The organism is Cupriavidus metallidurans CH34, assembly GCF_000196015.1.
GTDB classification, from domain to species: Bacteria; Pseudomonadota; Gammaproteobacteria; order Burkholderiales; family Burkholderiaceae; genus Cupriavidus; species Cupriavidus metallidurans.
This window is the reverse complement of record NC_007974.2, coordinates 2,346,211-2,402,630: the sequence shown is the minus strand read 5'-3', so window position 1 is coordinate 2,402,630 and position 56,420 is coordinate 2,346,211. Positions and strand designations below refer to the sequence as shown.

At 64.1% G+C, this 56,420-nt stretch carries 53 protein-coding genes and 1 pseudogene (2 of these 54 only partly in view); 33 read left to right on the top strand and 21 right to left on the bottom strand.

The features are described 5' to 3' along the window. Positions 1-105, top strand: partial view of a flagellar filament capping protein FliD gene (gene fliD / locus RMET_RS28820; protein WP_011520046.1) — the final stretch only. The gene continues 1,359 nt to the left of window position 1, outside the view; the window shows 105 of its 1,464 coding nt (coding positions 1,360-1,464); its start codon lies beyond the left edge, outside the window; its stop codon occupies positions 103-105. Between the two features lie 188 nt (positions 106-293). On the opposite strand, the gene RMET_RS28815 is transcribed toward fliD, so the two are convergent. Further along, entirely contained in the window at positions 294-1,853 is a 1,560-nt protein-coding gene (locus RMET_RS28815) for a methyl-accepting chemotaxis protein (RefSeq protein ID WP_011520045.1), read from the bottom strand. 13 nt (positions 1,854-1,866) lie between these two features. Further along, positions 1,867-2,172 carry a hypothetical protein gene (locus RMET_RS33090; RefSeq protein WP_011520044.1) on the bottom strand — a complete coding sequence of 102 codons (306 nt, stop codon included), beginning with the start codon at positions 2,170-2,172 and terminating at the stop codon, positions 1,867-1,869. Positions 2,173-2,228: 56 nt separating this feature from the next. Between RMET_RS33090 and RMET_RS28810 the strand changes: the two genes are divergently transcribed. From RMET_RS28810 to RMET_RS28785, 6 genes are all read left to right on the top strand, one after another. Continuing rightward, positions 2,229-2,900, top strand: a complete 672-nt coding sequence (locus tag RMET_RS28810) for a PepSY-associated TM helix domain-containing protein (RefSeq protein ID WP_011520043.1) — start codon at positions 2,229-2,231, stop codon at positions 2,898-2,900. Between the two features lie 27 nt (positions 2,901-2,927). After that, positions 2,928-3,449: a DUF2271 domain-containing protein gene (locus RMET_RS28805; RefSeq protein ID WP_011520042.1), complete on the top strand. Its 522-nt coding sequence runs from the start codon at positions 2,928-2,930 to the stop codon at positions 3,447-3,449. A gap of 51 nt (positions 3,450-3,500) precedes the next feature. After that, on the top strand, positions 3,501-4,334 hold the full coding sequence (locus RMET_RS28800; protein WP_011520041.1) for a DUF4198 domain-containing protein: 834 nt from the start codon (positions 3,501-3,503) through the stop codon (positions 4,332-4,334). A gap of 22 nt (positions 4,335-4,356) precedes the next feature. Continuing rightward, positions 4,357-5,370: an FAD:protein FMN transferase gene (locus tag RMET_RS28795; protein WP_011520040.1), complete on the top strand. Its 1,014-nt coding sequence runs from the start codon at positions 4,357-4,359 to the stop codon at positions 5,368-5,370. After that, entirely contained in the window at positions 5,367-6,968 is a 1,602-nt protein-coding gene (locus RMET_RS28790; protein WP_011520039.1) for a flavodoxin domain-containing protein, read from the top strand. The genes RMET_RS28795 and RMET_RS28790 overlap by 4 nt, the downstream gene beginning before the upstream one ends. Before the next feature lie 127 nt (positions 6,969-7,095). Next, on the top strand, positions 7,096-9,534 hold the full coding sequence (locus RMET_RS28785; RefSeq protein ID WP_011520038.1) for a penicillin acylase family protein: 2,439 nt from the start codon (positions 7,096-7,098) through the stop codon (positions 9,532-9,534). Positions 9,535-9,653: 119 nt separating this feature from the next. On the opposite strand, the gene RMET_RS28780 is transcribed toward RMET_RS28785, so the two are convergent. The 4 genes from RMET_RS28780 to RMET_RS28765 all read right to left on the bottom strand — a co-directional run bounded on the left by RMET_RS28780 (position 9,654) and on the right by RMET_RS28765 (position 15,059). Continuing rightward, positions 9,654-9,989, bottom strand: a complete 336-nt coding sequence (locus RMET_RS28780; RefSeq protein ID WP_011520037.1) for a hypothetical protein — start codon at positions 9,987-9,989, stop codon at positions 9,654-9,656. A gap of 248 nt (positions 9,990-10,237) precedes the next feature. After that, the gene (gene yddG / locus RMET_RS28775) at positions 10,238-11,173 is read right to left on the bottom strand and encodes an aromatic amino acid DMT transporter YddG (protein WP_011520036.1); all 936 of its coding nucleotides are present in this window, start codon (positions 11,171-11,173) and stop codon (positions 10,238-10,240) included. 86 nt (positions 11,174-11,259) lie between these two features. Continuing rightward, the gene (locus tag RMET_RS28770; protein WP_011520035.1) at positions 11,260-14,283 is read right to left on the bottom strand and encodes an FAD-binding and (Fe-S)-binding domain-containing protein; all 3,024 of its coding nucleotides are present in this window, start codon (positions 14,281-14,283) and stop codon (positions 11,260-11,262) included. Positions 14,284-14,369: 86 nt separating this feature from the next. Continuing rightward, complete coding sequence (locus RMET_RS28765) at positions 14,370-15,059, bottom strand: GntR family transcriptional regulator (RefSeq protein ID WP_011520034.1); 690 nt, start codon at positions 15,057-15,059, stop codon at positions 14,370-14,372. Between the two features lie 250 nt (positions 15,060-15,309). Here RMET_RS28765 and RMET_RS28760 point away from each other — a divergent pair, with 250 nt between their 5' ends. The 6 genes from RMET_RS28760 (at position 15,310) to RMET_RS28735 (ending at position 21,796) form a co-directional block, all read left to right on the top strand. Beyond that, a complete protein-coding gene (locus RMET_RS28760; RefSeq protein WP_011520033.1) occupies positions 15,310-16,515 on the top strand; it encodes a pyridoxal-phosphate-dependent aminotransferase family protein in 1,206 nt (401 codons plus the stop codon). A gap of 102 nt (positions 16,516-16,617) precedes the next feature. Further along, positions 16,618-17,619: a Bug family tripartite tricarboxylate transporter substrate binding protein gene (locus RMET_RS28755; protein WP_008641542.1), complete on the top strand. Its 1,002-nt coding sequence runs from the start codon at positions 16,618-16,620 to the stop codon at positions 17,617-17,619. Positions 17,620-17,697: 78 nt separating this feature from the next. Next, the gene (locus RMET_RS28750; RefSeq protein ID WP_029308780.1) at positions 17,698-18,201 is read left to right on the top strand and encodes a tripartite tricarboxylate transporter TctB family protein; all 504 of its coding nucleotides are present in this window, start codon (positions 17,698-17,700) and stop codon (positions 18,199-18,201) included. An 11-nt stretch (positions 18,202-18,212) separates the two neighbouring features. Next, on the top strand, positions 18,213-19,739 hold the full coding sequence (locus RMET_RS28745; RefSeq protein ID WP_008643148.1) for a tripartite tricarboxylate transporter permease: 1,527 nt from the start codon (positions 18,213-18,215) through the stop codon (positions 19,737-19,739). Further along, complete coding sequence (locus RMET_RS28740) at positions 19,736-20,533, top strand: enoyl-CoA hydratase/isomerase family protein (RefSeq protein WP_011520031.1); 798 nt, start codon at positions 19,736-19,738, stop codon at positions 20,531-20,533. Before RMET_RS28745 ends, RMET_RS28740 begins: the two co-directional genes overlap by 4 nt. 15 nt (positions 20,534-20,548) lie before the next feature. Continuing rightward, positions 20,549-21,796 carry a CaiB/BaiF CoA transferase family protein gene (locus RMET_RS28735; protein WP_011520030.1) on the top strand — a complete coding sequence of 416 codons (1,248 nt, stop codon included), beginning with the start codon at positions 20,549-20,551 and terminating at the stop codon, positions 21,794-21,796. 15 nt (positions 21,797-21,811) lie between these two features. Here the strand turns inward: RMET_RS28735 and trhA are convergent, their stop codons facing one another. Continuing rightward, on the bottom strand, positions 21,812-22,429 hold the full coding sequence (trhA, locus tag RMET_RS28730) for a PAQR family membrane homeostasis protein TrhA (protein ID WP_011520029.1): 618 nt from the start codon (positions 22,427-22,429) through the stop codon (positions 21,812-21,814). Positions 22,430-22,600: 171 nt separating this feature from the next. On the opposite strand from trhA, the gene RMET_RS28725 reads away from it, so the two are divergent. The 6 genes from RMET_RS28725 to RMET_RS28700 all read left to right on the top strand — a co-directional run bounded on the left by RMET_RS28725 (position 22,601) and on the right by RMET_RS28700 (position 27,659). After that, positions 22,601-22,996: an FKBP-type peptidyl-prolyl cis-trans isomerase gene (locus RMET_RS28725; protein ID WP_008643156.1), complete on the top strand. Its 396-nt coding sequence runs from the start codon at positions 22,601-22,603 to the stop codon at positions 22,994-22,996. 98 nt (positions 22,997-23,094) lie between these two features. Further along, the gene (locus RMET_RS28720; RefSeq protein ID WP_011520028.1) at positions 23,095-23,841 is read left to right on the top strand and encodes a sulfite exporter TauE/SafE family protein; all 747 of its coding nucleotides are present in this window, start codon (positions 23,095-23,097) and stop codon (positions 23,839-23,841) included. A gap of 91 nt (positions 23,842-23,932) precedes the next feature. Further along, entirely contained in the window at positions 23,933-24,070 is a 138-nt protein-coding gene (locus RMET_RS34045; RefSeq protein ID WP_011520027.1) for a hypothetical protein, read from the top strand. Positions 24,071-24,198: 128 nt separating this feature from the next. Next, the gene (locus tag RMET_RS28710) at positions 24,199-24,522 is read left to right on the top strand and encodes a hypothetical protein (RefSeq protein ID WP_011520026.1); all 324 of its coding nucleotides are present in this window, start codon (positions 24,199-24,201) and stop codon (positions 24,520-24,522) included. 710 nt (positions 24,523-25,232) lie between these two features. Further along, positions 25,233-26,435 carry a hypothetical protein gene (locus tag RMET_RS28705; protein ID WP_011520024.1) on the top strand — a complete coding sequence of 401 codons (1,203 nt, stop codon included), beginning with the start codon at positions 25,233-25,235 and terminating at the stop codon, positions 26,433-26,435. A gap of 153 nt (positions 26,436-26,588) precedes the next feature. Then, positions 26,589-27,659, top strand: a complete 1,071-nt coding sequence (locus RMET_RS28700) for a tetratricopeptide repeat-containing glycosyltransferase (RefSeq protein WP_011520023.1) — start codon at positions 26,589-26,591, stop codon at positions 27,657-27,659. Positions 27,660-27,679: 20 nt separating this feature from the next. Here the strand turns inward: RMET_RS28700 and RMET_RS28695 are convergent, their stop codons facing one another. Beyond that, complete coding sequence (locus RMET_RS28695) at positions 27,680-28,741, bottom strand: phytoene/squalene synthase family protein (protein ID WP_011520022.1); 1,062 nt, start codon at positions 28,739-28,741, stop codon at positions 27,680-27,682. Between the two features lie 182 nt (positions 28,742-28,923). On the opposite strand from RMET_RS28695, the gene RMET_RS28690 reads away from it, so the two are divergent. The 5 genes from RMET_RS28690 (at position 28,924) to RMET_RS28670 (ending at position 34,480) form a co-directional block, all read left to right on the top strand. Beyond that, positions 28,924-29,913 (top strand): Bug family tripartite tricarboxylate transporter substrate binding protein, encoded by a 990-nt coding sequence (locus tag RMET_RS28690; protein ID WP_011520021.1) that lies wholly within the window; start codon positions 28,924-28,926, stop codon positions 29,911-29,913. A gap of 382 nt (positions 29,914-30,295) precedes the next feature. After that, positions 30,296-30,529, top strand: a complete 234-nt coding sequence (locus RMET_RS28685; protein ID WP_008643166.1) for a hypothetical protein — start codon at positions 30,296-30,298, stop codon at positions 30,527-30,529. A 21-nt stretch (positions 30,530-30,550) separates the two neighbouring features. Then, positions 30,551-31,321: a CDP-diacylglycerol diphosphatase gene (locus RMET_RS28680; protein ID WP_011520019.1), complete on the top strand. Its 771-nt coding sequence runs from the start codon at positions 30,551-30,553 to the stop codon at positions 31,319-31,321. A gap of 154 nt (positions 31,322-31,475) precedes the next feature. Beyond that, positions 31,476-32,726, top strand: a complete 1,251-nt coding sequence (locus tag RMET_RS28675) for an MFS transporter (RefSeq protein WP_017511611.1) — start codon at positions 31,476-31,478, stop codon at positions 32,724-32,726. A 212-nt stretch (positions 32,727-32,938) separates the two neighbouring features. After that, complete coding sequence (locus RMET_RS28670; RefSeq protein WP_011520017.1) at positions 32,939-34,480, top strand: methyl-accepting chemotaxis protein; 1,542 nt, start codon at positions 32,939-32,941, stop codon at positions 34,478-34,480. An 18-nt stretch (positions 34,481-34,498) separates the two neighbouring features. Here RMET_RS28670 and cyoD read toward each other — a convergent pair whose 3' ends face one another. The 4 genes from cyoD to cyoA form a co-directional block, all read right to left on the bottom strand. Further along, on the bottom strand, positions 34,499-34,927 hold the full coding sequence (gene cyoD, locus RMET_RS28665) for a cytochrome o ubiquinol oxidase subunit IV (protein ID WP_008643179.1): 429 nt from the start codon (positions 34,925-34,927) through the stop codon (positions 34,499-34,501). Next, a complete protein-coding gene (cyoC, locus tag RMET_RS28660; RefSeq protein WP_008643180.1) occupies positions 34,924-35,580 on the bottom strand; it encodes a cytochrome o ubiquinol oxidase subunit III in 657 nt (218 codons plus the stop codon). The genes cyoD and cyoC overlap by 4 nt, the downstream gene beginning before the upstream one ends. Beyond that, positions 35,573-37,576 (bottom strand): cytochrome o ubiquinol oxidase subunit I, encoded by a 2,004-nt coding sequence (gene cyoB, locus RMET_RS28655; RefSeq protein WP_011520016.1) that lies wholly within the window; start codon positions 37,574-37,576, stop codon positions 35,573-35,575. Before cyoB ends, cyoC begins: the two co-directional genes overlap by 8 nt. Positions 37,577-37,657: 81 nt before the next feature. Continuing rightward, entirely contained in the window at positions 37,658-38,707 is a 1,050-nt protein-coding gene (cyoA, locus tag RMET_RS28650) for a ubiquinol oxidase subunit II (protein WP_011520015.1), read from the bottom strand. 149 nt (positions 38,708-38,856) lie between these two features. On the opposite strand from cyoA, the gene RMET_RS28645 reads away from it, so the two are divergent. After that, complete coding sequence (locus tag RMET_RS28645) at positions 38,857-40,176, top strand: MFS transporter (protein ID WP_011520014.1); 1,320 nt, start codon at positions 38,857-38,859, stop codon at positions 40,174-40,176. On the opposite strand, the gene cynR is transcribed toward RMET_RS28645, so the two are convergent. Then, positions 40,145-41,047, bottom strand: a complete 903-nt coding sequence (cynR, locus tag RMET_RS28640; protein ID WP_017513934.1) for a transcriptional regulator CynR — start codon at positions 41,045-41,047, stop codon at positions 40,145-40,147. The genes RMET_RS28645 and cynR overlap by 32 nt on opposite strands. 107 nt (positions 41,048-41,154) lie before the next feature. Between cynR and RMET_RS28635 the strand changes: the two genes are divergently transcribed. Next, on the top strand, positions 41,155-41,805 hold the full coding sequence (locus RMET_RS28635; protein WP_011520012.1) for a carbonic anhydrase: 651 nt from the start codon (positions 41,155-41,157) through the stop codon (positions 41,803-41,805). 19 nt (positions 41,806-41,824) lie between these two features. Here RMET_RS28635 and RMET_RS28630 read toward each other — a convergent pair whose 3' ends face one another. Next, the gene (locus RMET_RS28630) at positions 41,825-43,267 is read right to left on the bottom strand and encodes an HDOD domain-containing protein (RefSeq protein WP_011520011.1); all 1,443 of its coding nucleotides are present in this window, start codon (positions 43,265-43,267) and stop codon (positions 41,825-41,827) included. Further along, entirely contained in the window at positions 43,267-45,036 is a 1,770-nt protein-coding gene (locus RMET_RS28625) for a putative bifunctional diguanylate cyclase/phosphodiesterase (protein WP_011520010.1), read from the bottom strand. Before RMET_RS28625 ends, RMET_RS28630 begins: the two co-directional genes overlap by 1 nt. Before the next feature lie 470 nt (positions 45,037-45,506). Here RMET_RS28625 and ilvA point away from each other — a divergent pair. Together ilvA and RMET_RS28615 are read left to right on the top strand one after the other, a co-directional pair. Then, positions 45,507-46,595 (top strand): annotated as a pseudogene (ilvA, locus tag RMET_RS28620) (threonine ammonia-lyase, biosynthetic); the annotation flags it as partial. Positions 46,596-46,707: 112 nt separating this feature from the next. Further along, a complete protein-coding gene (locus RMET_RS28615) occupies positions 46,708-47,466 on the top strand; it encodes an SDR family oxidoreductase (RefSeq protein ID WP_011520008.1) in 759 nt (252 codons plus the stop codon). 57 nt (positions 47,467-47,523) lie between these two features. Here the strand turns inward: RMET_RS28615 and RMET_RS28610 are convergent, their stop codons facing one another. Continuing rightward, complete coding sequence (locus tag RMET_RS28610; protein ID WP_085960520.1) at positions 47,524-48,012, bottom strand: ankyrin repeat domain-containing protein; 489 nt, start codon at positions 48,010-48,012, stop codon at positions 47,524-47,526. Between the two features lie 116 nt (positions 48,013-48,128). Further along, the gene (locus RMET_RS28605; protein ID WP_011520006.1) at positions 48,129-49,574 is read right to left on the bottom strand and encodes a catalase; all 1,446 of its coding nucleotides are present in this window, start codon (positions 49,572-49,574) and stop codon (positions 48,129-48,131) included. Positions 49,575-49,953: 379 nt separating this feature from the next. Between RMET_RS28605 and RMET_RS34040 the strand changes: the two genes are divergently transcribed. The 3 genes from RMET_RS34040 to RMET_RS28595 all read left to right on the top strand — a co-directional run bounded on the left by RMET_RS34040 (position 49,954) and on the right by RMET_RS28595 (position 51,347). Continuing rightward, positions 49,954-50,112 carry a hypothetical protein gene (locus RMET_RS34040; protein WP_008642634.1) on the top strand — a complete coding sequence of 53 codons (159 nt, stop codon included), beginning with the start codon at positions 49,954-49,956 and terminating at the stop codon, positions 50,110-50,112. A gap of 131 nt (positions 50,113-50,243) precedes the next feature. Then, positions 50,244-50,555 carry a hypothetical protein gene (locus RMET_RS28600; protein ID WP_008642633.1) on the top strand — a complete coding sequence of 104 codons (312 nt, stop codon included), beginning with the start codon at positions 50,244-50,246 and terminating at the stop codon, positions 50,553-50,555. Between the two features lie 126 nt (positions 50,556-50,681). After that, a complete protein-coding gene (locus RMET_RS28595) occupies positions 50,682-51,347 on the top strand; it encodes an alpha/beta hydrolase (protein WP_029308794.1) in 666 nt (221 codons plus the stop codon). Between the two features lie 23 nt (positions 51,348-51,370). On the opposite strand, the gene RMET_RS28590 is transcribed toward RMET_RS28595, so the two are convergent. The 4 genes from RMET_RS28590 to RMET_RS28575 form a co-directional block, all read right to left on the bottom strand. Further along, positions 51,371-52,270, bottom strand: coding sequence for a MipA/OmpV family protein (locus RMET_RS28590; RefSeq protein ID WP_008642631.1), 900 nt, complete (start codon positions 52,268-52,270; stop codon positions 51,371-51,373). Between the two features lie 181 nt (positions 52,271-52,451). Further along, the gene (locus RMET_RS28585) at positions 52,452-52,916 is read right to left on the bottom strand and encodes an ion channel (RefSeq protein WP_011520003.1); all 465 of its coding nucleotides are present in this window, start codon (positions 52,914-52,916) and stop codon (positions 52,452-52,454) included. A 385-nt stretch (positions 52,917-53,301) separates the two neighbouring features. Continuing rightward, entirely contained in the window at positions 53,302-53,799 is a 498-nt protein-coding gene (locus RMET_RS28580) for a hypothetical protein (RefSeq protein ID WP_011520002.1), read from the bottom strand. A gap of 423 nt (positions 53,800-54,222) precedes the next feature. Then, positions 54,223-54,924, bottom strand: a complete 702-nt coding sequence (locus RMET_RS28575; RefSeq protein ID WP_011520001.1) for a CerR family C-terminal domain-containing protein — start codon at positions 54,922-54,924, stop codon at positions 54,223-54,225. 107 nt (positions 54,925-55,031) lie between these two features. On the opposite strand from RMET_RS28575, the gene RMET_RS28570 reads away from it, so the two are divergent. Both RMET_RS28570 and RMET_RS28565 read left to right on the top strand, forming a co-directional pair. Next, positions 55,032-56,177 carry an HlyD family secretion protein gene (locus tag RMET_RS28570; protein ID WP_011520000.1) on the top strand — a complete coding sequence of 382 codons (1,146 nt, stop codon included), beginning with the start codon at positions 55,032-55,034 and terminating at the stop codon, positions 56,175-56,177. After that, positions 56,170-56,420, top strand: partial view of an MDR family MFS transporter gene (locus RMET_RS28565; protein WP_011519999.1) — the start only. The gene runs 1,324 nt beyond the window's last position; only the first 251 of its 1,575 coding nucleotides appear in the window; it begins with the start codon at positions 56,170-56,172; its stop codon lies beyond the right edge, outside the window. The genes RMET_RS28570 and RMET_RS28565 overlap by 8 nt, the downstream gene beginning before the upstream one ends.

Genomic DNA, 56,420 nt, shown 5'->3' with positions numbered 1-56,420 from the left:
CAGAAGCAGTTCCAGGCGCTGGATCTGGCAGTCTCGCAGATGAACCGCACCAAGGACTACCTGACCCAGCAGTTCTCGGCGATGAACAACACGAACAGCAAGTAACCTGTCAGCGAGTCGTCAATCGATGCAAGAACGCCGCCCTCGTGGGCGGCGTTTTTTTGTTACGAGGAAGCGGGCGGGGTTTAGTCGTCAGCATGTTCCATCGGTGTTCCGCTCTCTCGCGAGGCTGGAGAGAGGAGCGAACCGCCCGCATCTGAATCGCGTGCGGCGTGCTCCCCCCAAGGCCATTCCTAAATCGCGCCCGCTAGCCTGAACTGGCCGACTGCGCGGTGCAGTGCATCAGCCTGATCCTCGAGCGAGGCCGCGGCGGCGGTTGCCTCTTCCACCAGCGCCGCATTCTGCTGCGCCATCTGGTCCATCTGTGAGACGGCCTGGTTGACCTGCTCGATCCCGCCGGTCTGTTCTTCGGTGGCCGCACGCATTTCGCCCATCAGGTCGGTCACGCGCTTCACGGCCTCGACGATTTCTCCCATCGCCTTGCCTGCGTCTTCGACCAGCACTGAGCCGTCCTCGACACGCTGCGCCGAGTTGTCGATCAATCCCTTGATCTCCTTGGCCGCCGTGGCGCTACGCTGGGCCAGGCTGCGCACCTCGCCGGCCACCACCGCAAAGCCGCGTCCCTGCTCGCCGGCGCGCGCGGCCTCCACCGCCGCGTTCAGCGCCAGGATATTGGTCTGGAATGCAATGCCCTCGATGACGCCGATGATGTCCACCACCTTGCTGGACGCCGCCTTGATCTCGCCCATCGTGTCCACCACCTGGTGCACGATCGCTCCGCCGCGTACAGCGATCTCCGATGCGCCTTCGGCCAGCCGCGCCGCCTGGCGGGCGTTGTCAGCGCTCTGGCGAACCGTGCCGGTCAGCTCTTCCATGCTGGCCGCGGTCTGCTCAAGCGATGCGGCCTGTTCCTCGCTGCGGCGTGACAGGTCGACATTGCCGGCCGCAATCTGCTTGGCGGCGCCTGCGATCGCATCCGCCGAACCGCGAATCTGGCCGATGGCACCCGTCAGCCGCCCCTGCATCTGCTGCATGTTGAACAGCACGCTTTCCCGATCGTTCGGCGCCACGTTCACGTGCGAAGCAAGATCACCTTCGGCGATGCGCGCGGCGATCTCCGAGGTCAGCGATGGTTCGCCGCCAAGCTGCTTCTGCAGACTGGCGGAAACGCGCACCATCACCACGGTCATCAGCGCGCCCACGCCCAGCAGCCAGCCGAGCGCTTGCCAGAGCGACGCGCGGAACTCGGCCTGGATGTCATCCATGTAGAAACCGGCGATGAAGTTCCAGTCCCACGGCTTGAAGTTCAGCACATAGCTCAGTTTGGGCTGCGGCGCCTCGGCCCCTGGCTTGGGCCAGGCGTATTCAAGGAAGCCCTTGCCGGCGGTCTTGCCGATCTGCGCGATATCGCGGAACAGATAGACGCCGTTAGGGTCCTTCATCTCCGACATGTTCTTGCCATCGAGTTCGGGCTTGATCGCGTGCATCAGAACGACAGCGTCGGACCTCATCACGGTGAAGTAGCCATCGCCGCCAAAACGCATCACGCGCACGCGGTCGAGCGCCTGCTTCTGGGCTTCCTCGGCGCTCAGCTTGCCTGCGCGCGCCATGGCTTCGTACTCGGCCACGACCGAGTTGGCCGTGTCCGTGACCTGTTGCAGCGTCAGTTCTCGATCCCGCAGACGCAGGTCTCGCATTTGCCATGCATTCCACAGCGTGATGGCCAGCAGGCAGGTCCAGCTCAGCACCAGCGGCAGCATGAGCTTCTTTCTCAGGCTCAGGTTATGCAACATCCTTATCCTCCGTTCACATCGGTTGTTGATTGGGGCGCTTTCGGGTCTTTGTATGGTTTGTCTTCGCGCGTCCTCTCTGACCGGCCATAACGGCGGCGTCATCGTCAAACTTGATCGGGAAATACCACTGATAGGTAATAGTGATGCGCGCGCCGCTTTGATTTCTGCCGTGCAGCACATTGCAAGAGGTTTTGAGGGTGCCGCGTAACGAACCGTAATCAACGAGCCCGATCCGAAGCCTTTCAGATGGTTGTTCTTTTAAATGAGAACCATTACCATCTCCTTCGTTTTTCCCGCGGGAGTGTGGCGTCTTCGCCATGCCGCTGATGCGGCAGCCTCTCCGCCAGCCATGCACGCTTGCCCAGAACATCCCCGATGACCGAATCCACGCCAGCTTCCAGCCAGCAGCGCCGCGCCTTCTGGCTCAAGCATCTTCACCAGTGGCACTGGATCAGTTCCGCGATCTGCCTGATCGGGATGCTGATGTTCGCCGTCACGGGATTCACGCTCAATCACGCGGGGCAGATCGAGGCCTCGCCTTCGGTCGTCACGCGCCACGAGACCGCGCCGCGTGAACTGCTGGATGCGCTGAAGCGCGCCGCGCCCGCGAACGCATTGGCGGGAAACCAGAAGGACCAGAAAGACCAGAAGGGACCGGTGCCGCGCGTGCTGGCTGACTGGCTGTCGAAGACGATGGATATCGAGGCGGCAGGACGCGAGGCAGAATGGTCCGCCGACGAGATCTACGTTGGCCTGCCACGCCCCGGCGGCGATGCCTGGCTCAGCGTTGCGCTCGAAGACGGCGAGGTCCAGTACGAAGTGACATCGCGGGGCTGGATTTCCTACTTCAACGACCTGCACAAGGGCCGCAACACGGGCCATGCATGGAGCTGGTTCATCGACATATTCGCCCTGGCCTGCCTGATCTTCAGCGTCACCGGGCTGTTCCTGCTCAAGCTTCATGCCGGGGGCCGCATGGCCACCTGGCCGCTGGTGGGCGCGGGCCTCGTTGTGCCGCTGCTGCTGGCCATCCTGTTCATTCACTGATTCGCAACCGAGAAAGGTAGTTTCGACATGCGCCGACTCCTGACCGTCACCGTAACCGGCCTTGCCGCAGCGCCGCTGGCACCCGCCATGGCCGCCGACATGAACGTCAAGGTGGAGATTCCCCGCCTGAACGTGGCCGAGTACCACCGCCCCTACGTATCCATGTGGATCGAGCGTGCCGACCAGAGCCCGGTGACGACGCTGGCGGTCTGGTACGACGCGAAGAACAAGGAAAGCCAGGGCACGAAGTGGCTCAAGGACATGCGCCAGTGGTGGCGCAAGACCGGCCGCGACATGCAGCTTCCGGCCGATGGCGTATCGGGTGCCACGCGCGCTCCCGGCGAGCACGCGCTGACGTTCAGCGATGGCAAGGCGCCGCTGGGCAAGCTGCCTGCCGGCGATTACCAGCTCGTGGTGGAAGCCGCGCGCGAAGTGGGCGGACGCGAACTCGTGCGTGTGCCGTTCGCATGGCCGCCCAAGGCCGCGCAAAGCGCGGGCGCCAAGGGCGAGCATGAGCTCGGCGGCGTATCTGTCGACCTGAAGCCGTGAGCCGCGCCAATCACCGCAAACGCATTGAACTGATCTGACCGGAGCCTGACGATGAACAAGCCTGCCCGCTTCTCCACCCGACTTTCCACCCGCGTAGCAGCCCTCGCGCTTGCTGCGCTGGCGCCGTTGGCCGCTCATGCCCACCGCCAGTGGTTGCTGCCGTCCACCACCGTGCTGTCCGGCGGCAGCCAGTGGGTGACCGTGGACGCCGCGGTGTCCAACGACCTGTTCTACTTCGAACACATGCCGATGCGTCTGGACAACCTCGTGGTCACCGGCCCCGATGGCGCGGCGGTGAAGCCCGAGAATGCGTCGACCGGCAAGTACCGCAGCACGTTCGACGTGCCGCTGGCGCAGCCGGGCACGTACCGCATCGCCGTGGTCAACCAGGGCCTGGTCGCGAGCTGGAAGGAGAACGGGCAGACCAAGCGCTGGCGCGGCGCTGCCGATGCCCTGGCCGCGAACGTCCCCGCCAATGCGCAGGAACTGCAAGTGACCGAGATGGCCAGCCGCGTGGAATCGTATGTCACCAGCGGCAAGCCGTCGAAGCAGGCATTGACGACCACCGGACGTGGCCTGGAGCTGGCGCCGATCACCCATCCGAACGACCTCGCCGCAGGCGAGACGGCCAGCTTCCGTCTTCTGCTCGACGGCAAGCCGGCCGCCAACCAGACGGTTTCCGTGGTGCCGGGCGGCGTTCGTTATCGCGATCGTCTCAACGAGTTCGACACGACCACCGACGCCGACGGCAAGTTCTCGGTGAAGTGGCCAGCTGCCGGCATGTACTGGATGGAAGCCGAACTGCGCGACCAGAAGACATCGGTCAAGCCCGCCACGGCTCGCCGCGTTACCTACGCGGTGACGGTGGAAGTGCTGCCGCAGTAAGACGGCCGCTACGAAATCGCCGATGAATCGCGTTCTTATCCCCGCCACGCTGGACCTGCCCCCGCCCGTTCGCGAGCCGCAAGGCTCGATCGCGCAATGGACGGGCGAGACGATGGGGACGACCTGGGCTGTCCGCGCCGTGCTGGCGCGCGGGCAGGACGGCGGCGGCCTGGAGGCAGGCATCCGCGCGGTGCTCGACGAGGTTATCGCGCAGATGAGCAACTGGTCCGAGATATCGGACCTGAGCCGTTTCAATCGGGCCGACGCCAGTGCTTGGGTCACGCTGCCCGAGGATTGCTTCACGGTCCTGCAGGCGGCGCTGGACACCGCGCGCGACAGCGGTGGCGCCTACGATCCCAGTGCCGGCCCGCTCGTCGATCTCTGGGGCTTCGGCCCGGCTGGCAAACGGCACACCGCGCCTACCGCCGATGACGTGGCACGGGCGCGCCAGCATTGCGGCTGGCAACGGATCGAGATCGACCCATCGGCGCGTCGCGCGCGCCAGCCGGGCGGACTGTCACTCGATTTCTGCGCGATCGCGAAGGGGTTTGCCGTCGATGCGGTATCGCGCTATCTCCTGGCCCAGGGCGTGCCGCATCATCTGGTCGAGATCGGCGGCGAGTTGCGCGGCCAGGGGCTGAAGCCCGATGGGATGCCGTGGTGGATCGAACTGGAGTCCCCCTCGGCATCTGCCACTGCTGCGGGCGGGATCAGACGTACGCTGGTGGCGTTGCTCGGCCTGTCGATCGCCACGTCGGGCGACTACCGCCGCTACTTCGAACACGATGGGCGGCGGTACGCGCATACGATTGATCCACGCACCGGCTACCCGGCCGCGCATGCGTTGGCGTCCGTCACGGTGCTCCATCGCGAATGCATGATGGCCGACGCGTTGTCCACCGCACTGACCGTGCTCGGGCCAGAAGCCGGCATCACCTTCGCCACGCGCCAGGGCCTGGCTGCCCGCTTCCTGGTGCGCACGCCGCACGGCTTCGATGAGCGGGTCACCCCGGCGTTCGCCGCGATGCAAACATGATGCGTCTTCTACCGTGGGCAATGCTTGTCGCCGGTGTGGCGCTGTCCGTGCTCGCGCACGGTCGCGATGCCATGGCAGCCGGCGTGGTCATCGCGTACGTTGGCTTCTGCTGGGGCGTGCTCGACGGACATCGCCGCCACCGTGCCGCCCGTGCCGCGCTTGCCAATGTCGCAAGTGATGACGCGACCGAAGACGCGCATCCGACGCTCGTCGCCTACGCAAGCCAGACCGGCTTTGCCGAACAGCTCGCCGTGCAAACGGCCCGCGCGTTGCAAGGCGCGGGTCGCCCGGTGCAACTCGTGTCCTTTGCCGAACTCGATGGTGCGCGTCTGGCTGCGTGCGATCAGGCCCTGTTCCTGGTCAGCACCACGGGTGAGGGCGATGCGCCCGACATGGCGTCGGGGTTCGCGCGCCGCTTGCTGGCCGGCACCACGCCCGATGCGCTGCGCCAGTTGCGCTATGGCGTCCTTGCGCTGGGCGATAGCAGCTACGCGCACTTCTGCGCGTTCGGTCGCGCGCTGTCGGGGTGGCTGGAGAGCCATCATGCACAGCCATTGTTCGATAGGGTCGAGGTCGACAACGGCGACCCCGGCGCGTTGCGCCACTGGCAGAACCACTTGTCCGCGTTGAGCGGCGGTGCGGAAATCGCGGACTGGGAACGCCCGCGCTATGGCCGCTGGCGGCTGGTGGAGCGCAGGCTGCTCAATCCGGGCAGCCAGGGCGAGGCTGCCTTTCATCTGGCGCTCGAGCCCGAGGACGCGTCGCAACTGGCATGGCGCGCCGGCGATATTGCCGAGATTGGCCCATGCCAGCCGCCTGACGTCGTAGACCGGTTGCTGGCTCGCCTGTCGCTCGACGGAACCGCGCCGGTTCGCTGCGACAGTCGTCCGATGACCTTGTCCGAGGCGTTGGCCACGCGGCTGCTGCTGCCGGATAGCCAGCTGGATATATTGACCGGATTCACGCCCCAGCGACTGGTCGACGCGTTGCCCGCGCTGCCGCACCGCGAGTACTCGATCGCATCGTTGCCCGCCGATGGCCGGCTGGAATTGCTGGTACGTCAGACCCGTCATGCCGATGGGCGGCTTGGTCTCGCCTCTGGCTGGCTGACAGAATTCGCGCGCGAGGGCGCGTCGATCGCGCTGCGCGTCCGCACCAATCGCAGCTTCCATCCGCCCGAAGACGGGCGGCCGCTGATCCTGATCGGCAACGGTACTGGCCTTGCGGGCCTGCGTGCCGTGATCAAGGCGCGCGCGGAGGCGGGCCATCACCGCAACTGGCTGCTGTTCGGCGAGCGCTCCGCTGCGCACGATAACTTCCACGCAGAGGAATTCCAGGCGTGGTTATCGCAGGGCGTGCTGCAGCGGGTCGACCATGCATGGTCGCGTGATGGCGCGATGCCGCGCTACGTCCAAGACGCCGTGTCCGCGCAGGCTGCGACGATCGCTGCGTGGGTGGAGCAGGGTGCGTCGATCTACGTTTGCGGCAGCCTGCAGGGCATGGCCGCTGGCGTGCAGGACGCGCTCCTGCGCATCCTCGGTGAGTCCACACTACAGCGACTGACCGAAGCAGGCAGTTATCGCCGCGACGTGTACTGATGTCGTCGATGTTACGTCGTTGACGCCGTGGAAGCCATCGCGGACGACATGATTTGCGGCGGCGCAGCGTCGCCGGCAGCGACACATTCCGCTATCCTCGCAGGTCTGCATCCGACGAGGAGATCCGATGTTTCGCCCGACCCGTTCCCTGCGGCGCACCGCCGTCGCCGCGGCATGGCTTGCCGCCGCATCCACCGCCCCCGCGCTGGCGGCCGGCCCGGACAAGTTCGCCGTCCCCGGACTGGAAAAGCCTGCAACGGTATTGATCGACCGCTGGGGCGTGCCGCATATCTACGCCAACACGCTCTATGACGCGTTCTTCGTGCAAGGCTTCGTGGCCGCGCGGGACCGGCTGTTCCAGATCGATCTGTGGCGCAAGCGTGGGCTGGGCGAAATGGCGAAAGACTTCGGTCCGGCCTATGTGGAAGGCGATCGCATGGCGCGCGCCGTGTTGTTCCGTGGCGATATGTACCGCGAATGGCTGGCCTACGGATCGGATGCCAAGCGTGTGGCCGAGGCCTTCGTGGCGGGCGTCAATGCGTACATCGCGCAGACCGAGGCCCATCCGGAACTGCTGCCTCCCGAGTTCAAGCTGATCAACTACAAGCCGTCGCGCTGGCGTGCCGAGGATATCGTGCGTATCCGTCATCACGGGCTGACGTTGAACCTCACTGGCGAGATCGACCGGGCGCAGATCTTCTGCTACGCGAAGCCGAACGCGGTACGGGCGGACTGGGTTCGCCGCGAACTCGATCCGCAGATCGAGCCGAAGGTGCCAGACGGGCTCGACCCGTGCACGGTCCCCGCTGCCGAGTTGCGCAAGGCGTATGAGCTTGCCACGGCCGCGCCGCGCTTCCCGAAGGACGTGTGGCAATCGGGCACGCGTGCCGAGAACATCCCGGTGGACCAGCTTTATGCGACGGTCGATGCGTCGAGCGATACCGCACGCAGCCTGGGGTCGAACAACTGGGTGATCGCGGGCAGCCGCACCGCCACGGGGCGACCGATCCTGGCCAACGATCCGCATCGAGCGCACGGTGCGCCGAGCCTGCGCTATATCTCCCACCTGAACGCGCCGGGCCTGTCAGTAATCGGCGCGGGCGAGCCGTTCCTGCCCGGTATCTCCATCGGTCACAACGGCACGATTGCTTTCGGCCTGACGCGGTTCTACATGGACCAGGAAGACCTCTATGCCTATGAGACCGATCCCGCCCAGCCGCACGAATACAAGTACAAGGGCCGCTGGGAGCCGATGGAGACGGTGACCGAGCAGATCTCAGTGCGTGGCGAGGCGACGCCACGCAAGGTCACGATCGACTTCACGCGCCACGGCCCGGTGCTCTATGCCGACTCGAAGAACAACCGCGCCTGGGCCCTGCGCGCGGCATGGCTTGACCTTGGCATGGCACCGTATTTCGGGTCGATGGATTACATGCGTGCCCAGAACTGGGATCAGTTCCGCGCGGCGATGAACCGCTGGGGCGCTCCTGGCGAGAACCAGGTCTATGCGGACCGCTTCGGCAACATCGGCTGGCTCCCGGGCGGGTTGACCGTCAATCGGCCGAACTGGGATGGCCTGATGCCGGTGCCCGGGGACGGACGCTACGAATGGGCCGGCTATCGCAACATGGACGAACTGCCGTGGGCGTTTAATCCGGCGCCGGGATTCGTGGTCACTGCCAACGAGAACACGATCCCGCCCAATCACCCGGCAGCCAAGCTCGGCGTCGGCTACGAATGGGCCGAAAGCTCGCGCGCACGTCGGCTCAGGGCGCTGGTGTCGGCCAATCCGCGCAGTTCGGTGGAGGACTCGATGGCATGGCAGAACGACACGGTGTCATTGCCCGCGCAGCGGATGGTGACGTTGCTCAAGCCGCTCGCCAGCAGCGATGCGCAGATTCAGCGCGGGCTGGATCTGCTGCGCGGCTGGGATGGCAACGAGCGTGCCGACAGCGCGCCCGCCGCGCTGTTCGAGGTCTGGTTCAGCAAGCATCTGCGTACTGCGGTGGTGCGGGCCGCGCTCGCGCCGGAGGCTGCGCGGCTGATTGGCGCGGGCGATCCGAGCCGCGTGATCGCCGTGCTGGAGCGGCCCGACAGCTGGATGAGCGTCGAGAAGCGCAACGACGTCATGCTGGCCTCGCTGAAGTCGGCCATGGTCGAAGTCGAGAAGAGGCTGGGCCCTGACCCGAAGACGTGGCAATGGGGCAAGCTTCACACGGCGGTGTTCGAGCATCCGCTGCACGCGATCCTCGACGCGCAGCAGCGCCAGCAGTTCGACGTGAATGCGGGGCCGATCGGCGGGTCATCGTTCACGCCGATGAATACGAGCTATCGCAATAACGACTTCCAGCTCACTGCAGGCGCGTCGTTCCGCATGGTGGTCGATGTCGGCAACTGGGATGCGTCGCGCGTGGTGAACACACCGGGCCAGTCGGGCAACCCGGCCAATCCGCACTATCGCGATCTGGCGCCGCTGTGGGCGAAGGGCGAGTATTTCCCGCTGCTGTACTCGCGCAAGGCGGTGGAGAAGGAAAGCAAGGAGAGGCTGGAACTGGTGCCGCAGTGATGGATCGTGGCACGGCCTGCCGGGTGGCCTGACTGGGGCCGAGTCCTGCATTGCAGGGCTCGGCCCTTTTCTCTTTGCGGGGCCTTACCTGATCAGGCCAGGTCCCGGCCGTTTGCGGCTCAGTGCATTTCGTGCATGTCGCGCTTCAGGTCGGCAAGCTCGAGGTGCATGGCGCTGACTGCATCCATGACCCGATGGTGGAGGCCGTCGGTATCGTGGCAAACGCGTTCAGCGCGATCGCCCATCCGTTCGAGATCATCGACGCACTGACGGATGCGGCCCTCGTTGCGGGACGACATGATCTTCTTCGCGGACTTGCATTCCTTGTCGAGCTCGTCCATGCAGCTCATCAAGTCCTTGGGAATCGCCGAATCGGCGTGGATGGTCTTCGATGTCTCGCTGACCGTGCGCTGCAGATGCGAAAAACGTGTCTGGATTTCACTGGCTTGTAGCATGGTGCCCCCTTCTTGAACATCCTTGCGGATGTGTTCAGGTTGCAGGTAGTGGAGTGTTATCCGCTCCAGTTCCAGTCTAGTCAGGATTGCCAGGCATCCGGAAAAGCCGCACTCGCGACCCGGATGAAATATCCCGCAGGGTGATCCATCGGTCGTGCATGGCGCATGTGCGCGTGCACGCGGCGCTACCTCCTGCCGATTGTCGGGAGTCCCGCATGTGATGCGTCTGCCTTGCCGGATACGCGCCTCTAAGTCGGGTTGTCCGAACCCGACGAAATTGCTGCGCGCTCGCCCTTGCCACGTGTTGCGATCCAGCAAAGGATGGATCCCGCGCATACCATCGCGGCGCCTTTCCAGAATGCGAACGACAGCGGTGCGTGCAGCAGCGTGGCGGCCAATGCGGCCGACAACACCGGGATGAAGTACGACGCGCCAGCCAGCACTGTCATATTGCCGTGGAGGATGCCGACGTTCCACGCGGCATAGCCGAAGCCCATGGCGCAGGCGGCCAGCAGCAGGTAGATCGCGCCCGTCATGCTGAGGACCATCGTTTCACCGTCCGTGAACAGATACTTCCCCCACAGTGCGAGCGCCGTCAGCATGAAGAACAGCGTGACCGCGTTCTTGCCCTGTGCGTACCGGCTCGTCACCGTGCAGTAGCCCGCCCAGATCATTGCGCCGGCAAAGGCCAGGCCGTAGCTGAGGGGGTTGTCCTGAATATTGGCGGCCATGCTCGGCAGGTCCAGGCCCTGATCGCCACCGAGCACCGATGCAATACCCAGCAGGGCCACCAGAAAGCCTGGCAGGATCAGCCAGTTGGCGCGCTGACGATTGAACAGGATGGCGGCCAGCATCGTGAAGGACGGCCAGAGATAGTTGACCATGCCGACTTCGATGGCCTGCCTGCCGGTATTGGCATAGCCAATGGACAGCGACAGGCACAGCTCGTAGGAAACAAACAGCACGCTTCCCCAGAGCAGATAGATTCGAGGCAGCGCCCGCGTCCGGGGCGGGCCAACGGTCAGCCAGAGCAGCGCCGAAGCGACCGTGTAGATCAGTGCCGCCCCACCGGTCGCGCCGAAGCTCTGGCTGACGCCGCGGATCAGGCCGACGATCGCGCTCCAGAATAGGACCGCGACAAGCCCGATCAGGGTTGCCTGTTTGCTGTTTCGCGTGACTGCCATGTTGCGTGGAACGATCGATGTGGACGGGAGAGACGCGATTCTACTGCGTCATGTCCGCCTTATCGATCGGGCCACGCAACCGGGGTTCACGCCCCAAGTGCCATCTCCAGCACCCGTGCCACGTGCAGCGCCTGCCTGTCGGCGCCGTCATGGATCTGATGGCGGCAGCTTGTGCCATCGGCGACCACCAGCGTCCGCGCATCGGCGCCGCGCACCGCCGGCAGCAATGCAAGCTCCCCCATCTTCATCGACACCTCGTGGTGCTCGGCCTCGTATCCGAAGTTGCCCGCCATGCCACAGCATGACGATTCGATCAGCGAGGTCTTGAGTTCCGGAATCCAGCCGAGTACCTGCTCCACCGGCCGCACGGCATCGAACGCCTTCTGGTGGCAGTGTCCATGTAGCAGGGCCTCGGTGCTGCCGATAGGCTTCAGCGTGGGAGCAAATCGACCGGCCGCATGTTCGCGCACCAGGAACTCCTCGAACAGGAACGCATTGTTCGCCAGCAGCCGCGCCGCGTCGCCATAGCCGTACTGCAGGAATTCGTCGCGCATGGAGAGCAGGCAGGACGGTTCCAGGCCCACCACGGCCACGCCGCGCGAGACGAACGGCAATAGCGTATCGAGCGCGCGCCGGGCTTCGGCCCTGGCTTCATCGACCAGCCCGGCCGCCAGGAACGTGCGGCCGCAGCACAAAGGCCGCTCGCCCGGAACCCCGGACAGATGCACGGTGTATCCGGCCGCTTCGAGCACGCGTTGCGCCGCGCGCGCGTTCTCCGGTTCCATGTGATTGTTGAACGTATCGACGAACAGCACGACTTCCTTGCCGCCGACGGGCCGGGACACGTAGTCATCGCGCAGGAACGCCGATTGCCAGCGGGGCAGCGAGCGTCTGGCCGACAGGCCGAGCAGGCGTTCAGTCAGTTGCGGCAGGCCGGGCACGCGGTCGCGCAGGTTGAACAACCAGCGCAGCCGGCTGGCGGTGCCCGCGTAGCGCGGCAGGAAGGCCACGAGCCTGTCACGCGCGCGCAGCCGGCCCGCGCTGGCGTTGGCGGCGCGCACCTCGATCTTCATCTTCGCCATGTCGATGCCGGTCGGGCAGTCGCGCTTGCATCCCTTGCAGGAGACACACAGGTCCATCGTGTCCCTGACCGCGACGTCGAGCAGTCCCTCGGTGCCAAGCTGACCGGACAGGGCGAGCCGCAACGTGTTGGCGCGGCCACGCGTCAGGTGCTGCTCGTCACGTGTGACGCGGTAACTCGGGCACATGGTGCCGGCGTCGAACTTGCGGCAATGGCCGTTGTTGTTGCACATCTCCACCGCTGCAGCCAGCCCGTTTGCCGGATCGGTGCCGGTGCCCGGCGCGCTCTCGGCCTCGGTGACCGGGTCCCGCGTGACGTTCCATGCCGACCAGTCGAGCGCCGGCCGAATCGGCTTGACCGAGTAGCTCGGTGGGAAACGGAACAGCGATGTGTCATCCATCTTTGGCGTGCGCACGATCTTGCCGGGATTGCAGCGGTTCTCGGGGTCGAATAGTGCCTTGACCTCCTCGAACGCGCGCGCCAGCGATGGGCCGAACTGCCAGGCCACCCATTCGCCGCGGCAGATGCCGTCCCCGTGCTCGCCCGAGTAAGCGCCCTTGTACTCGCGCACCATCGCGGCGGCTTCCTCGGCGATGGCGCGCATCTTGGCCGCGCCGTCGCGCCGCATGTCGAGGATTGGCCGCACGTGCAGTGTGCCGACGCTGGCATGGGCGTACCAGGTGCCGCGCGTGCCGTGCTTGTGAAACACCTCTGTCAGCCGGGACGTGTACGCGGCCAGATGCTCGAGCGGCACGGCGCAGTCTTCGATGAACGATACCGGCTTGCCGTCGCCCTTCATGCTCATCATGATGTTGAGGCCGGCCTTGCGCACTTCCCACAGCGCCTTCTGCGGACCAGGCTCCGGCATTTCCACTACCGAGCCCGGCAGGCCAAGATCGGCCATCAGCTCGACCAGTCGGGCCAGTCCCTGCAGCGTGGCCGCGCGATCCTCGCCGGCGAACTCAACCAGCAGAATCGCTTCCGGCTCGCCCACCAGCGCGCGGTCGATCACGGGGCGGAATGCGGGATTGTTGCGGGCCAGGTCGATCATGGTGCGATCGACCAGTTCCACGGCCGCCGGCTTCAGCGCCACGATATGGCGCGTGAGATCCATCGACTGATAGAACGTCGGGAAATTCACCACACCCAGGGTCTTGTGTGCCGGTAGTGGCGCGAGTTGCAGCGTGATGTGGCGGAAGTAGGCGAGGGTGCCTTCCGATCCCACGAGCAGATGCGCCAGATTGACGCTGCCGTCGGCGGTATAGGGCCGTTCACTGCGCGGCGCGAAGATATCAAGGTTGTAGCCGCCCACGCGGCGCAGCACGGTTGGATACATCTGCGCGATGGCGTCGCGCTCGCGCGTGGCGATGCGGCGCACGCCGTCGGCAATGGCCCGGTGTGGCGCAGACTCGGCCGGCCAACTGGCATCGAAGCGCACGTCCTCGCCGCTGGCCAGGATGGCCTGGACGCCGAGCACGTTGTGCACCATGTTGCCGTACTGGATCGAGCGTGAACCGCACGAGTTGTTGCCGGTCATGCCGCCAATCGTGCATTGCGCGGCGGTCGATACATCGACCGGGAACCAGAGGCCGTGGGGCTTGAGCCATGCGTTCAGGTGGTCGAGCACGATGCCGGGCTGCACGGTCACCGTGCGCGCCACCGGATCGAAGTCGATGATCTGGTTCAGGTACTTGCTGTTGTCGATGACCAGCGCCTCGCCCACGGTCTGCCCGCACTGGCTGGTGCCGCCGCCGCGCGGCAGCAGCGGCGCCTTGAAGTCCCGGGCGATGTCCAGCGCCAGCCGCGCATCGGCTTCGTCGCGCGGTACCACCACGCCGATCGGCATGACCTGGTAGATCGACGCATCGGTGGCATAGCGGCCACGGCTGGCGTTATCGAACAACACTTCGCCGCGCAGTTCGGCGGCCAGGCGCCGGTACAGCGGCGATTGCAGGGCGGGTGCCGCCGCGCCGGGCATGAAGCGCAGCGGTTGCACGCCGGGTGGCGTGGGGGTGGTTGGCAAGGCCATGGACTTCTATGTCTCCGGTTGCGTGCGCTGGGAGACGCCGTCATGGCCATGCGATGACGCGCACCGGGTGCGCGTGTCGCGTCAGGTCAGGCGGCGTCCTGCGCGCGTTCTAGTTCGGCGATCAGCGCGTCGTGCTTGTGCTGCAGGTGCGCGCGCAGGATGTCACGCAGCGCGGCCCCATCGCGCTTCGACAAGGCATCGAGCATCTCGCCGTGCTCGCGCACGGCCATGTCCCATTTGTCCTGATCGAAGTTCGAGCGGAAGCGCAGCGCCTGAATGCGCAGGTTGATGCGTCGATAGGTCTCCTCGAGGATCGGATTGCGCGCCGCCGCATTGATCGCGTCATGGATGCGGCGGTTCAGCGCGTAGTAATTGGGCAGGTCCCGCCGCGCGTGGCAAGCGAGCATTTCGTAGTGGAGCGCGCGAATCTCGTTCAGCTCGGCATCGGTGATGCGCTGGCAGGCCAGCTCGCCGGACATCGCCTCGAGCGCGCCCATCATCTCGAACAGGTGGTTGATCGCCTCCTGCGACAGCACTACCACCTCGGCGCCCCGGTTCGGCAGCAGCGTCACCAGCCCGTCACCGGCCAGGACCTTGAAGGCTTCACGCAGCGGCGTGCGCGAAACCTGGAGCAAGTCGCACAGCACGCGCTCGTTGAGCCGCGTGCCCGGTGCGAGGTCGCCCTCCATGATCATCGTGCGCAGGCGCTGAGCCACCGCCACATGCAGGATCTGGCGGTCGACGGCTTGCGAAGGGGTGGTCGGGTTTGTGCTCATCAGGGATCGTGTGGCTTGACAGTATTGTATTCAAAACCTAATCTTGGGCAAGCTCGAACTGCAATTTGGCGCATCAGGTTGCGCCAGAAACAACGCAGTCGGTGCAATGAAATCCAGATAGCCATTGATTTATAAGGATTTATTGCGGAGAGGCAGGCACTTGCGTCCGCCAACATTATCCCGCATGACGGACGCGCAGTGCATCTCTGTTTTTTGAATACAAAATTCAAATATAAGGATACGAGGCGACATGCTCCGATTGAACTCACATCCCAGTGGCCGGCATTTCCTGCAGATCCCCGGACCCACCAACGTGCCCGACCGCGTGCTGCGCGCGATGGATTACCCGACGATTGATCACCGGGGCCCCGAATTCCAGCAACTGGGCAAGAAGGTGCTGGCCGATATCCGCAAGATCTTCCAAACGACCCAGCCCGTGGTGATCTATCCGGCGTCGGGGACGGGGGCGTGGGAGGCCGCGCTGGTCAATACGCTGTCCCCCGGCGACAAGGTGCTGATGTATGAGACCGGCCATTTCGCGTCGCTCTGGAAGAAGATGGCCGACAAGCTCGGCGTTCACGCCGAGTTCATCGTGGGCGACTGGCGTCATGGCGTGGATGCCGCTGCAATCGGCGCGCGCCTGGCCGAGGACCGCAACCACGAGATCAAGGCCGTCTGCGTGGTCCACAATGAAACCTCGACCGGCGTGACGTCCGACATCGCCGCGGTGCGCCGCGCGATCGACGCGGCTGGCCACCCCGCGCTACTGCTGGTCGATACGATTTCCTCGCTCGGTTCGGTTGACTATCGCCATGACGAATGGGGTGTCGATGTAACGGTGTCGGGCTCGCAGAAGGGGTTGATGTTGCCGCCCGGCATCTCGTTCAACGCCGTCAGCGCGAAAGCGATCGCCGCATCGGCCAAGGCCAGGTTGCCCAGGGCGTTCTGGGGCTGGGATGAAATCATCGAAGCCAACAAGAACGGATTCTGGCCCTATACGCCGGCCACGAACCTGCTCTATGGCCTGTCGGAAGCGTGCGACATGCTGCTCGAAGAGGGCCTGCAGAACGTGTTCGCGCGCCATCGCCGCCATGCCGAGGCCACGCGCGCCTGCGTCAACGCATGGGGGCTCGAGATCCTGTGCCAGAACCCGTCCGAGTACAGCCCGGCGCTGACTGCCGTGGTGATGCCGGAAGGCCATAGCGCCGACACGTTCCGCAAGATCGTGCTCGAGCACTTCAACATGTCGCTCGGGCAGGGCTTGTCGAAGCTGTCCGGCAAGGTCTTCCGCATCGGGCATCTGGGCGATTTCAATGACCTGACGCTGATGGGCACGCTGGCCGGCGTGGAGATGGGCTTCGCACTGGCGGGCGTGCCGCACCATGCAGGCGGTGTACTGGCCGCCATGGACAGCCTGCGCGCCGCAGCATCGCAGCCGTCGCTGCGCGCGGCCTGAGGTTTCAAGCAGCAGCAAGAAGAGAGCGTCCAGCAGAGGCGCTCCCGACTACAAGGCCGATGCACCACAGAGCGCACGGCCGCCACCCAAAGGAGACAGACCATGACGTTGCGTTATGCCGCACGCGCGCTCGCGTGCGCTTCGTTGCTAGGTGTTGCGTGGGCCAGCCCCGCGTTCGCGTGGGAGCCTACCAAACCGGTCGAGGTTGTCGTGCCGTTCAGCGCGGGCGGGGCATCGGATCAGATGGCGCGTTCGATTCAGGGCATCATCGCCAAGCACAAGCTGATGAACCAGCCGATGATCGTCGTGAACAAGGCCGGCGCCAGCGGGGCCGAAGGGCTGATGGACACCAAAGCGTCGAAAGGTGACGCGCACAAGCTGCTGGTGACCTCGTCCGCGCTCTACACGGTGCCGATGATCAGCCAGTTGCCCTTTAACTGGCGCGACCTGACGCCGGTGGCCATGGTGGCGATGGACGAGTTCGTGCTCTGGACCAACGCCGAGGCGCCGTACAAGACGCCGGCAGACTACATTGCCGAGGCGAAGAAGCAGCCGGGCAAGCTCAAGATGGGCGGCACCAGCTCCAAGCGCGAGGACCAGATCATCACCGCGCAGGTCGAGCGCAAGGCCGGCGTGCGCTTCATCTACATCCCGTACAAGGGCGGTGGTGAAGCGGCGACCCAGCTCTCGGGCAAGCATATCGACTCCAACGTCAACAACCCCTCCGAATCGATCGGTCAGTGGCGCGCCGGCGAGCATCGCGCGCTGTGCGTGTTTGCGCCAGATCGCATGCAGTACACGAACAAGATCACCGGCACGCAAAGCTGGGGTGACATCCCCACCTGCAAGGAGCAGGGGCTGGACGTGCAATACCAGATGCTGCGTGTGTTCATGCTGCCCGGCGGTGTCACGCCAGATCAGCAGAAGTACTACGTGGATCTGATGCAGAAGGTGGTGGCCACGCCGGAGTGGAAGGAGTATCTGGAGAAGAACGCGCTCAAGAACGATTTCCTCACGGGCCAGAAGTTGACCGAGTTCCTGACGGCCGATGAAACGCGCCACAAGGACATCATCAAGGAAGCGGGTTTCCTGGCGGCGAAGTAAGACCGCAGAGCGAGTGCTGATGGCTTGCCCCCTCTCCCATGAATGGGATGGGGGGCAACGATCCGGGGGGACACATTCATGAGCGAACAATTACATGACACCGCGCCGGCGGCGATCACGGTGCGTGCGGCGGAAATCGCCACCGCGCTGCTGATCGCCATCGGCGCGGTGGTGGTGATGGTCAGCAACTACCAGGTTGGCGCGGGGTGGGAGCCGGACGGCCCGCAGGCCGGCTATTTTCCGATGCGGATTGGCGCGATCATCTTCATCGCGTGCATGGTGGTGCTGTGGCAGGCGTGGCATGGCGAGAAAAACAAGGTGTTCGTCACGTGGCCGCAATTGCGGCAGGTGGCGGTGATCCTGGTGCCGCTGACGGTCTACGTCGCGCTGATCGCCTTCCTGGGCATCTACGTGGCATCGGCGATCTTCATTGCGGGTTTCATGCTCGTGATCGGCAAGTTCGCATGGTGGCGCGCGGTGCTGACTGGCGTGGCCATCAATCTGGTGCTGTTCTGGATCTTCGAGATGCAGTTCCGCGTGCCGTTGCCCAAGGGACCGCTCGAAGCGGCCCTCGGATTCTGAAGGGGACCGGCATGGAAGAACTCAATGCGTTGATGGGCGGCTTTGCCGTGGCGATGTCATGGCACAACGTCGGACTGATGCTGGTGGGCATCCTGCTCGGCATCGTCGTGGGCGTGCTGCCCGGTCTGGGTGGCCCCAACGGCGTGGCGATCCTGCTGCCGCTGACGTTTTCGATGGAGCCGACGTCGGCCATCATCATGCTGTCGTGCATCTACTGGGGCGCGCTGTTCGGTGGCGCGATCACGTCGATCCTGTTCAATATTCCCGGCGAGGCGTGGTCCGTGGCCACCACGTTCGACGGCTACCCGCTTGCGCAGCAGGGTGAGGCGGGACGCGCGCTGACGTCGGCCTTCACTGGGTCGTTTCTCGGCGCGCTGGCCGGTGTGCTGCTGATCACGTTCCTGGCGCCGCTGGTGGCGAAGTTCGCGTTGCGCTTCGGGCCGCCGGAATTCTTCGCGGTGTACTTTCTGACGTTCTGCAGCTTCGTCGGCATGGGAAAGGAAGCCAAGGCCAAGATCGTGATCGCGATGTGCATCGGGTTCGCGCTGGCGGCGGTCGGCATGGATACGGTTTCCGGCACGCTGCGCATGACGTTCGGCTCCACCGAACTGCTGCGCGGGTTCGACTTCCTGGTGGCTGTTATCGGCCTGTTCGGCATCAGCGAAATCCTGATGACGATGGAGGAGGGCGTAGCCTTCCGTGGCAAGCGGGCCAGTATCGACCTCAAGGTGGTGCTGAAGACCTGGGCCGAACTGCCGCGTTACTGGATGACGCTGATCCGTTCGTCGATCATCGGTTGCTGGCTTGGCGTGACGCCGGGCGGCGCGACGGCCGCATCGTTCATGGGCTACGGCGTGGCCAAGCGTTTCTCACGCAAGCGTGAGACGTTCGGGCGCGGCAACGTCGAAGGCGTGATCGCGCCGGAGTGCGCCGCGCACGCGGCCGGCACCAGCGCGTTGCTGCCAATGCTGGCGCTTGGCATTCCGGGGTCAGCCACGGCGGCGGTGCTGCTGGGTGGCCTGATGATCTGGGGGCTGCAGCCGGGGCCGTTGCTGTTCACCGAGCAGAAGACCTTCGTCTGGGGGCTGATCGCGAGCATGTACCTGGGCAATCTGGCGGGCCTGATCGTGGTGCTTTCCACGGTGCCGCTGTTTGCCGCCATCCTGCGCATTCCGTTTGCGATCATCGCGCCGCTGATCCTTGTGGTCTGCGCGATCGGCGCGTTCACCGTGCATAACGCGATGTTCGACGTCTGGCTCATGCTGATCTTCGGCGTGATCGGGTATGTGCTCAAGAAGCTTGAGTATCCGCTGGCGCCGCTGGTGCTGGCATTGGTACTGGGCGATCGCGCCGAGGATGCATTCCGGCAGACCATGCTGATGTCGCAGGGCGAACTCAACGTGTTCTGGTCCAACGGGCTCGTCGGCACGATCATGGCGCTGGCGGTGGTGATCCTGGTCTGGCCGATGTTTGGCAGCCTGCTGGAGAAGACCCGGCGCCGCAAGGTCGTGTCGGCCCATCAGGGAGCGTCCGAATGAGCGATGACATTCAGCAGGAAGGGACGTTGCTGGTGACGCGCGAGGATGCCGTCGCCACCATCGTCCTGAACCGGCCCGCGAAGCTCAATGCCTTCACGCTCGATATGTGGCGGCAGCTTGGCGAGGCGTTCCGCGAGCTTTCCGCCGATGACACGGTGCGCTGCGTCGTCGTGCGTGGCGCGGGGGACCGCGCGTTTTCGCCGGGCAACGATATCGGCGAATTCGCCACTACGCGTTCCAATAAGCAACAGGCCACGGCCTATGGCGCGGTCATGCATGGCACCGCGCAGGCGATGCAGGACTGCCCGCACCCGGTAGTGGCGCAGATCCACGGCATCTGCGTGGGTGGCGGGCTCGAGGTCGCAGCCATGGCCGATATACGCATCTGTGGCCAGAGCAGCCGTTTCGGCGCGCCGATCAAGAATCTCGGGCTGGTGATGGCGCACGCGGAGATGGCGCCGCTGGTGCGGCTGATCGGCACGTCGCGCACGCTCGAACTGCTGTTCGAAGGGCGCATCGTCGATGCGGCCGAGGCGTACGCGATGGGGCTGGTCTCGCGCGTGGTGCCCGATGACCGCGTGGCCGACGAGGCGCGTGCCACGGCGCAGCGGATCGCTTCCGGCGCGCCGCTGGTGGCCCGTTGGCACAAGCGCTTCGCCCGGCAACTGGCCGAAGGCAAGCCGCTATCGGCCGCCGATCTCGATGCTGCGTTCGACTGTTTCGATACCGAGGATTTCCGCACTGGCTATCGCGCGTTCCTGGCCAAGGAGACGCCGAAGTTCAGCGGTCGCTAACCTGGGAGCAGACCGATGTCCGATTCCCCTGCAATCGCGCCGGGTGCGTTGTCCGGCCTGCGTGTGCTGGAACTCGCGCAGATCATGGCCGGGCCCACCTGCGGCATGATGCTGGCCGATCTCGGCGCCGACGTGATCAAGATCGAGAAGATCGATGGTGGCGACGACGCGCGTGGCTATCGCGAGCCGACCATCAACGGCGTGTCGGCGCCGTTCCTGATGCTGAACCGCAACAAGCGCGGCATCGCCCTTGACCTGAAGACACCCGAAGGCCGCGAGGTGTTCCTGCGCATGGTGCGCAACGCCGACGTGGTGATTGAGAACTTCCGCAAGGGCACGCTGGAGAAGCTCGGGCTTGGCTACGACACGCTGTCGCGCGAGAACCCGGGCCTGATTTATTGCGCGATCTCGGGCTATGGCCGCACCGGGCCGTTCGCCGACAAGGGCGGCTTCGATCTGATCGCGCAGGGTTACACGGGGCTTATGAGCATTACGGGCGAGGAGGGCGGGCCGCCGCTGCGCACCGGGAATTCCATCGCCGATATCAATGCGGGCATCCTGGCGGCGTTCGGCATTCTTGCCGCGTATCAGCATCGGCAGAAGACCGGGCGCGGGCAGATCGTGGAAACGTCGCTGATCGAGGCCGGCCTGCAGCAGCTCTACTGGCACGCGGCGATCCATTTCGCCACGGGCGAGTCGCCGGGGCCGAGCGGGTCGGCGCACGTGCTGGCCACGCCATACCAGGCATTTCCGACGCAGGACGGCCATATCATCGTTGGCGGCGCGAACGAGAAGAACTGGGCGCGTATCGCACAGGTTCTCGGACATCCGGAATGGGTCGAAGACCCACGTTTTCGGCGCAACGCCGACCGGATGCGTCATCGCGACACGTTGCTTCCGGAGATGGCCGGCATCCTGATGACGCGCCCGTCCGCTGACTGGCTGGCGGCATTCGATGCAGCGGGCGTCCCGGCCGGACCCGTGCATTCGATTGGCGAGGCACTGAACCATCCGCAGACGCTGGCGCGTGGCATGGTGGTACGGCAACAGCACGCGGAAGCCGGGCCGATCCGGACGCTGGGGCTGCCGATACAGCTATCGGAAACGCCGGCGCAGTACCATCGCCCGTCACCGAGGCTGGGCGAACATACGCGGACGTTGCTGGCGGAATGTGGTTATGGCGAGGCGGAGATCGAGGCGATGCTCGAAGCCGGCGTGGTCACGGAGACGGCCGCATCGGCGGCGACCGTGACCGAGATATAGGTGGGTATCGGGCGCTTACCCGACGTAGAACAGGATGCTGATGAACTGGCACATGCTGCCGCCCAGCACGAACAGGTGCCAGATGCCGTGGAAGTGGCGCACCTTCTCGTCGAACAGGAAGAAGCCGATGCCGGCAGTGTAGATGGCGCCGCCGGCCACGAGCCAGTACAGCCCCACGGGCGGCAGGGCCGCCGCCAGCGGGCCGAACGCGATCAGCACCAGCCAGCCCATGATCACGTAGATGGCCAGCGAGAAGATGCGGGTGCGATGGCCGATCCAGAGTTCCTGAATGATGCCGGCCACGGCCAGCCCCCAGTTGACGCCGAACAGGGTCCAGCCCCAGGGGCCACGTAATGTGACCAATGCGAACGGGGTATAGCTGCCGGCGATCAGCAGGTAGATCGCGCAATAGTCGAGGCGGCGGAAGATGTCCTTCGCGGGGCCGCGAACGCTGTGGTAGACGGTGGAGATCGTGTAGAGCAGCACCAGCGTGGTGCCATAGACGACGGAGCTGACGACCTTCCAGGCGTCGCTGTGGAGTGCCGATGAAGTGACTAGCACCGCCATGCCAGCCGCCGAGAGCACCGCTCCTGCCAGGTGGCTATATCCGTTGAACCGTTCGCCGCGATACATCCCCAATGCCTCCGTCCGCGCTGTGGACAAGTGGCCATTCTGTCACGGATCGCCCGGCGTGCAGGCCGATCCGCGCAAACAACAGGGTCATGTACACTTGCCGGCTGGCGTCCGCACCGGGTTTGCCTGGCGTAGGCGTCACTCCCGAGAACCTGACACGACGAATATCCCATGAAGAAACTCTCCCTGATCCTCGCCGCCGTGGCGCTGGGCGCCGCAGGTATCGCGCAGGCTGAAACGCTGCCGTCCGGCGTGGTGATCGAGCATGTGACCAAGGGCACCGGCGCTTCGCCGAAAGCAACGGATACGGTCAAGGTCCACTACCGCGGCACGCTGACCGACGGCAAGGAGTTCGACAGCTCCTACAAGCGCGGCCAGCCGATCTCGTTCCCCCTGAACCGCGTGATCCCGTGCTGGACCGAGGGCGTGCAGAAGATGCAGGTCGGCGGCAAGGCCAAGCTGACTTGCCCGGCCTCCACGGCCTACGGCGAGCGCGGCGTGCCGGGCACGATCCCGCCGAACGCGACGCTGAACTTTGAAGTGGAGCTGCTGGGGATTGGCGGCTGACGATTGAAGGGGCCGGCGGATTCAGGGCCGGCTCTCGCTCCACCCCCGTTTCCCCGTGTATAGACCGGGAACGGGGCGCAAACCATAAGAACAAGAACATGCCGGTAGACTCGGTCTTTCTTATCGTCGCCCTCGGCGCCATCGTTGCCGGATTTGTGCAGGGCCTGTCTGGCTTCGCGTTTGGCATGGTGGCCATGTCATTCTGGGCCTGGGGCGTCGAACCACGCCTGGCTTCGGCGATGTCCGTGTTCGGCGCGCTGACCGGCCAACTGCTTGCAGCCTTCACCGTGCGCCGCAAGTTCCATCTGGCCACCGTGCTGCCGTTCCTGCTTGGCGGCATCGTCGGCATTCCCATCGGGGTCAGCATCCTGCCCCGCCTCGACGTCCATCTGTTCAAGCTGTGCCTTGGCATCGTCCTGGTGATTTGGTGCCCGATCATGCTGTTCTCGAACCGCATTCCGCCGATCCGCCGTGGCGGCCGGCTGGCCGATGCCGTGGTCGGCGCCATCGGCGGCATCATGGGTGGCATCGGCGGGTTCACCGGCATTGCGCCAACGCTCTGGTGCACGCTGCGAGGCTTCGACAAGGACAAGCAGCGGGTGGTGATCCAGAACTTCAACCTCGGCGCATTGCTGGTGACGATGGCCGTGTATGTGGGCACCGGCATCATCACGCGCGACATGTTGCCGATGTTCGCCATCGTGGCCCCGGCCATGCTGATTCCCACATTGCTCGGCACGCGGGTCTACATTGGTATCAGCGACATCGCGTTCCGGCGCATCGTGCTGACGCTGCTGACCTGCTCGGGTATTGCCATGCTGGTCGCGGCAATCCCGAAGCTTTAAGAAAGAGCTTTATTAGGCGCTTTGTCGTGGGTGGATATCAGGGTTTATACTGACGTCCTTCTTTTGCCCGCAGCAAGTGATCGGCTTCACCATGAACAAGCGCTTCTATCTCTTCTGTGCCACCACGTGGGCTGCGGCCGCCGTCCTGATCCTGGGCCAGGGTTCCATGGCCACGGATGCGCTGAGCGGCGTGATCGCGCTGGCTGGCTTCGATCTGCTTCGTCCCTGAGGGCTTGCGCACGCATCGCGTTAACACCATCGGTTCATGGCATTTTCGATGCCCGCGGCATAGGCTTGGTGATGGATTGTGCGTACTCAGCGCACGATGGTCTCAACCGTTCCCGCAGGAGAATCCCGATGAAGGCACTCACCATTGCAGTGGCAGTTGCAGTCTTTGTACCCGGGCTGGCGTTTGCGGCGGGACCGGCAAGTCCCTCTGATCGCTATGACTACGACATGCATACGACTAACAAGGACGGCTATGTGCCCGACCCGGCGCGCACGAGCAACAAGGATGGCTATACACCCGACGCCGCCCGGGCCGGCGACAAGTTCGATCCCTACACACAGGGCGCGAACCAGAGCACGTCATCAGCTCTGACCGATAGCAAGAGCACCGCCAAGAAGTCGAGCAAGTCTCACAAGAAGGCGCCTGCCGCACCGACGGCGGCGACCCAATGAGTGACAAGATCTGGTTGGAAACAAGGCCCCGCATTCGCGGGGCTTCTTTTTTGGGGCCTTCGCAGGGTCCTGAGGACAGCCTTGGTCCAATGTCCGCCGGCAGCAGCCGAACAGGGTGCCCGACGGCGGCGAAGCTAGAAGCTTGACCCCCCTGAAGCGGGGTGTAGCGCTTCTTTCGTTGTGTTGTCAACATCGTTCGATTATGTTGCCGGGCTGGACACCGTCCATCGATAACTGCGCCGACGCTGTCGCGCACGCCAACAAAACGCCCGGGCGAATTGGGCAAGCAAGAAAAAGAATCAAAAGAATATTCACCCTGTCACCGAACAGGGAACGGGAGAAACGGGTTGAACACGCCAACAAGGTCGGCCGGGCAGCGCTCGCCCGGCATTTTGCGTTCTGCGCGACGAAATTTCTGCGGTACCAGCACGCTGCCCGGCTCATGTCCGTGGCAGGTGCCTGACATCATGCCGCCCCGCAACGGCGGCCCCGACCGCACGCCCTCCTCTCCATGCCGGCGCCCTCTACGACGCCGTCATCGCCGACTGGATTGACATCCTCTTCGTAGTTTCAGTACCCCGGCAGTTCGCTTCAAGCGCCCCGGAGTCCTGTCCGAACTAGCGACACCCGCTTTGCTTTCACGAAAGCTCGTCTTGTGACGCGGCCAGCGATTCCGTTTGCAGCATTTCCACATCATCCAAGAAGAACCAATGAAAAACACCCAACGGAAACTGGCTGTGCTCCCCTTGGCATGCCTTGCCGCCACGCTGGCAGCGTGCGGCGGCGATTCCTCGGAGTCGGGCACGGCGGCAGCCACGCCCACCAGTACGCCGGCGGCGACGCCTGCCGGCAGCATGATTTATACCGGTGTTACCGACCCCACGAGCAGTATTGGCGTCAACGGTGATTTCTATCTCAATTCGGCCACGTCCACGCTGTTCGGCCCGAAGGCAAATAGCGCCTGGTCCGCAGGCGTATCGCTGATCGGGCCAGCAGGCACGCTGATCCGCTATGGGACGCGTGACCCGATTGCCAGCGACGGCAACGATGGTGACTTCTACCTGAACACCGCCACCAGCACGCTGTTCGGACCGAAGGCGGCAGGAGCGTGGCCGATGCCGGGCAAATCGCTGATCGGCGCAACGGGTGCGGTTGGTGCGACCGGCGCCACGGGCGCAACCGGCGCTACCGGTGCCACGGGTCTGCAGGGCATCCAGGGGGTCACCGGACCAACCGGTGTGACGGGTGCTACTGGTGCCACCGGCGCTGGCGTGACGGGACCGCAGGGCATTCAGGGCATTCAGGGCCCCACCGGCCCTGCCGGTGCTGCAGGGCCGACTGGTGCTACGGGGGCTACAGGTGCGACGGGCGTGACGGGTCCCTCAGGTGTGACGGGTCCCACGGGGCCGCAAGGAGTGCAGGGCATTCAGGGCCCCACCGGTACCACGGGCGCGACGGGTGCGACGGGCGCCACAGGGGCAACTGGTGCCACGGGGGCCACGGGGGCCACCGGGCCTGCGCTCTATACGGCGAATTTCGTTGTGGGCAATGGAACGACCTTTGGCAATGCCACCTACATCATGACGGGGTCGGGTCTGACCCCTATCGCCACACAGCCGTATCTTGGCGTCTTGCTGCCAATCAATTGCAGCACACTGACGCTGTCGACGGCCGTGGCGGGCATCCCGCCTGCACCCTATGCGATGGAGGTCTTCAAGATTCAGCCTCCCTCGACAACCGTCACGTCAACAGGGCTTCGGTGCCAGGCCAACAGCTCTGGAGCTAGCTGTACGCAGACCCAGACTGGCACCTATGCGGCTTCCGCTGGGGAGGTGCTACAGGTCCAGTTGACGGGTACTACGCCGTTTAACACCTGGTCGGGCGCTGTCTATGCCACGCTGACGTGCCAGTGATCGAAGGCGGGCATCGATAGGCTGATGGCGGGTCATGGGCTCGGAGCATCGCTCCGGGCCCATCAGTCTCGTGCGAACCCTTGCGCCGCCTGTTCAATGTCCCGCCCCATTGCCCGAAAATCGCCAACCCGTCTCCACCGAGAACCAAAGCCAATGCGAATCTGCCTGTCGATGATCGTCAAGAACGAGGCCGCCGTGATCGAGCGCTGTCTGCGCGCGGTGCGCCCGCACATTCACGCCTGGGCGATTTCGGATACGGGGTCGACCGACGGGACACAGGACATTATTCGCAATACGCTCGGCGACCTGCCGGGTGAACTGATCGAACGTCCATGGGTGGATTTCTCGACCAACCGCAATGAAGCGCTCGCGCTGGCGGCCAAGCACGGTGACTATGCGTTGCTGATCGACGCCGACGACACCATCGAGGCTTCGGAACTCGGCGAACTGACCGCCGACTGCTATGACCTGCTCGTCCAGTTTCGCTCGCTGACCTACAGTCAGCCACATCTGATCCGGCTGGGCCACGGGTTCTTCTATACGGGCGTGACCCACGAATACATCGACTGCAACCGCCCGTATAGTCGCGACACCTTGAAGAACGCGATCTATCGCATTGGCGACGACGGCGCACGGCGCGTGAGCGGCAGGAAGTTCGTGGAAGACGCAGGGATACTGGAGAAGGCACTCGCAGCCGATCCCGGCAATACGCGTTACCAGTTCTATCTCGCCCAGAGCTATCGTGATGGCGGTCTGGTGGACAAGGCCATTGCCGCCTATGCGAACCGCGCCACCATGGGCGGGTGGGATGAGGAAGTCTATTACTCGATGTTGCAGATGGCGGTGCTGAAGGAGGGCGGCGGAGCGTCGCCCGGGGACATCGTCGAGGCCTACCTCGAGGCCTACAACTACCGGCCGACACGGGCCGAAGCGCCTTGCGAGCTCGCGCGCTATTTCAGGCTGCGGCAGCGCCATGTCCTGGCCCGCGACTTCGCGCGTGTTGCCACCGGCATCGCCCAGCCCGATGACCGGCTCTTCATGGACCAGACCGTCTATGACTGGCGCGCGCGTGACGAGCTGTCGATTGCGCTGTACTGGTGCAATGAACGCGATGAAAGCGCGCGGCTCTGCCGCGAACTGCTTGCCGATCCGCGCCTGCCGCGCGAGCAGCACGATCGCGTGACGCGAAACCTCGCCTTTGCAATCGGCGATGTCCCGGGCTGAAGCTGCCGACGAAGCAACGTCTATCGGGTGGAACCGTCGAGGCTGGCCTCGATCTGCGCGATCAGGTCTTCCATCCAGCGCCGCAGCAGCGTGTCCGACATGACCGTTGCCGTGCTGCGCACAAGCACCCGGTACACCTTGCCGCGCGGGATCTTCGAGACGTGCGCGGGGTCGGGCCAGGCCTTGTTGCCGGCCAATAGCAGCAGCGTCTCCAGGCCAATCAGGATCGGCCACAGGCAGGCCAGCCGCAGCCGGATTGCCGTGCGTGGAATCGCGAACGTGTAGGCCATCGCTTCGCGGAAATGCGCGAGCGAGACATGCAGCAGTTCGTCCAGAATTGGCCGCGCGCGCAGCGCATTGGCCGGGTCCATCAGGTCGCGTGGCGTCATGCCATGTCGCTCCAGGATCTCGGTCGGCAGATAGCACCGGCCGATGCGCAGATCCTTACCGCAATCACGCAGCACATTGACCATCTGCAATGCCTTGCCGAAGCGGACACCTCGGCGCAGCATCGTCTCGGGCGCTGCCGTCAGCGTGCCCGGCTGGTGGGCATAGGTCATCGTGGTCCAGAACTCCCCCACACAACCGGCCACGAGATACGTGTAGCGATCGAGCTCGTCCATCGTCCGCAGCGCGGCCACCTGGCCCGAGCGCTCGTCGGGGAACGTGCGCAGGTCGAATTCCATGCCTTCGGTCAGCGTATCGACGATACCGCGGACGGCGGTGCAATCAGATGCATCGAGCTGGCTCAGCACGCCAAGCGCGGGGCCGATCGATTCCAGCAGTACCTTCTCGTCGGATTGGGTTTGCTGGCTGGCAACTTCCGCGCTCAGCCGTTGCGCGAGCGAACCGTCGTTCTGGGTGCCGTTGACGTGCTGCCGTAGCGCCAGCAGCAGGTCTAGTCGTTGCACGGGTGGAATCAGCGAGGTATCCGCGATGGTGTCCGCGGCGCGTGCCAGCAGATAGGCCAGGCCGACGGGGTCGCGCATGCCCTCGGGCAGGATGCGAAGCGTCAGGTAGAACGAACGGGAAACCCCCTTCAGCAGCGGGCCGAGCAGAAAGGCCCGGTTCGGATTTGGCATGGCATGGTGATCGCACGATGGGACGGCGCATTGTATCCGCCAAAGCTGACGAACTCGTCTGGCCTCAACTTGGCCCTGCCAAGCTTGCGCGTATTAAACCTAGTATCGAACCTCGATGAGGTGATGCATTCTCTCAAATGACAACACATCGGGCCGGATAACCGGTACTAAGGAGACAAAGCATGAACAATCTCAGTATCCAACGTCGCCAATTCCTGACGAGCCTGGTGGGAGCTGCCGCTGTAAGTAGCCTGCCGCGATGGGCTTACGCGCAAGCGGCATACCCGAATAAACCAGTGCGCGTGATTGTGCCCTTTGCAGCGGGGGGCACGACCGATGTGGTCGCTCGCCTCATCATGCAAAAGGTGGGGGAGCTGATGAAGGCTTCGTTCGTGATCGAGAACAAGGGCGGTGCCAACGGCATCATCGGTACGGGCGAGGTGGCCCGTGCGGCGGCGGATGGCTATACGCTGTTGTTCAACACCGCTGGCGCCCAAACGCTAAGCCCCGTGATCTACAAGGCCCCATATGAGGCAGCGTCCAGCTTTGCGCCGGTGGCGCGGGTGTGCGATGTTGGCTTTATCGTCATCGTGCGCAAGGATCTGCCGGTCAAGAACATGGCTGACTTGATCGCTTTGGCCCGGAAAGCGGACAAGCCGCTCGCGGCCTCGTCCGGCAGCAGCATGATCAACCTGATCACCGAGCAGTTCAAGCGCGTGGTCGATGCACCGAACGTCACCAATGTGCAATACAAAGGCACAAGCCTGCAAATGCAGGCCGTGGCTTCGGGGGAAGTCGATTTTTCGTTCGACTCCTTTGCCGCAGTGGAATTGATCAAGGCGGGTCGCGTCAAGGCGCTGGCGGTTATTCTGCCGCAGCGCGCCGGGTCTTTTCCAGACGTACCTACGTTCAAGGAACTGGGTATCAAGGACATGGAGTTCAATTCCTGGGCAGGGCTGCTGGCACCCAAGGGGACGCCCAAGGAGATCGTCACCGCGCTGGCGCAGAACGTCGAAAAAGCAAAACAGATGCCGGACGTGGTCGCCAAGCTCAAGCAGTATGACTATGTCATGGCCAACAGCACGCCGGAAGCCTTTGGCAAGGAGATCCAGGCGGAAACCGATCGCTGGAAGCAAGTGGTGAAGGAAACCAACTTCAAGATCGAAAGCTGATTCGGCATAGTCCTGAAGAAGCACTCCGTCGGCGCGTTGTCCTGGGTGTCGGCGCGCCGATGCGGCGAATTCCTGATGATGGCGCTGCTTGTCAGGTATGCTGTTTCTCTTGCGCGTAGTTGGGATCAGTGTTTTCCCGTGGCTACAAGGCAGTGTCCTGCCTCAGGCGCAGATCCGTCCGAGTTCCCTGTGCGGTACATGCGTGGCGTGCACGCCACGCCCGAGGAATCCGCGCCTACCCGCAAAGCCAGGCCTGACGCGGCCGTATGGCCAGCAAGGGGAAAGAACCGTCCACCTACGCAAAACTACTGCATCGAGGTCATTCCCATGTCATGGGTGCTTATGCATAATTTCCTGAATCTGGGCCTCAAGGATTGTATTGATGCGTGTGACGATTCGAACCACGACGATTCCCGGAGCTCCTGACCGAGCTGCACTTCATCGCGCGGCGGTCTACCTCAATACCGAGGAAGATGCCTCGCCGCTGATGGTCAGTGCGTGGAGTCAACGTGAACCCGAAGCATTCCTCGCCGCCCAGCGCTGGGCGCGCAACCATGCTTATCAGGTATCGAATCCCCGCAACGGCACGTATTACGGTGGACGCACCGCGCGTTGATTCCAGCGCCCGCATGACGCCGTGAAACGCCTGCTGCTGTGGTGTCTGGCGCTGATTGCGTCGGGGCAGGCTTGTGCCGACGCTGGCCTGCTCGAACGCATGGTCGGCGGATTTTCGCGCGACAGCCTCTGGAAGAACGTCCAGGAGCGCTGCCTGACACCGGCTACTCCCACACATTCCGATTGCGTCATCGTTGATCGCCAGCGGGGCTTTGTCCTCTACAAGGACATGATTGGCGCCTCGCATTACCTTGTCATTCCCGTGCGGCCGGTCAGCGGCGTCGACGACGCGCGTGTCTGGTCCGATCGCGAGCACAATGCCTGGGCCTTTGGCTGGGCCGCGCGCGACATCGTGGGCAAGGCCATTGGCCGCGCGCTGCCGGACACCCTCCTGGGGCTGGCCATCAACGCGAGGGCGGCGCGCAGCCAGGATCAGCTTCACATCCATCTGGACTGCATCAGCGAAAGCGCGCGCGACTTCCTTGCCAGCGGCGCGTTCGACAGGCAGTGGCGCAGCCTGACGTTTCGCGGCAAGCCAGTGCGCGTCAGGCTGATTCCCTCGGACGATCCGGTTCTTGCGGTGGATCCGTTCGACGTGGTACGCGAGGACCTCGGCGCCGACGGCAAGATCGCCGACCGGGGCGTATTCCTGGGCTATGTTCGTCCCTTGCAGGGCCAGGCCGGCTTCGTCGTGGTCGATGAACCCGTCGACAAGGCGGGCGGCGCAAACGGCCATGCCAGCGATTTCCTGGATCGCGGCTGCAAGCTAGGCCGGGCGCAGCCAGGCCGGTAGCCGAAAAATTCTGCCTGCCAGAACGTAGCGGTGATGACCGTTGCACAAATGTCCGATATTCGCCGCTTTGTTTCCCCCGATCATTTCGTCTGACGTCTTACAAGGGATGTGCCCGCGTAGAATAGCCCGCGAGCCCCTCCAGCAAGAGACAAAAGTGAATACGACTTTCCAACAGGAAAGCACCGCCGCAGCCGCGGAGACAAACACGTCGCGAGGCATCGCCCTGTTGACGTTCGCATTCATCCTGAGTCAGTTCTATCGAAGCTGCCTCGCCGTTATCGCGCCCGAACTGCAGCATGACTTCGGACTGTCCCCGGCGGGATTCGGCGCGCTATCTTCCTGCTTCTTCCTCGCTTTCGCCGTCGCGCAGATCCCTGTAGGCATCGCCTTCGACCGCTACGGCGTAGGCCGCCCCACGGCCGTCCTGCTCGGTGTCGGCGCCGTGTCGGCAATCGGTTTCGTGGTCGCGCCCAATGCCGGCATGGCCATGCTGGTGCAGATGGGTCTTGGGCTGGCCTGCGCGCCGGTGTTCATGGGCCTGCTGCACTATGCGTCGGAACAGCTTTCGGAGCGGCAGTACATGCGTGTGGGCAGCCGCTCGAATGCGCTGGGCATGATCGGGGCACTTTGCGCCACGGCCCCGCTTGGCTGGGCTTCGCAGCACGTCGGCTGGCGCCCCGCCATGGCGCTCGCGGCGGTCTGCATGGTGGTCGCTTGCTACGGCGTATGGCGTTTTGTTCGCGATGACGGTCACGAGCAGGCGCGTCAGGCGCCCATGAGCGCGATGCTGGTCGAGAGCGGCAAGCTGCTCGGATACTGGCCGCTATGGACGCTGATCCCGCTATGCGTGGCGATGTCCGCCGGCACCGGTTTCCGCAATGCATGGAGCGGTCCATATCTGGCCGACGTGTTCGGCCTCCAGGCCGGCACGCGCGGGATGGCGCTGATGTTGCTGAGCCTGGCCGGCTTTCTCACCGCGTTTGCGTTGCCGGTGCTTGTCCGGCGCAGTTCGCTCAAGGCGGCGATTGGCATATGGGGATGCCTGGCAACCGCCGGCGGTATCGCGCTGACGATCTGGCCCGATGCAGGGGTGGCCAGCGGCGTTGGCATGATGGCGCTGCTGTCGACGATCGGCATGCTTCATCCGCTGGTGATGGCGCAAGGGCGTGCGTTGATTCCCGCGCCTGCGCGTGGCCGGGGTCTCGGCCTGCTCAACACGTTCGTGTTCCTGGGCTCGGCGCTTACGTCGTGGGGATTCGGCCTGATTGCCAACGTCGGTCATCTGCGCGACTGGCCTGTCGCCCATACCTACTCGGCGATCTTTCTCTCCGCCGTGGTGGTGGTGGCGCTTTCACTGGTGCCGTACTACTTCAGCCCCATTTCGGCGCCTGCGCCGCGACGTTGATCGCGCCAGAGACCTTGCGGGTGGTCCGGCATCCGGGCAACGCCCGCAATTCGCATTTTCCCTGATTCTTCTCAAGTTCCTGTACTGACTGCCGTTAGCTTTTCCCATGTCCGTTCGAGCGCATACCCAGTTGCGCCGCAGGCAAAGCAGTGATCGGCCGCCACCGCGTGCGGTCAGTCAGCCGCCAACCAGTCAATCAGGTAGAAGAAGGCATGAAGAATCTTGGTATTGGTGTACGCCTTGGCATCGGCTTCGGCGTGGTCTTGCTGTTGTCCACATTCATGACGGTTCTGGGCGTGGTGCGTCTGGAAGATGTCGCGGGCCGCACGCACGCGATGATGCAGCAGCCGCTCGCCAAGGAGCGCATCGTCAGCGACTGGTATCGCCTGATGTACGCCAGCGTGCGCCGTACCACGGCCATCACGCGCAGCAGCGACCCCTCGCTTGGCCAGTTCTTCGCCGCCGAGACCAAAACCTCGGCCGAAACGATTGCCGCGATGCGCGACAAGATAAAGCCGATGCTGACGTCCGACGCGGAAAAGGCGGCCTTCGAGCGAATTCTGGTCGTACGCAATCCCTACAACGAGTCGCGCGACAAGATCGCCAAGCTAAAGCAGGACGGACAGGCCGAGGATGCCATCAAGGTGCTGGAGACCGAGTTCGTACCGGCCGGTGACGCCTACCTGGTTGAGATCCAGAAGCTGTTGGACATCCAGCGCACGTCCATCGACGCCACGGCCGAGGAGATCAACCGGATCTACGAGAGCGCGCGCAATGGGTTGATTGCGCTTGGCGTGATTGCGTTGGCAATTGGTGTGGCATTCGCATGGTGGCTGACCATCGGCATCACGCGCCCGTTGCATCGTGCCGTTGGCTTTGCCCGGACCGTGGCCGCTGGCGACCTGACCGGCCGCATCGACGTGGATAGCCGTGACGAAACCGGCCAGCTCCTGGCGGCGTTGCGCGAGATGAATGAGAACATCCTTGGCATCGTCAAGGAAGTGCGCAAAGGCACCGAGGCGATTGCCACCGGCACGAGCCAGATTGCCGCCGGCAATACCGACCTTTCGCAACGGACGGAAGAGCAGGCGTCGTCGCTGCAGGAGACCGCGTCGAGCATGGAAGAACTGACCAGCATCGTGCGCCAGAACGCTGACAGCGCGAAGCAGGCCAGCGGTCTGGCGGTCAATGCCTCCGACGTGGCCACGCAGGGCGGCGAGGTCGTGGGCCAGGTGGTGCACACGATGGACGAGATCAATGCCGCCTCACGCAAGGTGGTCGAGATCATCTCGGTGATTGAAGGCATCGCGTTCCAGACCAACATCCTGGCGCTGAACGCGGCAGTTGAAGCCGCGCGCGCCGGGGAACAGGGCCGGGGCTTTGCCGTGGTGGCGGGCGAGGTGCGTAGCCTCGCGCAGCGCAGCGCGACGGCGGCAAAGGAGATCAAGTCATTGATCGGAGATTCGGCCGATCGCGTCGAACGTGGCTCGCAACTGGTGGCGCAGGCTGGCCAGACGATGGAAGAGATCGTCAGCGCGGTGAAGCGCGTGACCGACATCATGGGCGAAATCAGCGCGGCGTCGGTCGAGCAGAGCGCCGGCATCGAGCAGGTCAATCAGGCCGTGACGCAGATGGACACCGTCACGCAGCAGAACGCGGCGCTGGTGGAACAGGCTGCGGCGGCCGCGGGCTCGCTCGAAGAGCAGGCCCAGCGGCTCAAGGAAGCGGTGGCGACGTTCCGCCTGGCCGCCTGAAGTCCCCCGGCTATCTTGCTATTTGGTTCTGGGTGGCACGATCGTGCCACCCGATTCCGCCGCCTGCTGCGTGTGCCGCATCTGCGGCATCATGTTGCTGTTCAGGTGGAACATCACCCATAGCGATCCGGTCAGCGTGATCACGACCAGTGTCAGCGTGAACATCAGGGAAAGCATGTTCCAGCCGCCTTCCGACTTGGCGTTCATGTGCAGGAAGTAGATCATGTGCACCACGATTTGCACCGCGCCGATCAGCAGGATGGCGATGGCGGTGGTGGACGACTTTTCGAACACCTTGCCCATCACCAGCCAGAACGGCACCGCTGTCAGGAACACCGACAGCACGAAGCCCGTCAGATAGCCACCCAGCGTGGCGTGCGGCCCCACTTCCTCTTCGTGCTCATGGCCATGCCCGTGGCCGTCCATCGCGTGGTCTTGCGCGCTCATGGCAGCGACCCCATCAGGTAGACAAAGGTAAAGACGCCGATCCACACGACGTCGAGAAAGTGCCAGAACATCGACAGGCACATCAGCCTGCGCTTGTTCGCCGTGATCAGTCCGTGCCGCGCCACCTGCGTCATCAGGACGATCAGCCAGATGATGCCGAACGTCACGTGCAGCCCGTGCGTGCCCACCAGCGAAAAGAACGATGTCAGGAACGCGCTGCGTTGCGGGCCGGCTCCCTCATGGATCAGGTGCGCGAACTCGTAGAGTTCCACCGTAAGGAACGCCGCGCCGAACACGCCGGTGATGGCCAGCCAGATCTGCGTGCTGGCGACGCGGTTCTGCTGCATCTGCAGCATGGCGAAGCCATACGTGATCGACGATATCAGCAGGAACGAGGTGTTCAGCGCCACCAGTGGTAGCTCGAACAGCTCGGCGCCGCTCGGTCCCCCCGCGTACTCGCGCCCCAGCACCCCGTAGGCGGCGAACAGGCACGCGAATATCAGGCAGTCGCTCATCAGGTAGAGCCAGAACCCGAGCAGCGTGCCGTTCTGAGGATGTACCTCCTCGGTCAGGTAGAACTGATAGCCGCCGGGGGGCGCTTGGTCCGCATCGGCCGTGCCGTGCGCGTGCAGGGGTAGGGTCGTGTCAACCATGGCCGGCCATCAGTTGGGTGCGCGCCGCTTCAGTCCGGACCACCTGCTCTGCCGAAATGTAGTAGTCGCGCTTGTAGTTGAAGGTATGGATGATCGCTGCAATGATCGTGGCCGCGAACGACGCGATGACCAACCACCAGATGTGCCAGATCAACGCGAAGCCGCATATCGTGGAGAGCCCGGCCAGTACGATGCCGGCCGCCGTGCCCTTCGGCATGTGGATCGGGATGAAGCCTTGCTGCGGCCGCTGGAAGCCGTTGTGTTTCATGTGCCACCAGGCATCGGTGTCGTGCACGACCGGCGTGAATGCGAAGTTGTACTGCGGCGGCGGCGACGAGGTCGACCATTCGAGCGTGCGGCCGCCCCAGGGGTCGCCGGTGGTGTCGCGGAGTTCCTCGCGGCGCATGAAGCTCACCACGAGCTGGATCAGGAAGCAGGCGATGCCGATGGCGATCAGCAACGCGCCGAACGCGGCGATCTGGAACCAGATCTGCAGCGACGGATCGTCAAAATGGTTCATGCGGCGGGTCACGCCGAGCAGGCCGAGCCAGTACAGCGGCATGAACGCGAAGTAGAAGCCGACGAACCAGAACCAGAACGACGCCTTGCCCCACGACGACACCAGGCGATAGCCGAATGCCTTGGGGAACCAGTACGTGATGCCGGCCATCAGCCCGAACAGCACGCCGCCGATGATTACGTTATGGAAGTGGGCGATCAGGAACAGGCTGTTGTGTAGCGAGAAGTCCGCCGGAGGCACTGCCAGCAGCACGCCGGTCATGCCGCCGATCACGAACGTGACCATAAAGCCGACCGTCCACAGCATCGGTGGCTCGAAGCGGATCTTGCCGTGGTACATCGTGAACAGCCAGTTGAAGATCTTGGCGCCGGTCGGGATCGAGATGATCATCGTCGTGATCCCGAAGAACGAATTGACGCTGGCGCCGGAGCCCATCGTGAAGAAGTGGTGCAGCCAGACCAGGTAGGAGAGCACGGTGATCACCACCGTCGCATAGACCATCGACGCGTAGCCGAACAGGCGCTTGCGCGCGAACGTGGCCACCACTTCCGAGAACACACCGAACACCGGCAATACCAGGATGTAGACCTCGGGGTGACCCCAGATCCAGATCAGGTTCACGTACATCATCGCGCTGCCGCCCTGGTCGGCTGTGAAGAAGTTCGTGCCGGCGTAGCGATCCAGCGCCAGCAGCGCCAGCGCGGCGGTCAGTACCGGGAAGGCGGCGATGATCAGCACGTTCGTGCACAGCGACGTCCACGTGAAGATCGGCATCCGCATTAGCGTCATGCCAGGGGCGCGCATCTTGACGATGGTGACCAGCAGGTTGATCCCTGATAACAGCGTCCCCACCCCCGCTATCTGTAGCGCCCATATGTAGTAATCCACGCCAACGTCGGGACTGTGGAGGATGCCCGAAAGCGGAGGATAGGCCAGCCAGCCGGTGCGCGCGAATTCGCCTACGAACAGCGACATCATGACCAGAATCGCGCCGCCCGTGGTCATCCAGAAGCTGAAGTTGTTGAGGAACGGGAATGCCACGTCGCGCGCGCCGATCTGCAACGGCATGACAAAGTTCATCAGCCCGGTGACCAGCGGCATGGCCACGAAGAAGATCATGATCACGCCGTGCGCGGTGAAGATCTGGTCGTAGTGGTGAGGTGGCAGAAACCCGGCGTTGTCGCCGAACGCGACGGCCTGCTGCATCCGCATCATGACCGCATCGGCAAAGCCACGCAGCAGCATCACGATGCCCAGCACGATGTACATGATGCCGATCTTCTTGTGGTCGATGCTGGTGAACCACTCTCGCCAGAGATAGCCCCACGCGCGGAAGTACGTCAGCAGCGCCACCAGTGCCAGTCCGCCTATCGCCACGGCGGCGAAGGTGGCGATCAGGATCGGCTCATGGTAGGGAATGGCCTCCCATGACAGTCGGCCGAAAATCAGGTTGGCGAGTTCGGAGCGCTCGGGCATGTTTGTCACCTGGGCCTGTGTTGGCCAAAATTGACCGATGATGATTGGCGGGAACCGGAAAAATGGGGGCGAATCCCCGCTTCACCGCAGCAGTCGTCTACCGTCGTTGAGCACGACGTCCGGCGCAAACAGCGGCGAATCGACCGGTGTGTTGCTTGCCGTGCAGATTTCGCCGGACGGGTCGAACTTGCCGCGGCTGCGATCGAGCGCCATGGTGTCGGCCATGCAGGCGCCGCCATCCACGCAACGGTTCAGGATCTGGTCGTAGAGTTCGGGCGCCACGCTGGCATAGCGTTGCACCGGCTCACGTTCGCTGGGCTGGGCCAGCTTCAGGTAGGCGTCCTTCGACAGGGTGCTTCCCGATGATTTGGCCTGCGCGATCCAGCGATCGAAGTCCTCGCTCGACATGCCGTGGAACTTGAACCGCATATGCGAGAAGCCCGCGCCACTGTAGTTGGACGAGAAGCCGTCATAGATGCCGGGTTTGTTGATCACCGCATGGAGCTTGGTTTCCATGCCAGGCATGGCGTAGACCATGCCGGCCAGCGAAGGCACGAAGAAGGCGTTCATCACCGAGGTGGCGGTGATCCGGAAGGCGATCGGGCGATCGACCGGCGCGGCCAGTTCGTTCACCGTGGCAATGCCTTGTTCGGGATACAGGAACAGCCACTTCCAGTCCAGCGCCACGACTTCCACCGTGAGCGGTTTCACCTCGGTGGGAACGGGGCGGCCTTCGTCGAGTCGTGTCAGTGGCCGGTAGGGATCGAGCTGATGGGTGCTGACCCACGTCACCGCGCCGAGCGCGATGATGATCAGCAGCGGTGCGGCCCAGATCGCCAGTTCGAGCACCGTGGAGTGGTCCCACTCGGGGTTGTACGGGGAATCGGGGGCGCTCTCGCGGTATCGCCACGCGAACAGCAACGTGAGGAAGATCACCGGGACGATGATCAGCAGCATCAGACATGTGGCGATGATGATCAGGTCACGCTGGCGCATGGCCATATCGCCGGATGGCGAAAGCAGCACAGCGTTGCACCCGGCCAGACTCGCCAATAGCGCGATTGCGGTAAAACGCAAAAGCAACCTTCCCGTCACCCTGATGGGTGTCACTGCTGCATCGAAGCGTGGCATGGTCTCGGAAGTGGCGTCTGGTTAACGTCGCATTGGGGTGGCCCCAACGATCTTTCGATTTCCAGTTGCAGTTTAGGCGCTATTCTTGTGATTGCGGGACTTTAAGTGCAGTACGACATCCTCCTCTCGCACATCAAGGAGACTCCACGATGGCCAGTCTGTCCCACCAGCATCGCGCGTCGCCCACTGCACCTCCGGCTCCCGGTCATCATGACGTGGCGCCAGCCGAGATCGCTACAGGCGTGGTGATCGGGCGCGCCTCCGAGTACTTCGACTTCTTCACGTATGGCATCGCCTCGGTGCTCGTCTTCCCATCGGTCTACTTCCCGTTTGCGAGCGAGCTGGCCGGTCTGCTCTACAGCTTCGCGATCTTCTCCTTCGCATTCGTCGGACGGCCGTTCGGGACGACACTGTTCATGCGAATCCAGCGACGCTGGGGCCGCGGCATCAAGCTGACGGCCTCGCTGTTCCTGCTCGGCACCGCCACGGTGGGTATCGCGTTCCTGCCGTCATATGCGTCGATCGGCAGTTCGGCCATCTACCTGCTGGCGCTGTTCCGCTTCCTGCAGGGCATTGCGTTTGGCGGTTCGTGGGATGGCCTGCCGTCGCTGCTGGCGCTCAATGCGCCGGAAAACAAGCGCGGGTGGTACGCGATGGTGGGGCAGCTTGGCGCGCCGACTGGCTTCATCGTGGCGGGTGCGTTGTTCCTGTTCCTGCGCTCGAGCCTGACGCCGGAAGAGTTCATCGATTGGGGGTGGCGTTATCCGTTCTATGTGGCCTTCGCCATCAACGTGGTGGCGCTGTTCGCGCGGCTGCGCCTGGTGGTCACGCATGAATACACCCGACTGCTCGAGGAGGATGAACTCGAGCCAATCAGCACGCTGCAGATGGTCAATGCGCAGGGCTTCAACATCTTCCTCGGCGCCTTCGCGGCACTGGCCAGCTATGCGCTGTTCCACCTCGTCACCGTGTTTCCGCTGTCATGGGTGAGCCTGCACAAGACGCAGAACATCACAGACGTGCTCGCGGTCCAGATCGTGGGTGCGGTCATTGCGTTCATCGGCACGTTGATCTCAGGCTGGCTTGCCGACCGCATCGGCCGGCGTACCACGCTGGCGACAATGGCCGTCTTGATTGGCATCTTTAGCCTGTTCAGTCCGTGGCTGCTCGATGGCGGCGCGACCGGCCAGAACCTGTTCATCCTGATCGGCTTCGGCCTGCTGGGTTTGTCGTACGGGCAGGCGGCTGGCGTGGTGACGTCGAACTTCGAGACCCGCTATCGCTATACGGGCGCCGCGCTGACGACCGATTTCGCGTGGCTGTTCGGCGCCGCATTTGCGCCACTGGTAGCGCTGGGACTGTCGTCGCTGTTCGGTCTGGTCGCGGTTAGTCTGTATCTGCTGTCTGGGGTGGTGGGAACGCTGGTGGCGCTGCGGATCAACCGTGCGCTGGGGACCCCCGACGATTGACCTCATCGAGCGCAAATGCCACGAACGCGCGCGCCGCGGCAGTGCGATAGGCGCCACGCCGTTGCAGTAGCGCGGCACGGCGCGGCGGCAGCGGCAGTTCCAGCTTGAGGACGCACAGATCCGGATGTCCGGCGGCAATGGCCGCCGGCAGCACCGTGGCGTGGCGTCCGCTGCGCACGGCGTCAAGCACGGCGCTGACCGAGTTGGCCTCGAACGTGATACGCGGCTCGATCCCTAGCGCCCCGAAGTAGCGGGCGATATAACCCCGTGTGGCAAATTCCCGCGTCAGCATGGCCATGGATTGCGCCGCGAGCACGTCGGCGCGCAGTGCCGTGCGTCGACGCGCCAGCGCGTGTGTGGCGCCGACCATGTAGGCCAGCGGTTCCTCCATCAACGGTGTGGCGTCCAGATCGGGCAGATGGATATCGTCGAAGGCGATGCCGATATCGACCTCGTCATCGGCCAGCAATGGTTCCACGCGCTCTTGTGGCATTTCGCGCAGACTCAGCGTGATATTCGGATACGCCGAGTTAAACGCCACGATCAGCGGCGCCACCAGATAGGGCGTGAACGTCGGCGTGATCGCCAGCCGGAGGTTGCCGCGCGTGAGTTCTCCCACGTCATGGATGGCGCGTCGCCCGGCTTCGAGGTCCTGCAGCGCGCGGCGTGCGTGCACGTAGTACGCTTCGCCGGCGTCAGTCAGTCGCACGGTGCGGCCGCTGCGATCGAACAACGGCGCGCCGAGTGATTCCTCGAGCTGGCGGATCTGCTGCGACAGTGTCGGCTGCGAGACATGGAGTGCCTCGGCCGCTCGGGTGAAGTTGCCGGCGTCGGCGACGGCCAGGAAATAGCGAACGTGGCGCAGCAGCATGGTGGTAACTATTGGTGTTGCCAATGACGAGGATAATAAACCGGTCTTTGACCCAATAGCTGTTCGCCGCCATGCTGGAGCCATCCAATGACGATGGGGGCGTCGGCGTGAAAGATCTGATCCAGGGCATTCTGAAGTTCCAGCGGGAAGAATTCCCGAAGCGGTCGGCGTTGTTCAAGCACCTGGCCACGCAGCAGAATCCCAAGACGTTGTTCATCGCGTGTTCGGACAGCCGCGTCGTGCCGGCGTTGCTGACACAGTGCGAGCCCGGGGAGCTGTTCGTGATCCGCAACGCCGGCAATATCGTCCCGGCCTACGCGGTGCAGCCAGGCGGCGTGTCCGCCAGCGTCGAATACGCGGTGGCGGGGCTCAAGGTGCGCGACATCGTGATCTGTGGCCATTCCGATTGCGGGGCCATGACGGCCGTGGCCACCTGCCAATGCCTGGACCACATGCCTGCTGTCGAAGAGTGGCTCGAACATGCCAGCGGCGCCCGGCGGATCAGTCTGACCCGTCCGCACGCATCGGACCGGGCACGGGTGGACGACATGGTGCGTGAGAACGTGATCGAGCAGCTTGACCACCTGCGGACGCATCCGTCGGTGGCGCAGGCGCTGGCCGAAGGGCGTGTCGACCTGCATGGCTGGGTCTACGACATTGAAACCGGTGAGATCGATGCCCTCGAAGGACGTACCGGGAAGTTCGTGCCGCTGCGGGAACAGCCTGATGTCACCGCCACGCTGGAGCGGGTTGCCTGACGCCAGGGATTGGCAGGTATCAGCGCGAGGGCGATTGCGCAGGCGCCGCGCGCAGCACGCCTGCGGCGATTTCGCGCATCAGCTCATCGACGGTCTCGAGCTCGGCCTCGCCCAGACCGGCGGGCGCGCGGGCGGTGCCCCAGTCACCATAGACCATGGCGATGCAGCGATTGCGGATTCTCACCGGCGCCAGCAGGATCGACCGCGCGTCCGGAATCGCATCGCGATACCACCGTGGCAGACGGCGCGCCACTTCGGCGTCGGTCGTGTCCTCCACCAGCAGCGGCTTGGACGCCAGCGCGGCAAAGTGGAACACATCGGGCACGAAGCCTTCCTCGAAGGACAGCGCGGACAGCCTTTCACGCATTCCCTCGCCGAAGCCCAGCCGCGCGTGAAAGTGCCGTGTCGAGGGGTTCAGCATCATCAGGAAACAGCGCGAGAAGTCCAGCGCGCGCATCGACGATTCCAGCACCATCGGTGCCAGTTGCGATACCGTCCGGCCCGCGCCTTCGCGCTGCACCTCGGCGATGCCTTGCCGCAGTCGCTCCAGGACGTTATCCGGGCGCGCGCCGTGGGCAAGTGTTGTGGCATCCTGCGCCGGCGATTCGGATTCGACAATCGACGCATTGAGCACCTCGGCCTGGCGCACGGCCACGGAGACGTCGCTGGCGTCCAGGCCGAGCACCTTCGCGTGCGACAGCAGCAAGGCCTCGACCGATGCCTGATTGCCGTCGCGCACCATCGTGGCCGCGGCCTGTGCGGAGACCTGCGCAATCGCGGCGAGCCAGTCGGCATGGGTTTCCAGTACGGTATCCGTGGACAGCGCGCGCGGCTTCATTGCGTGCGCGATCAGGCCCGGGAGCCGCCATTTTCGCGCGGCCGCCTCGGCGATTTCCACCATCGACACACCGAGCACTTCCTGGCAGGCCTCGTTTTCCGTCATTGGATGCGCGGCGCACATGGCCTCCACGCGTTCCCATTCTTCGGGGAAATAGAACACGATGAGCAGCCGGCTCATATGGTGCATCAGCGTGCAGACGACGGCTTCCTCGCCCTCGTTGATGCCGCGTGCCTGGCTCAGCGCCCGCGTGATCTCGCCGGCCACCAGCGCGCGTTGCAACGCGCGCGTGGCCTGCGGACGATTTGGCGCCACGCCGTGGAAATAGTCGAGCAGCTGGATGCCGAGCGTCAGGTGGCTGATCGCCTCCACGCCCAGCACCAGGATCGCGCGCGAGACGGTGGTCACCTCGCCGCCGAACGATCGGTACATGGCCGAGTTGGCGAGCCGGATCACCTTCTGCGACAGGCTGAAATCCGACAGCACGCTTGTGGCCATCTCGCCGACGGTGAGGTCGGCGTTGAGCGTCTTGAAGATGTTGTCGACACAGTACTGAAGCGTCGGGAAGTCTCCCTGTTGCGCCATCCGTGCCCACAGGGTCTCGAAGAAATCGGACTTGGACATCAGGACACCCGTGGCGCGAAGACTTCGCCCTCGCCGACCACGAACCTGCCGTCGGTGACGGCGCTCTCGAAATCGGCGGCGGCGACGGCACGTGCAAAGCGCCATCCCTGCACAAGGTTGCAGCCCTGCGCGGCCAACAGCTTGTTTTGGGCATCGGTTTCCACGCCCTCGGCAATGGCGACGAGACCGAGTTCGCGTGCCAGCGACAGCACGGCCGACACGATGGTCCGCGCGTGCGGTGAATCGACCATGTCGGCGACGAAGCTGCGGTCGACCTTAAGGGCCGACAGCGGAAAGCGGCGCAGGTACGACAGGCTCGAATAGCCGGTGCCGAAATCATCGACGGCGAAGCGGATGCCGAGCGCACGCAGCGAAAGGAGCAGTTCCTCGGCGGCCTTCGGATCGGTCATCAGCGCGCTTTCGGTGATTTCCAGCAGTAGCCGGTCGGCGCCGATGCCCGATTCCTGGATCGCATTGCGGACGCTGTCGAAGAAGCCCGGATGCAGGAACTGCACGGCTGACACGTTGACCGACATATGGCCTACATGGATACCCAGCGCATCCCAGGCGGCAAGCTGCGCGCAGGCGCAGCGCAGCGCCCACGCGCCAAGGTGTTTGATCAGACCGTTCTTCTCGGCGACGGGAATGAACACATCGGGCCGGATATCGCGGCCTGCGTGCTCCCAGCGCATCAGTGCTTCCACGGCGCAGACTTCACCGCTTCCGGGCCAGACGATCGGCTGGTAGTGCAGCAGGAATTCTCCGTTCTGCACCGCTTCGAACATGCTCTGCTCGATCTGGAACTGTTCGTCCAGGCGGCGGTCGAGTTCGGGCGAGTAGATGCAGTAACGGTTCTTGCCGAGCGCCTTCGCCTCGTACATCGCCAGGTCCGCACGGCGCAGCCATTGCGACTCCGATTGCGCCGAACCGTTCGAGAAGGCCAGGCCGATGCTGGTGGTGATGCGCACCTGGCAGCCGCCCAGCAGGAAGGGCTGGCGGCAGACATGGATCACGCGCTCGAGGATGCGGATGGCGTCCGCCTCGGACTCCATGTCATCGAGCATCAGCACGAACTCGTCGCCACCCAGCCGCGCCACGCTTTGGCGCGTGCGGACAGTGTCCTGCAGGCGTGTGCCCACTTCCTTGAGCAGCGCGTCGCCAAACTCGTGGCCGAGCGAGTCGTTGACGTTCTTGAAGCCGTCCAGATCCATCAGGGCAACCGCGAACGGCTGGCCCGCGCGGCGGCCGGACGTGTATTCCTCGATCCGCTTGCCGATGTAGGCGCGGTTGCCGACACCGGTCAACGGGTCCAGGAAGGCACGCTCGGTCAGGTCTCGCTCCGACTCCACCCAATGCGTGATGTCTTGGCCGAACAGCAGCAGGCTGGGCGCATCGTCGGCATCGCGGTGGTAGCTCACGCGCAGGTCGAGCCAGTTGGGCCCGCCGATACCGCCGGCCACGCGCACGCGCTCGCGGCGCATGGTCTGGTCCTGCGCGCAGCACGTCAGCAGCATGGCCACGCGTTCGCGGGACTCCAGCGCGATGATGTCGAGGATCGAGGTGCGCAGCAGGTATTCGCGCGGATAGACCAGTAGTTCGGCGGTGGCTTCAGTCGCTTCGAGAATGCGTCCCTGCATGTCCACGCGCATGGCCAGCGCGCCGGAAGCCTCCAGCAACGCCAGGGCCTCGCCGTAGGCAGGGCCGGCATCGGGCCGCCTGCGATCGGCAGGCTCCGGTGCCAGAGCAACATCGAATGCGAACGCGGTCATGTATCTTTCAACCCTGAGCCCAATGGGCGCATGGCTGATATCGGTTGGTTTCTTGTGATCTGTAGGGTTGGATACCCGCGGCAACGCCAGTCCGTGGCTAACCCGTGCCCGGAACATGACCTCTGGTGCTGCCGCCGTCATATGAATGACATCGGCGATTCTAATACGAGCCGACATCGGGCTGAGTGCGGCGCGGGAGGGGGGTGACGCCAGTGGGCACGACTACAACACGCGTATCGCCAGTTGAAGGCCAGGCTTGTGTCGGGATTGACATAGTCGTGGGAAATCCGTGACACTCATTCCCATGTCCAGTTTCGCCATCCGCATCGCCGCGATTATTCGCACCATTCCGAGAATGGTGGGTTAGCGCGCGTCCGAAACAGACATCAATAACCCGCCCAACGAGGCGGGTTTTTTTATGGCCGCCTCCAGGGATTTCCAGAGATTTCCCCCTCAAGAATGGAGTCGCCATGCCGTTAACCCATCCCCTTGCCGTGCCCCAAGCCGTTGCGCCGGGCCAGTCGTTCGATGCCGAGCCGTTTGAAGCGGCACACGACGCCTGGAGCGACGCCGACGATTACCTGAGGCGCATCCTGACCGCGCGCGTCTACGACGTGGCACGGGAGACCGCGCTGGAGGCGGCGCCGACCTTGTCCGCGCATCTCGGCCACCGCGTCTGGCTCAAGCGCGAGGATCACCAGCCCGTGTTTTCGTTCAAGGTGCGCGGCGCCTACAACAAGATGGCCAGCCTGCCGGCCGATGCGCTTGCCCGTGGCGTGATCACGGCCTCAGCCGGCAATCACGCGCAAGGCGTGGCGCTGGCCGCGGCCCGGCTTGGTGTGCGGGCGATCATCGTCGTGCCGCAATCCGCGCCGCAGGTGAAGGTGGATGCGGTGCGTGCCCACGGTAGCGGGATGGTGGAAGTCGTGCTGGCCGGCGAGTCCTATTCCGATGCCTTCGACCATGCGCTATCCCTGCAGCAACAACACGGACTGACGTTCATCCCGGCGTTCGACGATCCCGACGTCATCGCCGGGCAAGGAACCGTGGGCATGGAGATCCTGCGGCAGCATCGCGGTCCGCTTGATGCCGTGTTCGTGCCGATCGGCGGTGGCAGCCTGGCAGCAGGCGTGGCGGCATATGTCAAGGCGGTCCGGCCGGAAGTCCAGGTCATCGGCGTGCAAACGGAGGATTCCTGCGCCATGGCGCGTTCGCTGGCCGCTGGCGAGCGGGTCACGCTCGATACCGTGGGATTGTTCTCGGATGGCACGGCGGTCAAGCGCGTCGGGGAAGAGACGTTTCGGCTTTGCCAGAAGTACCTTGATGGCGTGCTGACGGTGGATACCGATGCGCTCTGCGCGGCGATCAAGGACATCTTCCAGGACACGCGCAGCCTGGTGGAGCCGGCCGGCGCGCTGGCCGTGGCGGGGCTCAAGCAGTATGCGGCGACGGCGGGCAACGCCTCGCTGGCGCTGGTCGCGATCACATCGGGCGCCAATATGAACTTTGACCGCTTGCGCATCGTGGCGGAGCGGGCGGAAGTGGTTGGCGCCGCACGATGATGGAAGGGGAGGCCGATGATCGCCCAGAAGTTGTCGTACAACTGTGGTTCTTTCGGGCAGAATCAGGGGTGGCACTCTTCCCAGCCACAAGACATTGGAGACATCGAGCATGACAAAGCAGGCAAAGGTCGCACTGGTCACGGGCGCGGCGCGCGGTATCGGCAAGGCAGTCGCACAGGCGATGCTCGCGGACGGTTATCAGGTCGTGCTGGCCGGGCGCACCGCCGAAACGTTGGAAGCCCTGGCCGCGCAAGCTACGGCTGCGGGCCAGACCGCGCTGGCCGTGCAGTGCGATGTGAGTGATGCCGCCTCGGTCGACGCTTTGTTCGGCAAGATCCGCGAACGCTTCGGCCGGCTCGATGTGCTGTTCAATAACGCAGGCATCAACGCGCCGGGCGTCAGCATCGACGAACTGTCAGTCGAGCAGTGGAAGGCGGTGGTAGACACCAACCTGACCGGCGCCTTCTTGTGCGCGCGCGGCGCGTTCGCGCTGATGAAATCGCAGGACCCGCGTGGTGGCCGCATCATCAACAACGGGTCGATCTCCGCCCACGCGCCACGGCCGAATTCCGTGGCCTACACGGCCACCAAGCATGCGATTACCGGGCTGACCAAGAGCCTGTCGCTCGATGGCCGTCCCTGGGACATCGCCTGTGGTCAGATCGATATTGGCAACGCGGGTACCGACATGGCCAACCGCATGGCGCGTGGCGTGCCGCAGGCCAACGGCGAGATCCGCCCGGAGCCGTTGATGGATGTGGCCCACGTTGCCAGCTCGGTACTGCATATGGCCAATCTGCCGCTGGAAACCAATGTGCAGTTCATGACCGTCATGGCGACCAAGATGCCGTTCGTGGGACGCGGGTAATGCGCTGAGGTGGAATCAAGGCGGTCCTCCTCTCGCTCGGCGGAGAGGGGCGGCCCGTCAATGGGTGCTACCGTGCCGGCCGGCCATGAAAGCCGCCGCATCGGCTGCGGTCATGCCGCGGTTGTCGCGTGCGTTGGGGTCGGCGCCATGCGCCTTGAGTATGTCGACGATATCCGTGCGCTGGAACATTGCGGCGGTCATCAGCGCCGTGCGGCCGTCAGGCGAGGCACCTTCGACGTCGGCACCATGCTCGAGCAGGATTTCGACGATTTCGGTGTAGCCCTTGTAGGCGGCTCCGGCGATCGGCGTCTGACCCATCGCATTGCGAATGTCCGGCGAAGCGCCGACTTCCAGCAGCGTGCGCAGCGCGTTCGCATGGCCATGGTAGGCGGCCAGCATGACGAGGGTGTCGCCCTTCTCATTACGCAGGTTCGGTGGCATACCGCGTTCGATCAGCGCCGCGAGCGCCACGGCGTCGCCATTGCGCGCGAGATCGAACACCTGGCCCAGCGCGGCGATCATGCGCGCTTCATCTTCCGCGGACATCGTGGCTTGAGGCTGTTCCATCATCATTTTCCTGTCTCGGACGGTTTGTTCGGGATTTGCTGAGTCGTTCCGCCCATGCCTCTCCCGGGGGCGGGAGAGGCATGGGTAGTGGGGACTTACTTGGCCTCGATCATCTCGATAGCAGCCGCGACACCCGCACCATAGGCGGGGTCAGCCGCCGTGCAATGCTTGATGTGGGTCTGCTGGATGTGTTTCGACACACCCTTGATCGAGCGGGCCGTGTTGTCGAACAGCGCCTGCTGCTGCGTCGGCGACATCAGGCGGAACAACGCGCCGACCTGCGAGAAGTAGTCGCCGTCCTCGCGATGGTTCCAGTGGTCGGCAGTGCCTTCCAGCGTCAGCGGCGGTTCGCGGAAGTCGGGTTGCTCGGCCCACTCGCCCTTCGTATTGGGCTCATAGCCGATGGCGGCCCCCCGGTTGCCGTCGACGCGCATCGTGCCGTCGCGGTGATAGCTGTTGACGTACTTCGCGGCTTTCGGCGAGTTCACCGGAATCTGGTGATGATTCACGCCGACGCGATAGCGCGCGGCGTCGCCGTACGAGAATAGACGGCCCTGCAACATCTTGTCGGGCGAGAAACCGACGCCAGGGACGATCGTCGACGGCGCGAACGATGCCTGTTCGACTTCGGCGAAGAAGTTGTCCGGATTGCGGTTCAGTTCCAGCACGCCGACTTCGATCAGCGGGTAGTCCTTCTTCGGCCAGATTTTGGTCAGGTCGAACGGGTGGTAGGGAACCTTGCTGGCTTCGGCTTCCGGCATGATCTGCACGCAGAGCTTCCAGCGCGGGAAATCGCCACGTTCGATTGATTCAAACAGATCGCGCTGGTGATATTCGCGGTCCTGGCCCGTGATCTCCGCAGCTTCCTCGTCAGTCAGGTTCTGGATGCCCTGCTGGGTGACGAAGTGGAACTTCACCCAGAAACGCTCCATGTTGGCGTTGATGAAGCTGTAGGTATGGCTGCCGAACCCGTGCATATGACGCCAGGTGCGCGGGATACCCCGGTCACTCATCACGATCGTGACCTGGTGCAGGGCTTCGGGCAGGCCGGTCCAGAAGTCCCAGTTGCTTTCGGCGCTACGCATGCCCGTGCGCGGGTCGCGCTTCACGGCGTGGTTCAGGTCGGGGAACTTCAGGGGGTCGCGCAGGAAGAAAACCGGGGTGTTGTTGCCCACCAGGTCCCAGTTGCCTTCCTCGGTGTAGAACTTGATCGCAAAGCCGCGGATGTCGCGTTCCGCATCGGCCGCGCCGCGCTCGCCGGCCACCGACGAGAAGCGCAGGAACAGGTCGGTTTTCTTGCCAACCTGTGAGAACAGGTTCGCGCGCGTGTACTTGGTGATGTCATGCGTGACCGTGAACGTGCCGTAAGCGCCGGCGCCCTTGGCGTGCATGCGGCGTTCCGGAATCACTTCACGGTCGAAGTGGGCAAGCTTTTCGAGGAACCAGACATCCTGGAGCAGGGCGGGGCCACGCGGGCCGGCGGTCTGAACGTTCTGGTTATCGACAACGGGCGCGCCAAATGCGGTCGTGAGCTTATTCATAGTCATTCCTTGATGCAGTCGTGCGATCCGGAAGGGTCGCGTCTGGACATTTGTGGGACGGAATTGCCGCGGCTCGTGGCCGCGTCACCGAGGGCGCCGGGGAACTGACTCGCCGGCAGGAGTTGCAGTCAACTATCGCAGAAGGGGTCGTTCAAGTCATATCGTATTGATCAATGGCCGCGATAGTGCACAGACTTTTCGAGCGGGCCATTAAGTGGTTTACGTCTGGGAAGGGCTCCGCTTTCTCGCATTTTTCGGATCAGGTCAAATTCTGTGCTCGGCATTGACAGGAAATTGACGTGTATCAGTCGATTCTTTGCAGTGTCTGGACAGCAGGCTGAATAGGCTGAAAGCAGGACAACTACGACCATGCCGCACCATGTGGATCGTCTACCGTTTTGGTCTTGCCGCCATTGCGTTGATCGCCCTGATTGCGCTGTTCGTGTGCCAGTACCGGCTATCGGCCAGGCTGGCGCGCCGCGAAGCGAAGCTCGATGGGCAGCAGGCACATGAGGAACCCGGCGCCATTGAATCGTGAGGCGCTGGCCGGGCGCGGCCCGTTCAAATGCGACGCGTGCTCGACCTGAGTCCTCCCCGTGGCAGGTTTACCGTGCCTTTTCAGGCTGCGTTCCTATCCTTACAAGGTGAAAATCATGCGCAGGAGATGACATGCAAGCGAGGTTTGCGCGCGGCATCGCGCAGACGCCACTGACGGTGGCAGCCCGGGAATTTCCACTGGCGGAGGAGGCCGCCATGCCCGAGGTTGGCGACCTGGTGACCGTCTTCAGTCAGGATCTGGTCACGGAGTTCAGCATCCGGCTGAACGCCGCGGCGGGGCCGGATTTATGGTACGGCGTGATCTACGCCATCAGCCGGGGCACCGAGATGCTCGTCGTCGCGGAGGGGCTCGAGCTTGACGATGTGGTTAGCGTCAGGCGGCAGGAAGTTGCGTCCGTCATCAAGGCTGATAGCCAGCATTGAGAATCGGCAGGCAGGTGTGGGACGGCGGCAGGCGTTGCCGCCGGGGGGCTGCTGCGGGTATGCTGCGCGTGCATTCGTATGCCAGAAACCGTAACGCCCGCCCCCAGCCAGCAAGTCGCCGTTCCCATGTCCTCGCCCCTCCCCGTACCTGCTACCACTCGCCAGTTCATCGCCGGACCCGCCGGTCAGATCGAAGTTCTCGTCGATACGCCGGCCGCTGCGACGATCGGCGTTGCCGTGGTGGCGCATCCGCATCCGTCCCAAGGCGGTAACGCCGAACACAAGATTCCCCAACTGCTTGCGCGCATCCTGCAGGCGCATGGTTTCCTGGCGTTGCGGCCGAACTATCGCGGCGTTGGCCAGAGCGAAGGGGAGTACGACGAAGGGAACGGCGAAACGGACGATGTGCTGGCCGTGATCCGGTATGCGCAATCAGCGAATGCGGGGCTGCCGCTGGCATTGGCTGGATTCTCGTTCGGCGCCTTCGTCCAGACGCGCGCAGCCGAGGTGCTCACCGCCGAAGGCGAGTCGATCGCGCACTTGATGCTGACGGGAATGCCCGCTGGCGCGTTGTCCGACACGCTGTCCTATGACACGCCGACGGTCCCCGCCCACGCACTGGTCGTGCACGGAGAGCGCGATGAGCGGGTACCGCTGGTAAATGTCTTCGACTGGGCGCGACCGCAGGAACTGCCGGTGGTCGTGGTGCCGGGCGCCGGACACTTCTTCACGGGGAAGCTGCCAGGCCTGCGCCGCGTGGTGGAGAGCTATCTGCGGCGGCCGGCCGAGTGACCGCCTGATCGGCAGCTATTGGGTCAGAACTCGTACATGATCGAAATATCGCCGGTCATGTTGGCCGAGTGAGATACGACCGGGCTGTTGCGCGCATCGCCGACGAGCGCCGCGATGCCGAAATCGGCCGTGGCGAACCAGTGCTTGCCGAAGAACCACATCGCGGATACCCCCCCGCCGTATGAGCGGATGCCGGCGCCGGCATGGTACTGGGGCAGTCCTGAACGCGCCGATTGCTCCGCCGTGACACCGTACCAGCGACTCATGTAGGCCGAATCCGCGACCGTCATGGTCGGACCCGCGAACCAGGCGAACTTGTCCGAACTGCCCGGCAGCGGCATATACGCGCCGAGGTCGCCCAGCCACCCGTTGGCACCCCCGAACTGGCGCCGCGCGTTCGCGCGAATCACAAGCGGAAACTCCTTCGAGACCACGTACTCCGCGAACAGCTTCGACTCGACCGCCATCCCGATGTTGCCGAGTCCGGCCAGATGGTCGTGGTCGTGCTTTTCGCGTCGGCCGAAGTCATAGGTCAGCGCAATACCGGCGCGCCAATGGTCGGAGTGGACGATGTTCCAGCCAAGGCCTTCGCCAGTGGACAGGAAGCCTTGATCGCGATACCGGATGTCGATCGCGGGGCCCGCCAGCGGATAGTAGTTGCCGGTGCCGTCGTAATACGGGCTGATGCGGGCTGCCATGCCCAGGCGAACCGTCCAGTCGGGCGGGGGCCCCTCGAACAGCTTTTCCAGCGGCACGCCTACCGAATACTGCCACTCGGCCAGCGGGGCCGGCGTCTGGGCGTGGGCTCGCGGCGCGGCCAGCAAGGCCACCAGCGCGAACATCGCCGTGGCGAGCCACAGTATCAGGGCGCGCGGGTACCGGCCATGTGCCACACCAGCCTGGTAATCCGAATTCGTCGACAAGTAATCACTCCGTTTCTTCTGGCACCTCCCATGGGGGAAGGTGCGATGCAAAACCGGTGTAACGGCGCTGGCGGACGTGCGGATGACGCAAAGTCATCATTTTGCTGAAACCCGATGGCCATTGTGGCCGACGTGGCGGCCGGCGACCAGCCCTCCCCGGTTAGCCGTCCGTTGTCAGCCGTCAATTTCTGGCGCCGCGCTCGTCGTCCCATTGCCAGTCGCGCCGCATGATCAGGAATGTGAACGATGTGGACCAGCCTATCAGAATCAGGCCCACCAGCGGCTGTACGGCAGCCAGCAGACGCAGCTGGCCGATCGGGACGATGTCGCCGATGCTTTGGGTGGTGAAGGTTTCGAGGGAGAAGTAGATATACGCCGCGGGGCCGTGCTCTTGCATGCCCGACAGGCGGCCGATGCCAAGCAACTCGGTGCCGAGCCAGTAACCGCCGCTGAAAACCACGGCTTCAACGCAATGCGTGAGGATGATCAGCAGGATCATTACGGCAATGCTGAGTTTGCCGCTGAGGCGCTTGGGGTGAATCGAGGAGATTAGCCGAAGTGCTTCATAGTGCAGGCCGACGCAGATAACGGTCAGGCCGGCCGTGAGTCCGACTGCAAGAAGGTAATTAATTGGCGTGTCTGGCATCGTTCGCCGGGAGTTCGCGAGTGATGGGCAGACTATATACGGCGGTTTGATGCTTGCGCCATGGTGCGCGCAAATGCCAACGCGGCGTGAACGCATGGCAGAGTGCATTCACGCCGCGCTGGATTGCGCACTGATGGCTTTCTTCAACTTGCTGCGGGGGCGCAGTTATTAGTGTTGGGTGTCGGGTTCAGACAGGTAGCGTCTGGACCACGATCGCGGCGGCGGCGCCGGTGGCGGCTGTGACGGCCAGCCATCCACTCAGGATCAGGGCACTGTTCTTGAAGCTCATGATGGACTCCGGGGCAGCAACCGGAGCCGGCCAGAACAGTGGCCCTGATGCGACTCCGGTTACTTCTTTTCAACTACCGCCAGCATGGGGCGGGGCTCAGGCGTTTGCGCCTTCGGTGTACGGGTCGAACTTGCCGGCACGGGCACCGTCGTAGTACGGATCAACCTTGCGGGCCGGTTCGCTCGATACGCCGGTGCGATCCAGGCCGGCGACCATGCGTGCGCCGTCGGTGTACGGGTCGAACTTGCCGACCTTGGCGCCGTCGAGGTACGGGTCAACCTTGCGGGCGGGTTCGCTCGAGACACCGGTGCGGTCCAGGCCGGCGACGATGCGGGCACCGTCGGTGTACGGGTCGAACTTGCCGACCTTGGCGCCGTCGGTGAACGGGTCAGCCTTGCCGACCTTTGCGCCATCGGTGTACGGGTCGGTCTTGCCGACGCGTGCGCCGTCGGTGAAGGCGCTGCGTTGGTCGTTCACGCGATAGCTGTAGCCGTAGACTTCGCCGGCCTTCTGGGCGGCGGGGGCGGCTTGGGCGGCGCCAGTGACGAAAGCGGCGGCGAGTGCGGCGGCGGTCAGGATGGTCTTGGCGTTCATGATTGCTCTCCTTGCGAAGGGCCGGGCGATCTTGGTGTGTGGGTCGCGGGGCCGGTGTTCTGTGCTGCGAATCTCAGGGGTCTTGGTTTGGGCGCTGTTGCTATCTACTGCTAGATAGGTAACCAGGGCTAAAAAAAAGACCGCCTCCCGGTACTGACAAACGACTTGGTGTTGCGTGGATCGGCTTGGTGCTGCGGACTGCTTTGCTGCATCGCGTCGTCCATGAGCCAAATATTATCTACTACTAGATAGATAAGCAAGGGCTTTCTTCGAAGCACAATCATATTTCTGCTAAAGATGGTGAGTGACTGCGGGGTAACCGAAGCTGGTGATGACGTCTAAGCGCCTAATTTAAAAGAGATAGTTGCGTCCAACTATCGCCCGGCGCGACATGATTAGAGCATTTGCTCTAGTTATGCCAACTCACCTGTCGCGTTGGGCGACCAAGCCCTCGAGCAGGGTCCGTGTCTGGTCGTGCATCACATCCTGCACGCGTTGCGTCTCGGCTTCACCATAGCCCTGCCAGTTCAGCGCCTTGAGAATATGACGCCGCATCACCTTGAACGATGCCACCTGGCTGTCGATGGCGATGGTGCGGATACGTGTGGATTCCGCCGTGGCCGGCTGCCCGGTCAGGCGCCCAACGATATGCGTGGTCAGCGAGAACAGCCGGTGGTTGATGCCGGCATCGAAGCGGTCGAATGCCGCCGGGGGGCCGAGTCCCGCACGTTCACGCGCCATGAACTGACGCCAGTGCTCGGTGTCGGGGCCCTCATATAGAAAGGCCATGAAGCGCGCCTGCAGCGCCAGGTAGGCGTCGATCAGTTCTGCGTCACTGGCGTCTTCCCGGGCCACCACGGCTTCCGCCCGGCCCACAACTTCCTCCAGCAGCGACCACACCCGCTCGACGAAGTAGTCGATGCATGCCAGGTAGACCCCTTCCTTGTTATCGAAGTAGTACTGGAGTGCCGGGGCGTTCACCCCGGCTTCGCGCGCGATGTCGCGGGTGGAAGCGCCGTCAAAGCCATGTGTGCCGAACAGCCGCAGCGCCGCATCGATGATACGGGCACGAGTCTCTTCGCCACGCTGGTAACCGCCTTCGGCCGCAGGCCTGTGTCGCGCCATGTCGGAAGTCCTTGTCGCTGAATTCAGACAGAAATATACCAGTTGACAGATTTTTATCAAGTGGAATAATTGCTGAGCCATTCCGACTTCGAAGTCCCCGCGTCCCCATGTCCGCCACCCACTCCGCCGCAACGGCGTCGCCAGCCGGCGTCGCGCCAGAATCCGCCGTTCCCGATCGCACTTCACGCCGCAAGCAGATCCTGCTCGGCGCGGGTTTGCTGCTTCTCGCGCTTGCCCTGGCGTACGGTGTGCGCTGGTGGCTCTATGGCCGCTTCATCGAAAGCACCGATGACGCCTATATACAGGCCGATAGCGTGACGGTGGCACCCAAGGTCAACGGCTACGTGGCCGAGGTCTACGTGCGTGACAACCAGCAGATCCAGGCGGGTCAGGAACTGGTGCGGCTCGACAATCGTCAGTACCAGGCAGCCTATGATGAGTCGCAGGCGACCGTGGCTTCGCGGCAGGCCGACGTGACGCGCGCGGAAGCCGATCTCGCGCAGCAGCAGGCGAGGATCGCGCAGGCTGCCGCGGAAGTGGATGGCGCGCGAGCCAATTCGCGCTATGCGGCATCGCAGGTGGAACGCTATGCGCCACTGGTGAAATCGGGCGCCGAAACGGAAGAGCGCACGGCCGAGCTGCGCAATGCGCAGACCCGCGCATCCACCACGCTGGCTGCCAACGAGGCTGCCTTGCGGGTGGAACAAAGCCAGACGGTGACGCTGAAGGCGCGGCTCGAGCAGGCGCATGCGCAGCTCGACGTGGCCCAGGCCAGCGCGCGTCAGGCAAAGCTCAATCTCGATGACACCGTGGTGCGATCCACCACGGCCGGGCGTGTTGCCGACAAGGGTGTGCGCGTCGGCCAGTTCGCCCAGCCCGGCATGCGTCTGCTGACCGTGGTGCCGGTACAGGACCTCTATCTGACCGCCAATTTCAAGGAAACGCAGGTGGGCCGCATGCGCCCAGGCCAGCCGGTGACGCTCCACGTCGACGCACTACCCGGTGAGGAACTGCATGGTGTGGTCGATAGCCTGTCGCCCGGTACCGGCTCGCAGTTTGCCCTGCTGCCCGCACAGAATGCCACGGGCAACTTCACCAAGATCGTCCAGCGCGTGCCGGTGCGGATTCATGTGGACGTGCCGACGGAAGCGCGCGCGATCCTGGTGCCGGGCCTGTCGGTAGTCGTCGACATCGACACGCGCGAGCTCCATCCCGCCAGGACCCAGGCCGACATCAAGGCCACCCATGGCTGAAGCGGCGGCAATCGCGCGGGAGCCGAACGCTTCCGCGGCGGACTGGATTGCCGTGGCCGCCGGTTCCCTCGGGGCGCTCCTGGCCACGCTTGATATCTCCATCACGAATTCGGCGCTGCCGCAGATCCAGGGCCAGATCGGGGCGGCCGGTACCGAGGGTACCTGGATCTCTACCGGCTATCTGATGGCCGAGATCGTGATCATTCCGCTCACGGCATGGCTGACGCGCGTGTTCGGGCTGCG

Excerpts from the sequence above, each read along its gene's own strand:
- cyoD (WP_008643179.1), bottom strand. The coding sequence starts at position 34,927 with ATGAGCGCGCAAGACCACGCGATGGACGGCCACGGGCATGGCCATGAG.
- RMET_RS28745 (WP_008643148.1), top strand. The coding sequence starts at position 18,213 with ATGGAAGAACTCAATGCGTTGATGGGCGGCTTTGCCGTGGCGATGTCA.
- RMET_RS28725 (WP_008643156.1), top strand. The coding sequence starts at position 22,601 with ATGAAGAAACTCTCCCTGATCCTCGCCGCCGTGGCGCTGGGCGCCGCA.
- RMET_RS28805 (WP_011520042.1), top strand. The coding sequence starts at position 2,928 with ATGCGCCGACTCCTGACCGTCACCGTAACCGGCCTTGCCGCAGCGCCG.
- RMET_RS28815 (WP_011520045.1), bottom strand. The coding sequence starts at position 1,853 with ATGTTGCATAACCTGAGCCTGAGAAAGAAGCTCATGCTGCCGCTGGTG.
- RMET_RS28810 (WP_011520043.1), top strand. The coding sequence starts at position 2,229 with ATGACCGAATCCACGCCAGCTTCCAGCCAGCAGCGCCGCGCCTTCTGG.
- RMET_RS28720 (WP_011520028.1), top strand. The coding sequence starts at position 23,095 with ATGCCGGTAGACTCGGTCTTTCTTATCGTCGCCCTCGGCGCCATCGTT.
- RMET_RS28750 (WP_029308780.1), top strand. The coding sequence starts at position 17,698 with ATGAGCGAACAATTACATGACACCGCGCCGGCGGCGATCACGGTGCGT.
- RMET_RS28580 (WP_011520002.1), bottom strand. The coding sequence starts at position 53,799 with ATGAACGCCAAGACCATCCTGACCGCCGCCGCACTCGCCGCCGCTTTC.
- trhA (WP_011520029.1), bottom strand. The coding sequence starts at position 22,429 with ATGTATCGCGGCGAACGGTTCAACGGATATAGCCACCTGGCAGGAGCG.
- RMET_RS28615 (WP_011520008.1), top strand. The coding sequence starts at position 46,708 with ATGACAAAGCAGGCAAAGGTCGCACTGGTCACGGGCGCGGCGCGCGGT.
- RMET_RS28705 (WP_011520024.1), top strand. The coding sequence starts at position 25,233 with ATGAAAAACACCCAACGGAAACTGGCTGTGCTCCCCTTGGCATGCCTT.
- RMET_RS28800 (WP_011520041.1), top strand. The coding sequence starts at position 3,501 with ATGAACAAGCCTGCCCGCTTCTCCACCCGACTTTCCACCCGCGTAGCA.
- RMET_RS28710 (WP_011520026.1), top strand. The coding sequence starts at position 24,199 with ATGAAGGCACTCACCATTGCAGTGGCAGTTGCAGTCTTTGTACCCGGG.
- RMET_RS28610 (WP_085960520.1), bottom strand. The coding sequence starts at position 48,012 with ATGTCCGCGGAAGATGAAGCGCGCATGATCGCCGCGCTGGGCCAGGTG.
- RMET_RS28755 (WP_008641542.1), top strand. The coding sequence starts at position 16,618 with ATGACGTTGCGTTATGCCGCACGCGCGCTCGCGTGCGCTTCGTTGCTA.
- RMET_RS28625 (WP_011520010.1), bottom strand. The coding sequence starts at position 45,036 with ATGACCGCGTTCGCATTCGATGTTGCTCTGGCACCGGAGCCTGCCGAT.
- RMET_RS28785 (WP_011520038.1), top strand. The coding sequence starts at position 7,096 with ATGTTTCGCCCGACCCGTTCCCTGCGGCGCACCGCCGTCGCCGCGGCA.
- RMET_RS28765 (WP_011520034.1), bottom strand. The coding sequence starts at position 15,059 with ATGAGCACAAACCCGACCACCCCTTCGCAAGCCGTCGACCGCCAGATC.
- yddG (WP_011520036.1), bottom strand. The coding sequence starts at position 11,173 with ATGGCAGTCACGCGAAACAGCAAACAGGCAACCCTGATCGGGCTTGTC.
- RMET_RS28735 (WP_011520030.1), top strand. The coding sequence starts at position 20,549 with ATGTCCGATTCCCCTGCAATCGCGCCGGGTGCGTTGTCCGGCCTGCGT.
- RMET_RS28760 (WP_011520033.1), top strand. The coding sequence starts at position 15,310 with ATGCTCCGATTGAACTCACATCCCAGTGGCCGGCATTTCCTGCAGATC.
- RMET_RS28740 (WP_011520031.1), top strand. The coding sequence starts at position 19,736 with ATGAGCGATGACATTCAGCAGGAAGGGACGTTGCTGGTGACGCGCGAG.
- RMET_RS28595 (WP_029308794.1), top strand. The coding sequence starts at position 50,682 with ATGTCCTCGCCCCTCCCCGTACCTGCTACCACTCGCCAGTTCATCGCC.
- RMET_RS28770 (WP_011520035.1), bottom strand. The coding sequence starts at position 14,283 with ATGGCCTTGCCAACCACCCCCACGCCACCCGGCGTGCAACCGCTGCGC.
- cynR (WP_017513934.1), bottom strand. The coding sequence starts at position 41,047 with ATGCTGCTGCGCCACGTTCGCTATTTCCTGGCCGTCGCCGACGCCGGC.
- RMET_RS28790 (WP_011520039.1), top strand. The coding sequence starts at position 5,367 with ATGATGCGTCTTCTACCGTGGGCAATGCTTGTCGCCGGTGTGGCGCTG.
- RMET_RS28700 (WP_011520023.1), top strand. The coding sequence starts at position 26,589 with ATGCGAATCTGCCTGTCGATGATCGTCAAGAACGAGGCCGCCGTGATC.
- RMET_RS28645 (WP_011520014.1), top strand. The coding sequence starts at position 38,857 with ATGGCCAGTCTGTCCCACCAGCATCGCGCGTCGCCCACTGCACCTCCG.
- cyoC (WP_008643180.1), bottom strand. The coding sequence starts at position 35,580 with ATGGTTGACACGACCCTACCCCTGCACGCGCACGGCACGGCCGATGCG.
- RMET_RS28670 (WP_011520017.1), top strand. The coding sequence starts at position 32,939 with ATGAAGAATCTTGGTATTGGTGTACGCCTTGGCATCGGCTTCGGCGTG.
- RMET_RS28690 (WP_011520021.1), top strand. The coding sequence starts at position 28,924 with ATGAACAATCTCAGTATCCAACGTCGCCAATTCCTGACGAGCCTGGTG.
- RMET_RS28630 (WP_011520011.1), bottom strand. The coding sequence starts at position 43,267 with ATGTCCAAGTCCGATTTCTTCGAGACCCTGTGGGCACGGATGGCGCAA.
- RMET_RS28585 (WP_011520003.1), bottom strand. The coding sequence starts at position 52,916 with ATGCCAGACACGCCAATTAATTACCTTCTTGCAGTCGGACTCACGGCC.
- RMET_RS34040 (WP_008642634.1), top strand. The coding sequence starts at position 49,954 with ATGTGGATCGTCTACCGTTTTGGTCTTGCCGCCATTGCGTTGATCGCC.
- RMET_RS28685 (WP_008643166.1), top strand. The coding sequence starts at position 30,296 with ATGCGTGTGACGATTCGAACCACGACGATTCCCGGAGCTCCTGACCGA.
- RMET_RS28780 (WP_011520037.1), bottom strand. The coding sequence starts at position 9,989 with ATGCTACAAGCCAGTGAAATCCAGACACGTTTTTCGCATCTGCAGCGC.
- cyoA (WP_011520015.1), bottom strand. The coding sequence starts at position 38,707 with ATGCCACGCTTCGATGCAGCAGTGACACCCATCAGGGTGACGGGAAGG.
- RMET_RS28575 (WP_011520001.1), bottom strand. The coding sequence starts at position 54,924 with ATGGCGCGACACAGGCCTGCGGCCGAAGGCGGTTACCAGCGTGGCGAA.
- RMET_RS28605 (WP_011520006.1), bottom strand. The coding sequence starts at position 49,574 with ATGAATAAGCTCACGACCGCATTTGGCGCGCCCGTTGTCGATAACCAG.
- RMET_RS28695 (WP_011520022.1), bottom strand. The coding sequence starts at position 28,741 with ATGCCAAATCCGAACCGGGCCTTTCTGCTCGGCCCGCTGCTGAAGGGG.
- RMET_RS33090 (WP_011520044.1), bottom strand. The coding sequence starts at position 2,172 with ATGGCGAAGACGCCACACTCCCGCGGGAAAAACGAAGGAGATGGTAAT.
- RMET_RS28600 (WP_008642633.1), top strand. The coding sequence starts at position 50,244 with ATGCAAGCGAGGTTTGCGCGCGGCATCGCGCAGACGCCACTGACGGTG.
- RMET_RS34045 (WP_011520027.1), top strand. The coding sequence starts at position 23,933 with ATGAACAAGCGCTTCTATCTCTTCTGTGCCACCACGTGGGCTGCGGCC.
- RMET_RS28570 (WP_011520000.1), top strand. The coding sequence starts at position 55,032 with ATGTCCGCCACCCACTCCGCCGCAACGGCGTCGCCAGCCGGCGTCGCG.
- cyoB (WP_011520016.1), bottom strand. The coding sequence starts at position 37,576 with ATGCCCGAGCGCTCCGAACTCGCCAACCTGATTTTCGGCCGACTGTCA.
- RMET_RS28795 (WP_011520040.1), top strand. The coding sequence starts at position 4,357 with ATGAATCGCGTTCTTATCCCCGCCACGCTGGACCTGCCCCCGCCCGTT.